The 57,671-nt window shown below is 71.9% G+C and carries 48 protein-coding genes (1 of these 48 running past the window's edge); 16 read left to right on the top strand and 32 right to left on the bottom strand.

Annotated features, from left to right (window positions below):
* A protein-coding gene (locus tag KZQ38_RS28915; protein ID WP_219446360.1) for a TIGR03557 family F420-dependent LLM class oxidoreductase crosses the window boundary here: on the top strand, positions 1-825 show its 3' portion. It extends 132 nt beyond the left edge of the window; 825 of the gene's 957 nt are visible here — the last part of the coding sequence; its start codon lies beyond the left edge, outside the window; its stop codon occupies positions 823-825.
* Between the two features lie 6 nt (positions 826-831).
* Here the strand turns inward: KZQ38_RS28915 and KZQ38_RS28910 are convergent, their stop codons facing one another.
* The 3 genes from KZQ38_RS28910 to KZQ38_RS28900 all read right to left on the bottom strand — a co-directional run bounded on the left by KZQ38_RS28910 (position 832) and on the right by KZQ38_RS28900 (position 4,168).
* Entirely contained in the window at positions 832-2,181 is a 1,350-nt protein-coding gene (locus KZQ38_RS28910) for a serine/threonine-protein kinase (protein ID WP_219446358.1), read from the bottom strand.
* Positions 2,182-2,369: 188 nt separating this feature from the next.
* The gene (locus tag KZQ38_RS28905; protein ID WP_257902498.1) at positions 2,370-2,828 is read right to left on the bottom strand and encodes a hypothetical protein; all 459 of its coding nucleotides are present in this window, start codon (positions 2,826-2,828) and stop codon (positions 2,370-2,372) included.
* 62 nt (positions 2,829-2,890) lie between these two features.
* Positions 2,891-4,168 carry a PucR family transcriptional regulator gene (locus KZQ38_RS28900; RefSeq protein ID WP_219446676.1) on the bottom strand — a complete coding sequence of 426 codons (1,278 nt, stop codon included), beginning with the start codon at positions 4,166-4,168 and terminating at the stop codon, positions 2,891-2,893.
* Between the two features lie 81 nt (positions 4,169-4,249).
* Here KZQ38_RS28900 and gabT point away from each other — a divergent pair, with 81 nt between their 5' ends.
* Positions 4,250-5,530, top strand: coding sequence for a 4-aminobutyrate--2-oxoglutarate transaminase (gene gabT, locus KZQ38_RS28895; protein WP_219446354.1), 1,281 nt, complete (start codon positions 4,250-4,252; stop codon positions 5,528-5,530).
* Positions 5,527-6,954: an aldehyde dehydrogenase family protein gene (locus tag KZQ38_RS28890; RefSeq protein WP_219446352.1), complete on the top strand. Its 1,428-nt coding sequence runs from the start codon at positions 5,527-5,529 to the stop codon at positions 6,952-6,954. Before gabT ends, KZQ38_RS28890 begins: the two co-directional genes overlap by 4 nt.
* 42 nt (positions 6,955-6,996) lie before the next feature.
* Here the strand turns inward: KZQ38_RS28890 and KZQ38_RS28885 are convergent, their stop codons facing one another.
* Positions 6,997-8,034, bottom strand: a complete 1,038-nt coding sequence (locus KZQ38_RS28885) for an AI-2E family transporter (protein ID WP_219446350.1) — start codon at positions 8,032-8,034, stop codon at positions 6,997-6,999.
* 54 nt (positions 8,035-8,088) lie between these two features.
* Between KZQ38_RS28885 and KZQ38_RS28880 the strand changes: the two genes are divergently transcribed.
* Both KZQ38_RS28880 and KZQ38_RS28875 read left to right on the top strand, forming a co-directional pair.
* The gene (locus KZQ38_RS28880) at positions 8,089-8,709 is read left to right on the top strand and encodes a hypothetical protein (protein ID WP_219446349.1); all 621 of its coding nucleotides are present in this window, start codon (positions 8,089-8,091) and stop codon (positions 8,707-8,709) included.
* The gene (locus tag KZQ38_RS28875; protein WP_219446347.1) at positions 8,706-9,596 is read left to right on the top strand and encodes a DUF4231 domain-containing protein; all 891 of its coding nucleotides are present in this window, start codon (positions 8,706-8,708) and stop codon (positions 9,594-9,596) included. The genes KZQ38_RS28880 and KZQ38_RS28875 overlap by 4 nt, the downstream gene beginning before the upstream one ends.
* 46 nt (positions 9,597-9,642) lie before the next feature.
* Here the strand turns inward: KZQ38_RS28875 and KZQ38_RS28870 are convergent, their stop codons facing one another.
* Complete coding sequence (locus KZQ38_RS28870) at positions 9,643-10,545, bottom strand: NADP-dependent oxidoreductase (protein ID WP_219446345.1); 903 nt, start codon at positions 10,543-10,545, stop codon at positions 9,643-9,645.
* 70 nt (positions 10,546-10,615) lie between these two features.
* Between KZQ38_RS28870 and KZQ38_RS28865 the strand changes: the two genes are divergently transcribed.
* Positions 10,616-11,191 carry a TetR/AcrR family transcriptional regulator gene (locus KZQ38_RS28865; protein ID WP_219446343.1) on the top strand — a complete coding sequence of 192 codons (576 nt, stop codon included), beginning with the start codon at positions 10,616-10,618 and terminating at the stop codon, positions 11,189-11,191.
* Positions 11,192-11,219: 28 nt separating this feature from the next.
* Here the strand turns inward: KZQ38_RS28865 and KZQ38_RS28860 are convergent, their stop codons facing one another.
* Positions 11,220-12,257, bottom strand: a complete 1,038-nt coding sequence (locus KZQ38_RS28860) for an amidohydrolase family protein (protein ID WP_219446342.1) — start codon at positions 12,255-12,257, stop codon at positions 11,220-11,222.
* Between the two features lie 348 nt (positions 12,258-12,605).
* On the opposite strand from KZQ38_RS28860, the gene KZQ38_RS28855 reads away from it, so the two are divergent.
* On the top strand, positions 12,606-13,124 hold the full coding sequence (locus tag KZQ38_RS28855) for a lytic polysaccharide monooxygenase auxiliary activity family 9 protein (protein ID WP_219446341.1): 519 nt from the start codon (positions 12,606-12,608) through the stop codon (positions 13,122-13,124).
* Positions 13,125-13,408: 284 nt separating this feature from the next.
* On the opposite strand, the gene KZQ38_RS28850 is transcribed toward KZQ38_RS28855, so the two are convergent.
* Positions 13,409-14,062: a UdgX family uracil-DNA binding protein gene (locus KZQ38_RS28850; RefSeq protein WP_219446340.1), complete on the bottom strand. Its 654-nt coding sequence runs from the start codon at positions 14,060-14,062 to the stop codon at positions 13,409-13,411.
* Between the two features lies 1 nt (position 14,063).
* The gene (locus KZQ38_RS28845) at positions 14,064-14,243 is read right to left on the bottom strand and encodes a CsbD family protein (RefSeq protein ID WP_219446339.1); all 180 of its coding nucleotides are present in this window, start codon (positions 14,241-14,243) and stop codon (positions 14,064-14,066) included.
* A gap of 255 nt (positions 14,244-14,498) precedes the next feature.
* On the opposite strand from KZQ38_RS28845, the gene KZQ38_RS28840 reads away from it, so the two are divergent.
* Positions 14,499-14,993 (top strand): ANTAR domain-containing protein, encoded by a 495-nt coding sequence (locus KZQ38_RS28840; protein WP_219446333.1) that lies wholly within the window; start codon positions 14,499-14,501, stop codon positions 14,991-14,993.
* On the opposite strand, the gene treZ is transcribed toward KZQ38_RS28840, so the two are convergent.
* The 11 genes from treZ to KZQ38_RS28785 form a co-directional block, all read right to left on the bottom strand.
* On the bottom strand, positions 14,942-16,681 hold the full coding sequence (gene treZ, locus KZQ38_RS28835) for a malto-oligosyltrehalose trehalohydrolase (protein ID WP_219446331.1): 1,740 nt from the start codon (positions 16,679-16,681) through the stop codon (positions 14,942-14,944). The genes KZQ38_RS28840 and treZ overlap by 52 nt on opposite strands.
* Complete coding sequence (gene treY, locus KZQ38_RS28830; RefSeq protein WP_219446329.1) at positions 16,678-18,831, bottom strand: malto-oligosyltrehalose synthase; 2,154 nt, start codon at positions 18,829-18,831, stop codon at positions 16,678-16,680. Before treY ends, treZ begins: the two co-directional genes overlap by 4 nt.
* Positions 18,828-20,951 (bottom strand): glycogen debranching protein GlgX, encoded by a 2,124-nt coding sequence (glgX, locus tag KZQ38_RS28825; RefSeq protein WP_219446327.1) that lies wholly within the window; start codon positions 20,949-20,951, stop codon positions 18,828-18,830. Before glgX ends, treY begins: the two co-directional genes overlap by 4 nt.
* Before the next feature lie 53 nt (positions 20,952-21,004).
* Positions 21,005-21,340, bottom strand: coding sequence for a hypothetical protein (locus tag KZQ38_RS28820; RefSeq protein WP_219446325.1), 336 nt, complete (start codon positions 21,338-21,340; stop codon positions 21,005-21,007).
* A gap of 88 nt (positions 21,341-21,428) precedes the next feature.
* Positions 21,429-23,291, bottom strand: coding sequence for a 4-alpha-glucanotransferase (locus KZQ38_RS28815; protein ID WP_219446674.1), 1,863 nt, complete (start codon positions 23,289-23,291; stop codon positions 21,429-21,431).
* A gap of 62 nt (positions 23,292-23,353) precedes the next feature.
* Positions 23,354-24,286: a LacI family DNA-binding transcriptional regulator gene (locus KZQ38_RS28810; protein ID WP_219446323.1), complete on the bottom strand. Its 933-nt coding sequence runs from the start codon at positions 24,284-24,286 to the stop codon at positions 23,354-23,356.
* 233 nt (positions 24,287-24,519) lie between these two features.
* A complete protein-coding gene (locus tag KZQ38_RS28805; protein WP_372452296.1) occupies positions 24,520-25,311 on the bottom strand; it encodes a M23 family metallopeptidase in 792 nt (263 codons plus the stop codon).
* A gap of 4,531 nt (positions 25,312-29,842) precedes the next feature.
* The gene (locus KZQ38_RS28800) at positions 29,843-31,906 is read right to left on the bottom strand and encodes a transglycosylase domain-containing protein (protein ID WP_257902496.1); all 2,064 of its coding nucleotides are present in this window, start codon (positions 31,904-31,906) and stop codon (positions 29,843-29,845) included.
* 272 nt (positions 31,907-32,178) lie between these two features.
* Positions 32,179-33,222 carry a carbohydrate kinase family protein gene (locus KZQ38_RS28795; RefSeq protein WP_219446321.1) on the bottom strand — a complete coding sequence of 348 codons (1,044 nt, stop codon included), beginning with the start codon at positions 33,220-33,222 and terminating at the stop codon, positions 32,179-32,181.
* Positions 33,223-33,240: 18 nt separating this feature from the next.
* On the bottom strand, positions 33,241-33,930 hold the full coding sequence (gene shbA, locus KZQ38_RS28790; protein ID WP_257902495.1) for an RNA polymerase sigma factor ShbA: 690 nt from the start codon (positions 33,928-33,930) through the stop codon (positions 33,241-33,243).
* A gap of 268 nt (positions 33,931-34,198) precedes the next feature.
* Complete coding sequence (locus tag KZQ38_RS28785) at positions 34,199-34,882, bottom strand: alpha/beta hydrolase (protein ID WP_308258643.1); 684 nt, start codon at positions 34,880-34,882, stop codon at positions 34,199-34,201.
* A 73-nt stretch (positions 34,883-34,955) separates the two neighbouring features.
* Here KZQ38_RS28785 and KZQ38_RS28780 point away from each other — a divergent pair, with 73 nt between their 5' ends.
* From KZQ38_RS28780 to KZQ38_RS28765, 4 genes are read left to right on the top strand one after another with little or no spacing between them, the layout of a single operon-like run.
* The gene (locus KZQ38_RS28780; protein ID WP_219446317.1) at positions 34,956-35,780 is read left to right on the top strand and encodes an alpha/beta fold hydrolase; all 825 of its coding nucleotides are present in this window, start codon (positions 34,956-34,958) and stop codon (positions 35,778-35,780) included.
* 50 nt (positions 35,781-35,830) lie between these two features.
* Entirely contained in the window at positions 35,831-36,016 is a 186-nt protein-coding gene (locus tag KZQ38_RS28775) for a helix-turn-helix domain-containing protein (protein ID WP_219446315.1), read from the top strand.
* Positions 36,017-36,020: 4 nt separating this feature from the next.
* Positions 36,021-36,581, top strand: coding sequence for a nucleotidyltransferase family protein (locus tag KZQ38_RS28770; protein WP_219446314.1), 561 nt, complete (start codon positions 36,021-36,023; stop codon positions 36,579-36,581).
* A 41-nt stretch (positions 36,582-36,622) separates the two neighbouring features.
* Positions 36,623-37,210, top strand: coding sequence for a hypothetical protein (locus tag KZQ38_RS28765; protein ID WP_219446312.1), 588 nt, complete (start codon positions 36,623-36,625; stop codon positions 37,208-37,210).
* A gap of 1 nt (position 37,211) precedes the next feature.
* On the opposite strand, the gene KZQ38_RS28760 is transcribed toward KZQ38_RS28765, so the two are convergent.
* Positions 37,212-37,976: a DeoR/GlpR family DNA-binding transcription regulator gene (locus KZQ38_RS28760; protein WP_219446311.1), complete on the bottom strand. Its 765-nt coding sequence runs from the start codon at positions 37,974-37,976 to the stop codon at positions 37,212-37,214.
* Between the two features lie 108 nt (positions 37,977-38,084).
* On the opposite strand from KZQ38_RS28760, the gene KZQ38_RS28755 reads away from it, so the two are divergent.
* Positions 38,085-38,816, top strand: a complete 732-nt coding sequence (locus KZQ38_RS28755; RefSeq protein WP_219446308.1) for an SIS domain-containing protein — start codon at positions 38,085-38,087, stop codon at positions 38,814-38,816.
* A gap of 60 nt (positions 38,817-38,876) precedes the next feature.
* On the top strand, positions 38,877-40,448 hold the full coding sequence (locus KZQ38_RS28750; protein ID WP_219446306.1) for a penicillin-binding transpeptidase domain-containing protein: 1,572 nt from the start codon (positions 38,877-38,879) through the stop codon (positions 40,446-40,448).
* A 6-nt stretch (positions 40,449-40,454) separates the two neighbouring features.
* On the opposite strand, the gene KZQ38_RS28745 is transcribed toward KZQ38_RS28750, so the two are convergent.
* From KZQ38_RS28745 to KZQ38_RS28710, 8 genes are all read right to left on the bottom strand, one after another.
* The gene (locus KZQ38_RS28745) at positions 40,455-42,320 is read right to left on the bottom strand and encodes an ABC transporter ATP-binding protein (protein ID WP_219446303.1); all 1,866 of its coding nucleotides are present in this window, start codon (positions 42,318-42,320) and stop codon (positions 40,455-40,457) included.
* Between the two features lie 259 nt (positions 42,321-42,579).
* Positions 42,580-43,398, bottom strand: a complete 819-nt coding sequence (locus KZQ38_RS28740; RefSeq protein ID WP_219446301.1) for an enoyl-CoA hydratase/isomerase family protein — start codon at positions 43,396-43,398, stop codon at positions 42,580-42,582.
* A 67-nt stretch (positions 43,399-43,465) separates the two neighbouring features.
* Entirely contained in the window at positions 43,466-43,675 is a 210-nt protein-coding gene (locus KZQ38_RS28735; protein ID WP_015103570.1) for a helix-turn-helix domain-containing protein, read from the bottom strand.
* Positions 43,676-43,839: 164 nt separating this feature from the next.
* Entirely contained in the window at positions 43,840-45,468 is a 1,629-nt protein-coding gene (locus KZQ38_RS28730; RefSeq protein ID WP_219446299.1) for an ABC-F family ATP-binding cassette domain-containing protein, read from the bottom strand.
* Between the two features lie 1,100 nt (positions 45,469-46,568).
* Complete coding sequence (locus tag KZQ38_RS28725) at positions 46,569-47,060, bottom strand: hypothetical protein (protein WP_219446297.1); 492 nt, start codon at positions 47,058-47,060, stop codon at positions 46,569-46,571.
* On the bottom strand, positions 47,053-47,568 hold the full coding sequence (locus KZQ38_RS28720) for a SigE family RNA polymerase sigma factor (RefSeq protein ID WP_219446295.1): 516 nt from the start codon (positions 47,566-47,568) through the stop codon (positions 47,053-47,055). The genes KZQ38_RS28725 and KZQ38_RS28720 overlap by 8 nt, the downstream gene beginning before the upstream one ends.
* Before the next feature lie 4 nt (positions 47,569-47,572).
* The gene (locus KZQ38_RS28715; RefSeq protein ID WP_219446293.1) at positions 47,573-47,926 is read right to left on the bottom strand and encodes a hypothetical protein; all 354 of its coding nucleotides are present in this window, start codon (positions 47,924-47,926) and stop codon (positions 47,573-47,575) included.
* Between the two features lie 100 nt (positions 47,927-48,026).
* Positions 48,027-48,671: a TetR/AcrR family transcriptional regulator gene (locus tag KZQ38_RS28710; protein ID WP_219446291.1), complete on the bottom strand. Its 645-nt coding sequence runs from the start codon at positions 48,669-48,671 to the stop codon at positions 48,027-48,029.
* 42 nt (positions 48,672-48,713) lie between these two features.
* On the opposite strand from KZQ38_RS28710, the gene KZQ38_RS28705 reads away from it, so the two are divergent.
* Positions 48,714-49,343 carry an FMN-dependent NADH-azoreductase gene (locus KZQ38_RS28705; RefSeq protein WP_219446289.1) on the top strand — a complete coding sequence of 210 codons (630 nt, stop codon included), beginning with the start codon at positions 48,714-48,716 and terminating at the stop codon, positions 49,341-49,343.
* Between the two features lie 81 nt (positions 49,344-49,424).
* On the opposite strand, the gene KZQ38_RS28700 is transcribed toward KZQ38_RS28705, so the two are convergent.
* Both KZQ38_RS28700 and KZQ38_RS28695 read right to left on the bottom strand, forming a co-directional pair.
* Positions 49,425-50,117 (bottom strand): acVLRF1 family peptidyl-tRNA hydrolase, encoded by a 693-nt coding sequence (locus tag KZQ38_RS28700; protein ID WP_219446287.1) that lies wholly within the window; start codon positions 50,115-50,117, stop codon positions 49,425-49,427.
* Positions 50,118-50,535: 418 nt separating this feature from the next.
* The gene (locus KZQ38_RS28695) at positions 50,536-51,111 is read right to left on the bottom strand and encodes a hypothetical protein (RefSeq protein ID WP_308258642.1); all 576 of its coding nucleotides are present in this window, start codon (positions 51,109-51,111) and stop codon (positions 50,536-50,538) included.
* A 303-nt stretch (positions 51,112-51,414) separates the two neighbouring features.
* Between KZQ38_RS28695 and KZQ38_RS28690 the strand changes: the two genes are divergently transcribed.
* A complete protein-coding gene (locus KZQ38_RS28690; RefSeq protein ID WP_219446286.1) occupies positions 51,415-52,392 on the top strand; it encodes a helix-turn-helix domain-containing protein in 978 nt (325 codons plus the stop codon).
* A gap of 671 nt (positions 52,393-53,063) precedes the next feature.
* On the opposite strand, the gene KZQ38_RS28685 is transcribed toward KZQ38_RS28690, so the two are convergent.
* The gene (locus KZQ38_RS28685; RefSeq protein ID WP_219446284.1) at positions 53,064-55,823 is read right to left on the bottom strand and encodes a S8 family serine peptidase; all 2,760 of its coding nucleotides are present in this window, start codon (positions 55,821-55,823) and stop codon (positions 53,064-53,066) included.
* A 180-nt stretch (positions 55,824-56,003) separates the two neighbouring features.
* Complete coding sequence (locus tag KZQ38_RS28680; RefSeq protein ID WP_219446282.1) at positions 56,004-57,578, bottom strand: deoxyguanosinetriphosphate triphosphohydrolase family protein; 1,575 nt, start codon at positions 57,576-57,578, stop codon at positions 56,004-56,006.
* Positions 57,579-57,671 lie beyond the last annotated feature (93 nt).

Genomic DNA, 57,671 nt, shown 5'->3' with positions numbered 1-57,671 from the left:
CAGGGCCACGCGCCGTACGCGTGGAGCGTGCTGGGCGCGGTCAGCCAGGTCACCGAGCGGGTCGAGCTGATGACGTACGTGACGTGCCCGACGATGCGTTACCACCCGGCGGTGGTCGCGCAGAAGGCGGCGACCGTGCAGCTGCTCAGCGGCGGCCGGTTCACGCTCGGGCTGGGCGCGGGCGAGAACCTCAACGAGCACGTCGTCGGCCGCGGCTGGCCGCCGGTGAACGTCCGGCACGAGTTGCTGCGGGAGGCCCTGGAGATCATCTCCCGGCTGTTCGACGGCGGTTACGTGAACTACGTGGGCGACCACTTCCGGGTCGACTCGGCGAAGCTGTGGGACCTGCCGGACAAGCGCGTGCCGATCGCGGTGGCGGTGTCCGGCGGCCAGTCGGTGCGCGCGTTCGCGCCGCTGGCCGACGCCATGGTGGCGGTCGAGCCGAACGGCGAGCTGGCCCGCGAGTGGGACGTGTTCCAGGGCCGCGAGTCCCGCAAGGTGGGGCAGCTGCCGGTGTGCTGGGACGCGGACCGCGACCGCGCCGCGGCCCGCGCCCACGAGCAGTTCCGGTGGTTCGCGGGTGGCTGGAAGGTCAACGCGGAGCTGCCCGGCCCGACCGGTTTCGCCGCCGCCACCGGGTTCGTGCGCAAGGAGGACGTGGCCGAGTCGATCCCGTGCGGACCGGACGTCGAGCCGATCGCGGCGGCGGTGCGGCGGTTCGCCGACGCCGGGTTCACGGACCTCGCGCTGGTGCAGGTCGGCGGCGACCACCAGGACGGCTTCCTGGACTTCGCGGAGAAGGAGCTGCTGCCCGCACTGCGGTGAGGCCGCTCAGCCCCGGCCCGGCGGGTCGAGCTGGGGCAGGTCGAGGACGTCCGCGGCGGTGGACCGGGTGGGTTTGCCGTGGCCCTGACCGCGGTTCGGGTGCTCCGGCCCGTGCTCGGGCGACGCGCGGGTGGGTCGCGGCTCGGTCGTCTCCCCGGTGTCGCCGGTGGTGGTGACGGCGTCGGTGCCGCCACCGACCTCGACCGGGACCGGCCGGGGCGGCGGGGCGGTGGTTTGCCGCTCGGGTTCACGCACCACGGTCACGGTGGACGGCGACTGCGTCACCACCACGGTCCGCGGGGTGGGTGTCGCGGCGGGCCGCTGCTCCAGGTCCGGCGGGGACTCGGTCAGGTTGACCGCCGCCAGCACCGCGATCACCCCGAGCACCGCCGCGGCGCACCCGAGCACCAGCACGGCCCGCGCCCGGGAGGGCGTGGGGCAGGGCGGGGGCGGGATGCCCGGCGCGTTGTCCGCGACATCGGGCGTGTCGTCGTCCGACGGCGCGACAACGGGTGCCGCCGGCGGTGCGGTGATCGGCGGAGCGTCGAGGTCGGCCGGCCCGAGGGGCGCGAGCAGGGCCGCGCACTCGGCGGCGGTGGGGCGCTTGGACGGCAGGGTGGTCGTCATCGCGGCCAGCACTTCGCCCCAGCCGGCGGGCAGGTGCGGTGGCACGCGTGGTTCGCGGTACAGGCGCGCCAACGCCGCCTCGGTGTCGCCGCCGGGGTACTCGGGTCGCCCGGTCAGGCACTCCAGCAGCACCAGGCCCAGGGCGTACACGTCGGCGGGCGGTCCGACCTCCGCGCCACGCACCTGCTCCGGCGCGAGGTAGCCGGCGGTGCCGACCAGGACGCCGGTCCGCGTCACCCTGGTCACCTGAGCCTGGAGCGCCAGCCCGAAATCGGCCAGGTAGACGCGGCGCTCGTCGGGTTCGAGCAGGATGTTCGACGGTTTCACGTCCCGGTGCACGACACCGTGCCGGTGCACGTGGGCGAGGATGTCGGCGACCTGCGCCCCGATACCCGCCACGACCTCCGGCAGGAGCGGTTCACGCATCCGGCGGCGCAGGGTCCCGCCCTCCACGGGCTGCATCACGTAGAAGGGGCGTCCCCGGTACGAGCCCGTGTCGTAGACGGTCACCACGCCGGGGCAGTGCAGCTCGGCCAGCACCTGCGCCTCGCGGTGCAGGCGGATGCGGTCCTCGTGGGACGCGGGACCCACGAAGAGCTTGATCGCGACCTTGCGGTCCAGCTTGGTGTCGAACGCCCGGTAGACCTCGGCCATGCCACCGGACCCGTACAGGTTGCCTAACGCGTACCGCCCGTCGACCACTTCACCGGTCAGGTCCCCGTCCCACATCCGGCCTCCGCTGCGCCGACCGAGCCATCCGTGCGCCGGAACCTACCGGCGCGTCACGGAGCGGACCACCCGGTTCTTCGGTTCCCGTCCACCTACCCGTAGCACTGCCGTCACAAACCGCGGGGTGGTTCGGGTTCGCGCAACGCCGGACGGCACGGCGGGGCCGGACCCCGCCGTGCCGGACCCCGTCAGGCCGCCGCGGGCGACGTGGCGCAGGTGGTGGTGGGCGTGGTGGTGATCGTGGTCGAACCGGTCGGGGTGGTGGTGGGCGGGCCACCGGACGCCAGGCGCGTGCCGCTGCACATGGCGGTCTCCACGCGGCGGTCCGAGCTGTCGCCGTGGCCGAACACCAGGTACTCGGTGCCCGTGGTGAGCCGCACGCCGCACGCCGAACCCTGGACGTGCGTCGCGATCTCGACGCGGTGCGGCACATCGCCCTTGTACTCGGTGCCGACCTGCGCGCGGTAGACGTACTGGCTGCCTTCGACGCGTTCGCTGAGCACCTTCGCGACGAACACGTGGTCGGCTCTCGCGTACCGCCAGCCCTCGTTGTCGTTGGGGAAGCAGCTGCACGCGCTGGCGGTGCCGGTGAGCACCGCGGTCAACAGGCCCGCCGCGATCGTCGCGACCGCGGCTGCGTGGGCCAAGAAGCGTAAGCGTGCCAAGGGATTCCTCCAGGTTCCCGGGACGCGGCGGCGCCGAGTCCAGGTTAACCGGCCACGTGCAGCGCGAACCAGAGTTCGGCCCGCACCCCCGGCGCGTCCAGCGAGCGGCCGAGCAGCTCCTCCGCCCGCCGGACGCGGTTGCGCACGGTGTGCCGGTGCACGCCCAACCGGGCCGCCGCCGGGTCCCACTGGCCGTGGCAGGCGAGCCACACCCGCAGCGTGTCCCGCAGCGGCTCGTCCAGCGGTGCGAGCAACGCCGCCGCGTGCACCGCCACGTCCGGTGCGAGCAGGCCGGAGCCGGGCACGTCGGCGAAGTCCGGCACGTTCTCCTCCAACGCGCGTGACGCCTCCCGGTAGCCGCGTGCCACGCTGCCCGCGTCGACCTCGGTGGACGCGTGCGCGGGCCGGTCGATCTCGCGGGCGAGCACGACCACGTGCCCGTCGTGCTCGGCCCAGAACTCGGGCGGGTCCTCGGTGTCGGGCGGCAGCAGGAACACCCGGAACGGCCCGTCCGGCACGTCCTCGACGGGCACGCCCGCGAGCAGCAGGCGGAACCGGGCGGTGCGCAGCTCGCGGCGCACCGCGTCCTCCGCGCCGGACCGCGCCAGGGCGAGCGTGAGCAGCGCCGCGGCGGTGTTGACGATGCCCCGGTCGACGTTGTCCAGCGGGCCGGGGGTGGCGACGGCGAGGTGCCCGAGGCGGCCGACGGACTGCATCGCGAGGTGCGCGCCGCCGACCTGCCACGCCGAGCCCGCCGGTCCGGGACCGAGCCGCGCGGCCTCGGGGCGCAGGTCCGGCAGGTCGCCGGTGGCGTGCACGGTCACGCCGTCCGGGTCGAGCAACGCCGCCGATCCGCCGATCAACGCGGCCAGCCGGCGCACCACGTCGGCGGTGGACGCGAGGGCGGCGCGGGTGAGCGCGCGCTGCGCCTCGCCGGCGCGGGTGAGCGCCGCGTACTCGTCGGCGGCGACGGCGCGCGACACGGCCTTGGTGATCGCGATGAACGGGACCTCGCGTGGCACCTCCACCAGCGGCAGGCCCTCGGCGCGGGCGGCGGCCACCAGCTCGGCGGGCACCCGGGCGTGGCTGAGCCCGGTGCCGAAACCGAGGCCCACCGCACCCGCGTCGACCAGCCGGCGCACGTAGGCGCGGTGCGGGCCGAGCGCGATGCCGGTGGTGAGCAGCAGCTCGCCGCCCTCCAGGAACGGCGTCGGGTCCGCCAGCTCGGTGCTGTGCACCCAGGCGACGGGCCGGTCCAGGCCGGTCGCCACGTGCACGGGCAGCCCGACCTCGCGTGCGAGGCCGGCCAGCGTCATCGGCATGGACACTTTGTACAGTGTGAATGGTCACGTTAGCCATTTCCGGCACTAGTCCGTTCGGCTCCGAGGACGGATGCTGGACCCGTGCCCCGACTGCTCACCCCGATACCCGGCCCCCGGTCGCTGCGACTCGCCGCGCGCCGGGCGGACGCCGTGTCGGCGGGGGTGGCGTCGACGCTGCCGGTCTACATCGACCACGCCGAGGACGGGCTGCTGGTGGACGTGGACGGCAACCGGCTGATCGACCTCGCCTCCGGCATCGCGGTGACGGGCGTGGGCAACCCCGCGCCCCGCGTGGCGGAAGCCGTGCACGGGCAGATCGACCGGTTCAGCCACACGTGCTTCATGGTCACGCCCTACGAGGGCTACGTGGAGGTGTGCGAACGCCTCAACGCCCTGACGCCGGGCACGCACGCGAAGCGGTCGGCGTTGTTCAACTCGGGCTCGGAGGCCGTGGAGAACGCGGTGAAGATCGCCCGTCTGGTGACCGGGCGCGCGCCGGTCGTCGTGTTCGACCACGCCTACCACGGCCGCACCAACCTGACGTTGGCGTTGACCGCCAAGACCACCCCGTACAAGCAGGGGTTCGGTCCGTTCGCACCCGAGGTGTACCGGGTGCCGATGTCCTACCCGTACCGCGACGGCCTGTCCGGGCCGGACGCGGCGGCGCGGGTGCTGGACCTGGTGGAGAAGCAGGTCGGGCCGCCCGCGTGCGTGTTGATCGAGCCCATCCAGGGCGAGGGCGGTTTCATCGAGCCCGCGCCGGGTTTCCTGGCCGCGCTCGCCGCGTGGTGCCGCGACCGCGGCGCGTTGTTCGTGGCCGACGAGATCCAGACCGGGTTCTGCCGGACCGGCGCGTGGTTCGCGTGCGAGCACGAGCGGGTCGTGCCGGACCTGGTGACCACGGCGAAGGGCATCGCGGGCGGGTTGCCGCTGGCCGCCGTCACCGGGCGCGCGGAGCTGATGGACGCGGTCCACCCGGGCGGGCTCGGCGGCACCTACGGGGGCAACCCCGTGGCGTGCGCCGCCGCGCTGGGCGCGATCGACACCATGGCGGAACTGGACCTGAACGCCGCCGCCCGCCGCATCGGCGCCACCGCGCTGCCGCGCCTGCGCGCCGCGCTCGGCGGGCGTGGCGACGTGCGTGGGCGGGGCGCGATGCTGGCGGTCGAGTTCGCCGAGCAGACCCCCGAGGTCGCGCGCCGCGTCGCGGCGTCCTGCCACGCGGCCGGCGTGGTGGTGCTGACCTGCGGGACCCACGGCAACGTCATCCGCCTGCTGCCGCCCCTGGTGATCCCGGAGGAGTTGCTGGCGGAGGGACTTGCCGTGCTGGAACACGCGATTGTCGAAGGAGTAGGACGATGAACACCCCGTACTGGGTAGCGGGACAGGCCGCGTCGAGCGAGGACGCGGTGGAGGTGCGCAGCCCGTACGACGGCGCGCTGGCGGGCGTCACGTCGAACGCCACGCCGGAGGACGTGGAACGCGCCGTGGCCGCCGCGCACGCGGTGGCCGAGGAGTTCGCGTCGCTGCCCGCGCACGCCCGCGCGGCGGCGCTGGACCACGTGTCGCGGCGGCTCGCCGAGCGCTCCGAGGAGGTCGCGGCGCTGATCACCGCCGAGGCGGGCAAGCCGCTGAAGTGGGCGCGGGCCGAGGTGGCACGCGCGGTGTCCACGTTCCGCTGGGCCGCCGAGGAGGCGCGGCGGTTCTCCGGCGAGTTGCAGCGCCTGGACACCGACCCGGCCGCGAACGGCAGGCTCGCCCTGGTGCGCCGCGCGCCGAAGGGCGTGGTGCTCGGCATCGCCCCGTTCAACTTCCCGCTGAACCTGGTGGCGCACAAGGTCGCGCCCGCCATCGCGATCGGCGCGCCGATCGTGCTCAAGCCCGCGCCCGCCACGCCCCTGGTGGCGTTGCTGCTGGGCGAGATCCTGGCGGAGACCGACCTGCCCGCCGGCTCGTGGTCGGTGATCCCGGTGCCCAACGAGGTCGCGGGCGAGCTGGTCGCCGACCCGCGCCTGCCGGTGGTGTCGTTCACCGGTTCCGGCCCGGTCGGCTACGGCATCCTGGACCGCGTGCCGCGCAAGCACGTCGTGCTGGAGCTGGGCGGCAACGCGGCGGCCGTGGTGTGCCCGGACTGGACGGACCTGGACTGGGCGGCGCAGCGCATCGCGACGTTCGCCATGTACCAGGGCGGGCAGTCGTGCATCTCCGTGCAGCGCGTGTACGTGCACCGCGACGTGTACGACCAGGTGGCGGACGCGGTCGTGGCGCACGTGCGCAAGCTCGGCACGGGCGCGCCCACCGACCCGGCGACCGACGTCGGCCCGCTGATCAACGAGGCCGCCGCGCGGCGCGTGGAGGCGTGGGTGGACGAGGCCGTCGCGGCGGGCGCGGAGCTGCTCACCGGCGGCGTGCGTGACGGCGCGTCCTACGCGCCGACCGTGCTGGCGAACGTGCCGGTCGACTGCAAGGTGGTGGACGAGGAGGTCTTCGGGCCCGTCGTCGTGCTGGCGCCGGTGGACTCCGTGGAGGAGGCGTTCGAGCGCGTCAACGAGTCGCGCTTCGGTCTCCAGGCGGGCCTGTTCACCAACGACGTGCGCCTGGCGTTCAAGGCGTCCAAGCGGCTGGCGGTCGGCGGCGTGATCGTGGGCGACGTCCCGAGCTTCCGCGCGGACCAGATGCCGTACGGCGGGGTGAAGGAGTCGGGCACCGGCCGCGAGGGCGTGCGCTCGGCCATGGACGACCTGACCGCCGAGCACGTCCTCGTGCTCACCGGGCTGGACCTGTAGGGACGAGCTGACGCGTCCCGTGCCGGTTCGGCGCGGGACGCGTCAGCCACCCGGCGGGCGGACGCGGGCGGTCAGCAGGGCGTCCGCCCAGCGCGCCCGCGGGTCGACGTCCACGAGCAGCAGCTTGACCAGCAGGGTGAGCGGGATGGCGAGGATCGCGCCCAGCGGCCCGATCAGCCACGCCCAGAACAGCAGCGCCAGGAACGTGACGGTCGTCGACAGGCCCACCGAGTTGCCCATGAAGCGCGGCTGGATGAGCGTCTGCACGACGAAGTTCAGCACGCTGTAGACCACGACCACCCACACCGCGAGCTGCCAGCCGCCCTCCAGCAGGCCGAGCAGGGCGGGTGGCAGCAGGCCCATCACGAAGCCCACGTTCGGGATGTAGTTGGTGATGAACGCGAGCAACGCCCACAGCACCGGCAGCGGGATGCCCATGATCGCCAGCGCCACGCCGTCCAGGACGGCCACGACGAGGCCGAACACGGTGGACACCACGAGGTAGTCGCGGGTGCCCTTGGCGAACCGGCGCAGCGCGGTGGCGACCTCGGGGCGGTCGGCGGCGATCACGGCCAGCCGCGCGTCCGCGCTGCCCGCGTCGACGCTCAGGAACACCAGCAGGCACAGCAGGAAGACGATGTTGGACGCCAGCCCGCCGACGCCGCTGAGCACCGCGCCCAGCACACCCGCGACCTTGCCGAGGTCCAGGCCGGTCGCGACCCGGCCCAGTTCCTCCGCGCCGACGCCGTACTCCGCCAGCCCGCTGACCGCCGCGTCGGCCAGGGCACGGGCGCGGGCGGCGTACCGGGGCAGTTCGGTGGCGAGCTGCGCGACCGACACGACCAGCACCACGACCAGGAACAGCAGGATCGCGTAGACGCCCGCCGCGAGCACGGTCGCCGCCACCCACTTCGGCACGCCCCGGCGACGCAGCCAGCCGTGCACCGGGACCACCGCGATCACCAGGGTGAGGGCCAGGAAGACCGGACCGATGAGCCACGCCACGGCCTTCACCCCGGCGCCCGAGATCACCGCGGCGGCCGTGCCGAGCAACACCACCAGTCCCCTGGGCAGGTCCATCTCCGGAGCGTAAGGCCGGGACAGCGGCGCGGCCTGCCGGTAGCGTCGCCGATCATGCGCCTGACGTCGCCCGGTGGAACACCCGTGCCCGGCCTGCCGTCCGGGCGTCCGGTGCTGGTCCTCGTCGGTGGCGCCGACGGGATGGGTGACGCCGAAGTAGCGCGCTTCACCGCGGCATTGCGCCCGTTGACGGCCGTGTTGGACGCATGTGACGCGGTCGTGGTGTCCGGCGGCACGGACAACGGCGTCATGCGGGCCATCGGGCGGGCGCGGGCCGCGTTCGGCGCGTCGTTCCCGTTGGTGGGCGTGGTGGCCGACGGCGTGCCGGCGGTGTTCGAGCCGAACCACACGGTGATCGCGTTGGTGCCGGGTGATCAGTGGGGCGACGAGTCGCCGTGGATCGCGGACCTGGCACGCGACGTGGCGGACGGGCGGCCGTCGGTCACGGTGCTGGTGAACGGAGGTCGGATCGCTTTCGACGATGTGGAGGCGGGTTTGGCGCATGGGCGGCCGTTACTGGTCGTGCGCGACACGGGGCGCACGGCGGACCTGATCGCGACGGGCGCCGGGCCCAGGGCGGCACGCGTCCTCGCGTCGCCGCTGACGGTGGTGGTGGGGCTGGCGGGTTTGGCGGACGAGGTGTTCCGGGTGCTGCACGGGGAAGAGGTGGCATGAGCGGGTTACGCGACCAGGACCTGCCGGGTCTGTTCGAGGCGGCCGACGCCGCTTCGATGAGCGGGCAGCGGCGGTACGTGCGGACGGTCCGGCTGCGGTTGGTGCTCGCGGTGGTGGCCGCCGCGACCGGCGTGGTGACGGTGACGGTCGGGCGGGTCGACGTGGCCGCGATCGGCACGGCGATCGCGCTGGCCGCGGTGAGCGTGACCGAGCTGAGCCTCAAGTCCTCGCGTCCGGAGGAGCGCTGGTACGACGGGCGGGCGCTGGCGGAGTCGACCAAGAGCCTCGCGTGGAAGTTCAGCGTCGGCGGCAAGCCGTTCGCGTTGGACGACCGGGCGCCGGAGGACGTGGAGCGGCAGTTCATCAAGCAGTTGCGCGAGTTGCTGCGGGACGCGCCGACAACGGCGATCACACCGTCGCGGCGGCCCGTGGTGACCGACGCGATGCGTGCGCTGCGGGCGTCGGACCTGGCCACGCGCAAGGACGCCTACCTGCGGGGGCGGATCGAGGACCAGCAGGACTGGTACTCGGCGCGGGCCGAGCGCAACGAGCGCCGTGCCGACCTGTGGCGGACGTCGTTGCTGACGATCGAGGTGCTGGGCATCGGCGCGGCGCTGGGCAAGGCCGTCGGCGCGGTGCCGCTGGACCTGGCGGGCGTGGTGGCGGCGGTGATCGCCGCCGGCACGGCGTGGATGAGCCTGCGCCAACTCTCCACCCTGGCCCGCGCGTACACGTTCGCGGCCAACGAACTGGGCATCGTCCGCGCCCGCCTGGGGCTGGTCGCGGACGAGGCGGCGTGGGCGGCGGAGGTCGCCGACGCGGAGGGCGTGGTGAGCCGCGAGCACACCATGTGGCGGGCTTCGCGGACGCACGTGTCGTCCGGCTGATCCGGTCGGGGAGGTGGAGCGGCCCGCGCTGCTCCACCTCCTCGCACTACGCCGTTGCGACGACCAGGACCCGGCGTCCCCGCGTGTGGCCGGCCTGGCTGTCGATGTGCGCCGCCGCGGCGTCGGCGAGCGGGTACGACTTCTCGACCGGGATGTGCAGCTTCCCCCGTGCGATGAGGCGGACGGCTTCGGCGAGGGCCGCCGGCACGCTGCCGGCCGTGCCGGAGAACCGGACGCCCAGGGCGGGCGCGTCGAGGTCGGCGATGGAGACCACCTTCGCCGGGTCGCCGGTCAGCTCGACCAGTTCGCGGAGCACGCCCGAGCCCGCCAGGTCCAGGGCCGCGTCGACGTGGCCCAGCCGCCGCACCCGCTCGACCCAGCCGTCGCCGTAGGTCGTGGCGAGGGCGCCCAGGCCCCGCAGGTAGTCCTGGTTCGCCGCGCCGGCCGTGCCGATCACCGCGATGCCGCGGTCGCGGGCGATCTGCACGACCGCCGACCCGACTCCCCCGGCCGCGCCGCTGACCAGGAGCGTCTGCCCGGGTCGCACGCCGACCTCGGCGATGACGCGCAACGCGGTCTCCACCACGGACGGGTAACCGGCCGCCTCCTCGAACGCCAGCCCCGGTGGCATCCGGGCCCAGGCCGACAGCACGGCGAACTCGGCGTAGGTGCTCGTCCCCTCACCGAACACGCGGTCGCCGACCTCGACCCCGACGACGCCCGCACCCACCTCGTCCACCACCCCGGCGGCGTCCAACCCGACCCCCGCGGGCAACGCGATCGGGTGTGCCTTCAGGACCTGCCCCTCCCGGATGCGCCAGTCGACGGGGTTCACGCCCGCCGCCCGCACGGCGATGCGCACCTGCCCGGGACCGGCGTGGGGCTCCTCGGCCTCCACGAGTCGCAGGACGTCCGGACCGCCGAACTCGGCGAAGCTCACTTTCTTCATGCCGCCGACCGTAGCACTAACGGTTAGTGTTTTGGAGCTGATACGTTTTCGCACCTGGTAGCATGGGATGGTGACCGTGCCCACCGGACGCCGTGAGCGCAAGAAGGCCGCGACCCGCCAGAAGATCGCCGATGCCGCCCGGCGCCTTTTCCTCGACCGCGGGTACGACGCGGTGGGCATCCGCGACGTGGCCGCCGAGGCCGACGTGGCCGTCACCACGCTCTTCGCCCACTTCGCCGCCAAAGAGGCGCTGGTGTTCGAGCACGACGAGGACTTCGAGCGACGCCTCACGCGGGCGGTCGCCGAACGAGCGCCGGACGAACCGCTCATCCCCGCACTGCGCCGCGAGATGCTGGCCATGGTGCGGCACTGCGCGGCGGACGACGCCGCCCCGATCTGGCGGATGGTCGACGGGTCGCCCGATCTCCAGGAGTACGAGCAGGCGATGAGGCTGCGTCACGCGCGGTCGCTGGCAGCGGCCATCGCCGCCGACGCCGACCGGCCGGCGACCGACACGGCGTGCCAGGCGATCGCGCGGTTCGTGGTCGACACCCACTCCCTGGCCCGCGCGGCGGCCGACCCGGACGCCGCGGTGGACGAGGTGTTCCGGATGGTCGAGGCCGCCTGGGCGGCCGTGCGGCGGTAACCGCCGCCGCGCACCCCGGCCTCGGGGTTCAGGCGGTCGGGCGCCGGGCGCGGGCGGTGAGGCGTTCCCAGTTGCGGTGGCCGATGTCGGCCTTCTGCTCGTCGGTGAAGGGCGAGTTCTCCAGGAAGGAGCGGGCTTCGCCGTCACTGGTGTCGACGTAGGGGAAACCGCCGGGGCGGAAGCCGTAGGTGAAGGGGTAGTCGGTGGAGTACAGCATCCGGTCGGTGCCCATCACCTCGGCGGTCCAGCGCAGGTAGCGGGGGCTGTTGGTGCCGCTGCCGGCGACCCAGAAGTTCTGCGTGAAGTAGTCGGCCAGGGGCCGGCGCAGGCGGCCCGCTTCGCCGAAGAAGCCGATGTGGTCGAGGTGGAACAACACGACCTCGCCCCAGTGCCCGGCGATCACCTGGAGGTCGGGGAACCGGTCGAAGACCCCCGAGAAGACCATGCGCAGGTACTGGACACCGAGGTCGTAGTACCAGCCGAGCCCGGCTCCGGCCAGCACGGGGCCCATGGGCTCGGGGAGGTCGGCGTAGTAGGCGTCGATGACGGACCGGACCGGTGTCTGCGGGTGGAAGTGCAGCGGCACGGCCAGCCGCTCGGCCATCGCGTACAGCTCGTCGTTGTCCGGGTGGTCGGCGAGCTTGCCCCCGGTGCGCCCGTACAGCATGGCGCCGGGGAAGTTCAGCTCGCACACGGCGCGCTCCAGCTCGGCCGCAGCCGCGGCCGGCGTCCCGGTGGGAATCGCGGCGAACGCCTGGAAGCGGTCGGGCCGGGAGGCGACGATCCCGGCGAGCTGGTCGTTGGCCTCGCGGGCCACCGCGACCGCGTCGGCCTCGGGCAGGTCCTGCACACCCGGCGACGACAGGGAGAGCACGGCGACGTCGATGCCCTGGTCGTCCATGTGGGCCAGCCGCCGCTCGCCGACCTCGTGCAGGTTCCTGGCGACGGGGTGGTCGCCGAAGCCGCGGGCGGGTATCCGCGGCGACCCCGCCCGCTGGTACGCCTCGTAGACGGCCGGCACCACGACGGTCTCTTCCACCCCGATGATCCGCAAGCGGTCGGCCATGGCGCTTCTCCTGACGTTTCCAGTGGAACCCCTGGAACGGTACCGGTGATACTTCCAATGGAAACACAGGTTCGGTAACAGCGCTAGCAGCCGGTTTCGGCGGCGCCACCGGTGACGCCCGTTCACCCGCTCGGCGGCACCACCGACGACCAGCGCGAACGTCGACATCCCCGACCGACCCGAACGGCGCGCGCCGGACGAGCCACCCGGAAAAGTTGTCACGTTGCAATCACACAGAGTATGGTCTAGACCTGCCGCCGCGTTGGGTGAAATGTCCGCCCAAAGCGGTCTCGACTGCTTCGGGGACGGGTCGCCCAGCGAAGTCCCGCCCACCCGAAAGGAGTTGACATGACACTCCGCCGACGAATCGCCACGATCGCGGCCGGCGCGATTGCCGCGCCGCTCGTGATGGTCGCCCTGCCGACCGCTCCGGCGTTCGCCCACGGTTACGTGTCGTCGCCGCCCAGCAGGCAGGCCCAGTGCGCCAAGGGCACGGTCCCCTGCGGGTCGATCAAGTACGAACCGCAGAGCGTCGAAGGCCCCAAGGGCCTGCGCAGCTGTCACGGCGGCAACGCCGGGTTCGCCGAGCTGAACAACGACAGCAAGGGCTGGAAGGTCACCAACGTCGGCCAGTCCGTGACGTTCAACTGGGTGTTCACCGCCCGGCACCGCACCGCCAACTACGAATACTACGTGGGCAACAAGCGGGTCGGGTTCGTGGACGGCAAGAACCAGGCGCCGGGCGCGACCGTGTCGCACACGGTCAACCTCGGTGGCGTCACGGGCCAGCAGAAGGTGCTCGCCATCTGGAACATCGGCGACACCTCGAACGCGTTCTACGCGTGCATCGACGTCAACGTCGGCTGACAGTCGCAAGCAGTACCGGCGGGGGCGTGCCGAACCTGTGGGCACGCCCCCGCCCCCTGCCCGGCGGATCAAGAAATGCCGTTGCGGGGCCCGCCGCCGAACGCATAGCGTTCGCGGTACACGAGGAAGGAGGTGGTCCGAAGTTGTATAGCTACAGGACTCGTCGTGAGGTGGCTGTCCGCTAGGACCGTCTTCCAGGTGGCCCGGGCGAATCCCAGGCAGCCACCCGGCCCCCGTGACCCCGAGCCCAGTCCAGCTCGGCCCGCACCCGGTGCGGGAAGCGGTCAGGGGGCCGCTTTCACGTCCCGGCCCGTTCGCGCGGCGTCGGCCGGGAGGTGTTCACGCACCACGCGCAGGTCGGCCACGAAACCCTCGTAGGCCGCGGCCCGGTCGGGCGCGCGCAGCACCGCCGACGGGTGCACGGTGGCGATCACGCCCAGCCCGTCCACCTCGACCAGCTCGCCCCGCTGCTCGCTCACCCGGAACGCGTCGCCCAGCAACGCCTTCGCGGCCGTCGCGCCCAGGCACACCACCAGTTCCGGCCGCACCGCCGCGAGTTCCGCGTGCAGCCACGGCAGGCAGGCCCGGATCTCGCCCCGCGCGGGCGCCTTGTGGATGCGCCGCTTTCCGCGCTCCTGGAACTTGAAGTGCTTCACCGCGTTCGTCAGGTAGACGCCCGTGCGGCCGAGCCCCGCCTCGGCGAGCGCCTTGTCCAACAGCTTCCCGGCCGGTCCGACGAACGGCTCACCCGTCCGGTCCTCCACGTCGCCGGGCTGCTCACCGACCAGCAGCAGCCGGGCGTCCTCCGGTCCCGCGCCGAACACCGTCTGCGTCGCCGGCCCGTGCAGGTCGCAGCCCTCGCAGTCCCGCGCGGCGCGGCGCAGCGCCGCCAGGTCCGCGCGGTCGGGCACGAACGGGGCGGCGCTGCGCGCGGCCACGTCAGTCGTGGGAGCGGAAGGCGTCCTTCACCTTCTCGCCCGCCTGCTTCAACGCGCCCTTCGCCTGCTCGGCACGTCCTTCGGCCTGCCACTGCTCGTTGTCGGTCGCGTCGCCGACGGCCTCCTTCGCGCGGCCCTTCAGCTCCTCGGCCTTGTTGCCGATCTTGTCATCGGCGCCCATGGCGGGTCCTTTCGCTCGACTGCCGGTCCGCTCCCGGCATACCCGCGTCGACGCCGGGGCAACCACCCGGTTTCTCCTCGCGCCCGCCCTCTACTACGGTGATCGTCTACGCGGTTGAAAAGCCAGCCGCAAGCCACCCGACGCCCAGGACCCTGGGCACAGGGTCAGCGTCAGCTGAGGGGCTTGCCTGCGCCGGCACCGCCCGCCTCCCAGCACGCCGCCGACCCGGTTTCGACGTGCGAGAGGAGCCCGACCGTGGTCGGGGAGGACGGACTGGACGAGACGCTCGCCGCGCGAGTCGCCGCGCTGGAAGCGGAGGTGGCCGGGCTGCGCAAGGCGGTGCAGACGCGCACCGTCATCGGGCAGGCCACCGGCTTGATCGCCGCCGTGCAGGGCTGCACGCCGCAGGAAGGCTTCCGGCTGCTGGTCGGCATGTCCCAGCACCACAACGTGAAGCTGCACACGATAGCCGTGAAGCTGCTCGACCTCGCGGCGGAACTCGGTCCGCACCGGGCCGTGCGCGCCGTGCACCAGTCGGTCGAGCCGAACGGCCGGGTCGAGCCCGTCGACTGGCAGCCCGGCGAGGAGGTGGTGCTCGCCGCGAGGAGGCTGGTCACGGCGTACGACGCCGCGGCCCGCTCCCCCGCGGCGCAGCCGGAGGTGCGAAGACAGCTGGCCGAGCAGGTGGCCCTGGCCGGTCAGCTGCTGGCGGAGAAGCTGGCGGAGGTGGGCTGGCTGCCGGGCAGCTGAACCACCGCGAACGACTCGGCGGGCAGGCGCAGCGCCTGCCCGTCCACCACCGCGGCCGAGGCGGAGGCGAGCAGCACCTCGCCGGTCACCGGCACCTCCGCCTCGACCGGACCGAGGTTGCACGCCACCCGCAGGTCGCCCCGGCGCAGCACCAGCACGTCGTCGGCGTGGACGTCCACGCCGAACCGGTCCAACCGCGGATCGGACAGCTCCGGCCGGGACCGGCGCAACGCGATCAGCTTCCGGTACAGCCCCAGCACCCACGCGTGCGGCTCACGCGCGGGCTCGTCCCAGTCGAGCCGGGACCGGGCCACCGTCGCGGGGTCCATCGGGTCGGGCACCTCCGACTCGCCCCAGCCGTGCCGGCCGAACTCCCGCCGCCGACCCGTGCGCACGGCCTCCGCCAACTCCGGGTCCGGGAACGACGCGAAGAACTGCCACGGCGTGCCCGCCGCCCATTCCTCGCCCATGAACAGCATCGGCGTGTACGGCGAGCAGAACACGATCGCCGCGCCCACCACGAGCCGACCCGGCGACACGGACGCGGACAGCCGGTCGCCCTGCGCGCGGTTGCCGACCTGGTCGTGGTTCTGGAGGTAGGCGAGGAACCGGTGGCCCGGCAGGCGGCGGTCCACCGGGCGGCCGTGGTGGCGTTCCCGGAACGACGACCACGTGCCCCGGTGGAAGAAGACGTTCTCCAGGGTCGTCGGCAACGCGCCCACGAAGTCCGGGTAGTAGCCGAACGTCTCGCCGCTCAACGCCACGTGCAGCGCGTGGTGCACGTCGTCGGACCACTGGGCGTGCAACCCGTACCCGCCCGCCTCCCGCGCGCTGACCAGGCGGGCGTCGTTGAGGTCGGACTCGGCGATCAACGTCAGCGGCCTGCCGACCGCCGCCGACAACGCGTCCACCTCCACCGCCAACTGCTCCAGCACGTGCACCGCGCCCCGGTCGACCAACGCGTGCACGGCGTCCAGCCGCAACCCGTCCACGTGGAAGTCGCGCAACCAGCCCAGCGCGTTGTCCACCACGTACCGGCGCACCTGGTCGGAGTCCGGGCCGTCCAGGTTCAGCCCCGGTCCCCAGTCGTTGCTGCCCGCGAAGTACGGCCCGAACCGGTCCAGGTACGCGCCGGACGGCCCGAGGTGGTTGTAGACGACGTCCAGCAACACGGCCAGACCACGGCGGTGGCAGGCGTCCACGAACCGCTTGAACCCGTCCGGCCCGCCGTACGGCTCGTGCACCGCGCCCCACAGCACGCCGTCGTAGCCCCAGCCCGCGTCCCCGTCGAACGAGTTCACCGGCATCACCTCGACATGCGTGACGCCGAGGTCGACCAGGTGGTCCAGCCGCTCGACGGCGCCATCGAAGGTGCCCGCCGGCGTGAAGGTCCCGATGTGCAGCTCGTAGACCACGCCGCCCGGCAACGCCCGTCCGGTCCAGTCCTGGTCGGTCCACGAGAACGCCGAGTGGTCGTACACGCGTGAAGCCGCGTGCACGCCGTTCGGCTGCCACAGCGAGCGCGGGTCGGGCAACGCGACGCCTTCGTCGTCCAGGACGAACGCGTAGTCCACGCCCTCCGCCGCCGAGTGCCACCACCCGCCTTCGCCGGCGCTCATCTCGTGGTCCTGCCCGTCCACCCGCACCCGGACGCGCTCGTGATGAGGCGCCCACACCGAAAAGCTCACTGATCTCCTCGCACCAGCAGTGCCACCGGGTAGTGGTCCAACAGGTCGGCCAACCGGGTCGCCGCCGGCCGGGACGTGAGCACGTCGGTCCACGTGCCCGCCGGCAGCGGCAGTTCCGCGTCGCCCCAGCCGCCGGCCGCGGCCAGGCCGACCGGGAGCCTCGTGACGACCGCGACCAGGCCGCTCCGCTCGAACGCGAACGCGTGCCGCTCGGTCGTGCCCACCGCGGGCAGCGGCCGGTAGCCCCGGAACAGCTCCGGCCGGTCCCGTCGCAACCGCAGCGCCGTGCGCACCACGTGCAGCTTCGCCGCGCCCGAGTCGTCCACGTCGGGCAGCCACCCCGTGTCCAGGCGCGCCAGCAGCGCCCGCCGCACCGCGTAGTCCACCGGCCGCCGGTTGTCCGGGTCGACCAGCGACAGGTCCCACAGCTCGGTGCCCTGGTAGACGTCGGGCACGCCGGGCGCGGTGAGCTGCACCAGCTTCTGCCCCAGCGCGTTGGACCAGCCGGGTCCCGCGATCCGGGTGGCGAACTCGGCCACCTCGCCCGCGACCGGCCCGTCCAGGACCTCCCCGGGCCACGCCGCGACGGCCGCCTCGAACGGCTCGTCGTGGTCCACCCACGTGGTGCGGACCTTCGACTCCTTGGCCGCCTTGTCCAGGTAGGCGGCCATCCGCTCGGCGGTGATCGGCCACGCGCCCACCAGCGACTGCCACGCCAGCAGGTTCAGCGACGGCTCGTCGATCGGGTGCGCCGCGGTCCACCGGCGCACCGCCGCCGCGAACTCGTCCGGGATCTCGGCCAGCACGGCCAACCGCGCGCGCACGTCCTCGGACCGCTTCGTGTCGTGCGTCGACAGGGCGGTCATGGTGGTCGGCGCCGCGGCTTCCCGTGCCGCCGCGCGGGTGTGGAACTCGGCGGGCGGCACCCCGAACCGGTCCGGCGCGCCACCCACCTCGTTGAGCGCGATGAACCGGGTGAACCGGTAGAACGCGGTGTCCTCGGTGCCCTTGGCCACGACCATGCCGGAGGTCTGCTGGATGCGCGTCGCGAGTTCGCCGTGCGGATCGGCCCGCACCTGCTCGTCCAGCGCGCGCACGGCCGGGCAGGTCGCCGCCGCGACCGCCGCCCGCCACGCGTCCATGCCCTCCGGCAAGTACGACCGGTACACCGGGAACGCCACCATCACCTGCGCCACGGCCTGCTCGGCGAGCGCCCGGTCCGGGTGGTCCACCAGGGCCGCGATCCGCCGCACCTCGGCCCGCAGGATGGAGGAGGCGACCAGCTCGCGGCACTCGTGCTCGACGGCCGCGAAGTCCACGGGCACGCCGAGTTCGGCGGCGAGCGCCGTGTGCGCGGCCTCGCCCGCCGGGTCGACGAACAACCCGCACACCTCGCGCAACGCGTCGTACCCGGTGGTGCCGTCGACCGGCCAGCTCGCGGGCAGCGCCTCGTCCACGCCGAGGATCTTCTCCACCACCAGCCAGCACCCGGCGCGCTCGGCGAGCCGCCGCACGTACCCGCCGGGGTCGGCCAGGCCGTCCGGGTGGTCCACCCGCAGACCGGTCACCTCGCCCGCCGCCACCCACCGCAGCACCTCGCCGTGGGTCGCCTCGAACACCTCCGGGTCCTCGACCCGCACACCGGCCAGCGTGGTGATGTCGAAGAACCGGCGGTAGTTCAGCTCGGTGTTGCCACGCCGCCAGAACACCAGGTCGTAGTGCTCGTGCCGCTGCTCGTCGGCCGGCGAGCCGGCGAACGGCAGCAGCAGCTTCCCGCTCGACCAGTCGATGTCGAAGTAGCCCGCGTACGGCGAGTCCCGGCCGTGCTGGAGGACGCTCCACCACCACGGGTTCGCCGGGCTGTCGTCGACCGCCATGTGGTTGGGCACGATGTCCACCACCAGGCCAAGGCCGGCGGCGCGCAGGGCGCCGGCCAACGACTTGCGGCCCGGTTCGCCGCCGAGTTCGCCGCGGGCCCGCGTCGGGTCCACGACGTCGTAGCCGTGCGTCGACCCGGGCGTCGCCTCCAGCAGCGGCGACGCGTACAGCGCGCCCGCGCCCAGCGCGTCCAGGTAGTCCACCACCGCCTCGGCGTCGGCGAACGTGAAGTCGGGGGTGAACTGGATCCGGTAGGTCGACGAGGGCGTCATTCGACACCGGTCCGCTGCAACACCACCAGCGAGCGCGCGGGCAGCGTGACCCGCCCGCCCGCGGGCACCGGCTCGCCCAGCTCCGGGTCGCGCACCACGCCCGCCGCGGTGTCGATCACCACCGTCCACTGGGGACCGTAGCCGGGATCGGGCAGGGTCGCCTCGATGTCCTCGTGGTGTGCGTTGAACGCCAGCAGGAACGAGTCGTCCAGCACCCGCATCCCCCGCTGGTCCAGGCTGGGGATGCCCTCGCCGTTGAGGAACACCACGACGCAGCGGCCGAAGTCGTCCTCCCAGTTCTGCTCGGTCATCTCCTCGCCGGAGGGCGTGAACCACGCGATGTCGCGCAGCTCGTCGCCCTTGCGGATGGGCTTGCCCTGGAAGAACCGGCGGCGGCGCAGCACCGGGTGGGCCCGCCGGAACGCGGTCAGCGCCGAGGTGAACTCCACCAGGTCGCGGTTCTTCTCCAGCAGCGTCCAGTCCACGTGGGACAGCTCGTTGTCCTGGCAGTAGCAGTTGTTGTTGCCCTGCTGGGTGCGGCCCAGCTCGTCGCCGTGCAACAGCATCGGGACGCCCTGCGACAGCAGCAGCGTCGCCAGCAGGTTGCGCCGCTGGCGGGCCCGCAGCTCGTTGACCTCGGGGTCGTCGGTCGGACCCTCCACACCGCAGTTCCACGACCGGTTGTCGTCCGCGCCGTCCCGGCCGCCCTCGCCGTTGGCCTCGTTGTGCTTCTCGTTGTAGGAGACCAGGTCGGTGAGGGTGAACCCGTCGTGCGCGGTGACGAAGTTGACCGACGCGTACGGCCGGCGGCCGTCGTCCTGGTAGAGGTCGGACGACCCGGTGATCCGGGACGCGAACTCGCCCAGCGTCGCGGGCTCGCCGCGCCAGAAGTCGCGCACCGTGTCCCGGTACTTGCCGTTCCACTCGGTCCACAGGGGCGGGAAGTTGCCCACCTGGTAGCCGCCGGGGCCGACGTCCCACGGTTCGGCGATCAGCTTCACCTGGCTCACCACCGGGTCCTGCTGCACCAGGTCGAAGAACGTGGCCAGCCGGTCCACGTCGTAGAACTCGCGGGCCAGCGTCGCGGCCAGGTCGAACCGGAACCCGTCCACCCGCATCTCGGTCACCCAGTACCGCAGCGAGTCCATGATCAGCTGCAACGTGTGGGGGTTGCGCACGTTCAGCGAGTTGCCGGTGCCGGTGTAGTCCATGTAGAACTTCGGCTCGTCGTCGACCAGCCGGTAGTACGCCTGGTTGTCGATGCCGCGCATGGACAGCGTCGGGCCCAGGTGGTTGCCCTCCGCGGTGTGGTTGTAGACGACGTCCAGGATGACCTCGATGCCCGCCTCGTGCAGGGCGCGCACCATGCCCTTGAACTCCTGCACCTGGTTGGCCTGCCCAGGCATCGCCGCGTAACCGTCGTGCGGCGCGAAGAACCCGATCGTGTTATAGCCCCAGTAATTCCGGAGTCCCTTCTCCGACAGCGCGTGATCGGTGATGAACTGGTGCACGGGCATCAGCTCGACCGCCGTCACGCCGAGGGACTTGAGGTGGTCCACCACCGCCGGGTGCGCGAGACCCGCGTAGGTGCCGCGCAACCGCTCCGGCACCTCGGGGTGCCGCATGGTGAGGCCGCGCACGTGCGTCTCGTAGATCACCGACTCGTTGTAGGGCGTCTTCGGCGGGCGGTCGTTGGCCCAGTCGAAGAACGGGTTCACCACGACCGACAGCGGCACGTGGCCCGCCGAGTCCCGGTCGTCGCGCTCGTCGGGCGCGCCGAACGGGTACCCGAACAGGGACGGGTGCCAGTCCACGCCACCGGTGATCGCCTTGGCGTACGGGTCGATCAGCAGCTTGTTGGGGTTGCACCGCAGCCCCGCTTCCGGGTCGTGCGGGCCGTGCACGCGGAACCCGTACCGCTGACCGGGACCGACGCCCGGCAGGTAGCCGTGGTGGACGAACCCGTCCACCTCCGGCAGGCGCACGCGGGTCTCGGTCCCGTCGTCGTCGAACAGGCACAGCTCGACGTACTCCGCGACCTCGGAGAACAGGGTGAAGTTGGTGCCGACGCCGTCGTATCCCGCACCGAGCGGGTAGGGCGTTCCGGGCCAGGGACGCACGGGGGCTCCTCGGTGGACGAGCTGGAACGTGGGTGTGCCCCTACCGTTCTAGATCACGCCTTCCGGGTGTGCGACCTGACGAACTGCCCACGTGCCGCGACCAACAGCAACCGGGCCTCCTGCAACTCCCCGTACCGCAGGTGTTCGGCCGCCGCTCGCGCGCAGGCCACCGCCTGCGCGAGCGCGTCGTCCGCACCCGGTTCGGCACGGCGCAGGACGTCCGACAAGGACTCCTCGGCGTGCCGCGCGCCCGACAGCGCGTCGGCGGGATCCGACGGCCGCACGGCGGCGAACGCGCGCTCCACCGCCGACTCCAGCTCGTCGCAGGGGCTCGGCTTGATCATCTGCTCGGGCACCAGCCCGGTGCGCGACGCCAGTTCGGTGTTCACGGGTGGATGCCACCTCCAACCATGGCGCGGGTGACGGTTTGACGATACTCCGCAGCGGCGGGGCCTGCGGTGAAGGGTGCGGTCGGGATCAACGACCCCGACCGCCGGCCAGTGCGGTGGCGATCCGCCGGACGCGTTCGTCGGCGAACAACGCCGGCAACCGGACCGGCAGCGGGATCCGCCAGTTCGGGTACTGGTCGACGGTGCCGGGCAGGTTCGGCTGGCGGGTCTCGCCCAGCGCGTCCTGCGGCGACGTGAGCAGCAACAACGAGGGTGCTTTCGCGAGGAGCACGTGGAACGCGGTGACGAGGTCATCGGCGGGCACCCCCTCTTTGTCGAGGAGCCCCACCAGTTCCCGGCGTTCCCGCTCCGCCGCGTCGTATTCCCCGTCCGGGCCGCTCGCAAACTGCCCCAGTTCGGCCCGCACCCGAACGTGTTCCGCGGTGAGGAAACCCGCGACCGTGGGCAGGTCGTGCGTGGAGATGCTGGCCATCGCGGAGACGGTCCAGTCGGCCGGCGGCACGAGCGGGTGACCGGGCACGCGGTAGTCGCGCTGGAACCACAGGACGGCCGAGCTGAGCATCCCGTGCTCGTGCAGCCGCTCGGTCACCACCGGTTCGACGGTGCCCAGGTCCTCGCCGACCACGACCGCGCCCGCCCGGTCCGCCTCCAGCGTCAGCACGGCGAGCATCGCGTCCTCGTCGTACCGGACGTACGTGCCGCGGGCCGCGGGCTCGCCCGGCGGGATCCACCACAGCCGCCACAGGCCCGCGACGTGGTCCACGCGGATGCCGTCGGCGTGCTTGAGCACGTTCCGGATCACCGCGCGCAGCGGCTCGTAGCCCTGCTCGGCGAGCTTGTCGGGCCGCCACGGCGGCAGGCCCCAGTCCTGGCCGAGCCGGCTGAACGCGTCCGGTGGCGCGCCCACCCGGACGTCGGGCGCGAACGCGTCCCGCACGGCCCACGTGTCCGCGCCGCCGGGGTGCACGCCCACCGGCAGGTCGTGCACGATGCCGACCGGCATGTCGCGCGCGGCGTCACGGGCCCGGGAGAGCTGCTGCTCGCACAGCTCCTGGAGCCACGCGTGGAACGCCACCCGGTCCGGGTCGGCGGTGGCGGTCGCCGGGTCGCGCTGCGCCTCGGGCCACTCCCGCCAGTCCGGGCCGTGCTCCTCGGCCAACGCGCAGAACCGCGCGAAGTCCCGCAGCTCCCCCACCGGCTCGGCGCCACCGCCGGCCGGGCGGAGCAGCTCCAGCGCGGCCTTCTTGGCCTGCCACACCGCGTCGTAGTCGATCAGCTCGGTGTCGTTGTCGGGGCGCAGCGCGTCGACCGCCCGCCGCGTCGCCGGGTCCGCGGACCGGTACTCGTCGGTGTCCTCCACCCGCAGGTACAGCGGGTTGGCGAACCGGCGGCTCGACGGCGAGTACGGCGAGCGCTCCACCGGCGTGGTCGGCGCGACGGCCTGCACCGGGTTCACCAGCAGCACACCCGCGCCCAGCTCGGCGGCGCTGCGCCGGGCGATGGTGGCCAGGTCGGCGTAGTCGCCCATCCCCCACGACTCGTCCGAGCGCATCGCGTACAGCTGGAGCATCCAGCCCCAGGACCGGGTCGGCGGCGCCAGGCGGGCGGGCGCCACGATCACCGTGCGGTCGCCGAGCCGGTGGTAGCCGGGCGGTGGCGCGGCGGGCAGCGGCAGCACCCGGCCGTCCTCCAGCGCCAGCTCGCCGGGGCCGTCCAGGGTGTCGCCCGCGGTCAGCACCACCGTCGCCGGCTCGGGTCGGGGTGCGGTGAGCGCCCGCCGCACCGCCTCCGGGGTCGAGGCGTCCACACCCAGTTGCGCGAGCACGGCCACCACGACGTCGCGGTCGACGTCCGCCCGGCGCTGCTCCGCGTCCTCGTAGTGGGTGGCCACGCCGTGCGCTTCGGCCAGTGCCGCCAACTCGTCGTCCACGTCGTCCACGTCGGACAGCTTGGTCTCACCCCCCGCACCCGGGCGAGGCGGGGTGGGCGGGCTCACCCGATGGTCGGAGGGAGTTCACGATCCGGACGGGAGGTGGACTCCCGGACCACCAGGCGCGGCGGTGGCGGCGGCACATCGTGCGACTCGCCCCGCAGGCCCGCGAGCAACGCGCCGACGGCGTGCTCGCCCAGTTCCCGCCACGCCGGCTCCACCGCCGTGAGGCCGACCGCGCGCGCCAGGTCCGAACCGTCCAGGCCGACCACCGACACGTCCCGCCGGTCGCGGCGCAGGCGGAGGAACACGCCCAACGCCACCTCGCCGTTGGCGCACACCACGGCGGACGGCAGCCGATCACCGTCCAGCAGCGCGTCCGCCACCTGCTCACCACCCGCGACCGTGGGCGACGACCACAACGTCCACTCGGGGCGCACCGCCAGGCCGGCCCCGGTCAGCAGCTCGCCGTACGGCTCGTCCACGTCCTCGGCGAGCACCAGCGCCACCTCCCGGTGCCCCAGCTCCCGCAGGTGGCCGGCGGCCAGGCGCAACGCGTCGCCCAGGTCGTCGTCACGCACCTCGACCACCGGCGCGGACAGCGCGTCGAGCGCGGCGCGTTCGTCGTCGGTCAGGTGGGCCGACAACGCCAGCACCCCGTCGACGCGCCTGCCCAGCGGCGGCAGCTCGTCGAAGAACCGGGCGCGCGCGTCGGCGTCGCGCAACACGTACAACAACACGTCGTAACCAGCCGCCCGCAACGCCCCCTCCGCCCCCGCGAGCAGATCGCCACGCCCCACGTCAGCCGTCAACACGGCCACCGCGTACCGCCGCCCACCGGCCAGGCTGGAGGCGTCCCGGGCAATCGCATACCGCATCCGCTTGGCCACCTCGGTGACGTAGCGGCGCGTCGCCTCGGACACGCCCGGCTCGCCACGCAGGGCGCGCGACACCGTCGCGGCGGACACCCCGGCGGCCCGCGCCACATCGGACATGCTGGTCAACTCGCACCTCCCGGCCTCATCCGAGGTTAGCGAGAACCGTACGGGCGGCCCGCGCCGTGCTCGGCACCCCACCCGTCACCCGCCTGCCCGCCAACCTCTGGATCAACCAGCGAAGTCCGGGAACGCGAAAACGGCCCGGTTGCACACCGGGCCGTTCCACGCGCGTTGTCGCGCCTTCGCCACTCGCCAGGCGAGCCGTCCTGCGCGTTCGCCACTCGTCCAGCTCAGAGGGAGATGCCGCGCTCGGCGAGCCAGCCGACGGGGTCGATCTTCTGCGAACCGTCCAGCCACACCTCGAAGTGCAGGTGGGGACCGGTGGACTGACCGCGGTTGCCGATCGTGGCGATCTGCTGGCCCGCGGCGACCTGCTGGCCCGCGGCCACCAGGATCTCGTTCATGTGCCCGTAGACGGTGACCGTGCCGTCGGAGTGCTGCACGCGCACCCACAGCCCGAAGCCACTCGCCGGGCCGGCCTCCAGCACGACGCCATCCATCGCGGACACGATGGGCGTGCCGATCGCGTTCGCGATGTCCGCGCCGAAGTGGGTGGTGCCCCAGCGCGCGCCGAAGCCCGAGGTGAAGGTGCCTTCGGCGGGCTTGACCACCTGCGGGCGGCGGGCGGCCTCCTCGGCGGCGACGCGGGCCTTCTCCGCCTCCTCCGCCTCCTGGGCGCGGGCCTTCTCCGCGTTCTCGGCCTCCTGGACACGCGCCTTCTCGGCGTTCTCCGCGTCCTGCTTCCGCTTGAGTTCGGCCTGGCGGACGGCGTAGCCGTCCGCGGCGTGCCGGATGGCCAGGTCGACGTTCTGCCGCGCCACGAGCCCTTCGGACCGCATGAGCTTCGCGGCCTCCAGGCCCGGCTCGACCACGTGCCGGGTCTCCACCGCGCCCGAGTGCGACGAGGTGGACGCGGCCAGCGCCGCGGCCAGGTCGGTGCCCGCGGCGAGCGGGACGATCGTCGGGCTGGACGACCCGGCAGCCGTACCCACACCCGCCGTGAGGGCGCCGAACGCCACCACTGCCGTGATCTTGCCGGCGATAGGCGGCCTGTCTTCTTCCGCGCGGTGCGAACCGCGACTGCCGGTGGTCCTCGGGGGCGTGGTGAACACGCTGCGACCACGGGCCTTGGTATGCCTTGCCAAGGGGGTTGCCTTCCTGCATTCCGGGGAGCCCGGTCAGGACACCCGGCGGGGGATCCGGGCGGCGGCGCTTTCGGGGAGCACCGCCGTGTCCTATTGGTGACCGAACCGTGACATGCGGCGGGGAACGTAACCCGACGTGACAATTGAAGGCAACCCAAACCTGACGAACTAGGGCGTATTGGTGAGATAAGCCACTGATCGTCACACTCCGTGTTCAAACACTACAATTTTTCGCATTCCACCGTTACCAACCCACCCCTGAGCAGCACTTCTACCCACCCGCCCCCACCCATTTCTTGATCACCAAGCACCACCCTCACGATCACCCCCACACACGGGCCACGCCCACACACTCCAGTTCCGCTGCGTGTCATCCCCGTATGGCCTGCGCGCCAGCGAACCGCGCTCGTTCCCAGGGCGCAAACACGCTCTTCGTTTGCGCCCTGGGAACGAGGGTGGTTGTCTTGACCAGGCCATACGGGGATGACACGCAGCCCGCCCTTGATCGTCATCCTTGGCGGTCTGCCCGTCCGGCGAGGACGCTTTTAATCCAGCCCCTGCGCCCAGCCGCCGGCCTTCTCACCACGGCGCCCCTGCCGCCAGCCTCCGCACTGAGCACGGGCCAGCAACCCCCTCCGTCCGCAAACCAGGCCCTCTGGCGGACGCCTATGGCCAACGCCAACTCACGCAAGGCACCCCAGGTAGCCGCACTACAAGCCGCCCCAGCCCTACCGACCTACGAGTTCGTGAACACGACAACACCAGCACCGACCTACGCACCCGCGTGGCCTGCCACCCAGCATCAATCACGATCTTCGTAAGCACCACCAACACCCCGACCGCGATCATCACCCAGCCCAAGCCAAAACCACAGCATCACCGCTCCGCTGGACGACGACCCGAGCACAGATATCAACCACAAGCGCTCCACCTACAACGCAGTGATCCAAACAGCACCACCCAGTCCGAAGTGGACTATCTCCTAGCGCGGGAACAACTCCTCCCCCAGCTTCACCCAAGCTCAATCGCCGCCACCCCTCTACGTGCTAGACCAGAGCCGGGACCACGTCACCCGAGACAACCGCCAACTGCTCATTGATCACATCCGAACGACCAAACGCCGCCCAGATCACCGACCAGATCAAATGTGGCCAACCAGCCACTGCCGACCGCTTCGCCAAGCACCTCACAAGCCACTCTGGACAGTCCTCAAAGAACACTCGACACGCGGCAGGTCGATGGGCGGCGAGGCCAGCATTCGGCTCAGTGCTGGCCGGGGAGTAACCGATCCGAGGCAACCGACTGCGCCAGAAGCAGCATCGAGGATTCACCGTGCCGAGGGTCAGCTGGCCCGAGGCCGGCTGGCAGGGCAATCCAGGAAGCCGCGCACAGACCCGGAAGTAGCTCCGACAAACGGGGTGGTCGGACAAGGACCCATGGGCGAAGCGACCGACTGACCCGGACAGCCAAGGCTGCGGTGAGGGCAGGGTCTTAGGGGGCCGGGAGCTGAAGGTAGGGCCGGGGCGCGGAACTGGGGCGGTAGGTGGCCGAGACCCGGGACTGCGGGGTGGGCGGGAGCCAAGGCCGAGGAAGGCTCGACGACAGCGGCGGAACTCAGGACGGGAGGGCTGGAGCCGTGGGCCGAGGAGGTGGCGCGGCAGAGCCAGGCGCCAGGGCCAGCCATGCGGGGCGCTGGGGTTCGGGGGGTGGAAAGGGAGGTCGGGGCCGGAACGTGGGCGGGGCCCGAGTAGGGGCCTCGGGAGTTGAGGTGCGGGTCTGGGCGGTCGGGGTCAAGGGTGAGCAGGGGCCGCGCGGGGCGGAGCGCAGGCGGGGACCGCACGGTCGGGGGGCGACAGGGCTGGCGCACCGGAGGCTAGAGGCCACCGGGGGCGGGGGTTGGCCGGAACGGGGTAGGGACGGGACCCGGGGCAGGGACCAGCCGGGGGCACGGGGCCGGGGCGGCGGGCGACCGGAGAAGAGCGCCGAGCCGGAGACACGAGGGTGGGCTGTGGACGGGAGCCAGAGCTGAGAAGGCACCGGCGGTGGCTGAACAGGAAGCTGAACCCTGGGGCAAACAGGAAGGGAAACCGGAGCCGGGGCCGGGGGGATGTAGAGGCGGAGCCAGGCACAGGACCGCAGGACGGGACGACGAATAGCCAGAGCCGGGGGCGCGGGGCTCAGGAACGCCGGCTGGAGGTGCCAGCGGGAGGCAAGTCGTTGGCCGGAAGCGGGCCAGAGCACAGGGCAACAGCTCGAGAGGCCAGGCATAGGCGTGGGCCGGGGCGGGACCTGAGGGGTCCGGGTGACAGGGCTAAGGGCCGGTGACGCCGAGGTGGGCAGGGGTCAGCCGAAATCAGGAACCGGGGCCGGAGCCGGGACGGCGGAGCCAGACCATGCACTGGGCCAAGGGCCGGAGCGTGGGGCGGGGTACGGGTCTCGGAGATGAAGCGCGGACCTGGGCGGTCGGGATCGAGGGTCGGCTAGGGGCCCGCGGGGCGGGAACCGCAGGGCCGATGAGGCGCGTGGCCGGGGCACGGGGCCGCTGGGCGGAGGTCGGCCGGGACGGCAGGTGGGGTGATGCGAACTGAGGGCAAAGGACAGCCGGGTGCGCGTGCCAGGGATAGGAACGCCGTTCGCCGGAATCGTGTGACCAGAGCGCCGGGCAGCGGGGCCAGAGGCCGGACATAGGCCGTGGACCGGTGCGCGTGGCGAGGCGAGGTATGGGTCTCGGGGGTTGAGGTGTGGGCTTGGGCGGTCGGGATCAAAGGTCGGCCAGGGACGCACGAGGCGGGGACCGCAGAGCCGAAGGGGCACGGGGGCCGGGGTAGGCAGACCGTTGGCCGGGATCGGGCTTGGGGGCGGCAGGGTCTGGGCCCGAGCGCGGGCCAGGGAGCTGGCAGAGGGGTGGCCGGAGCGCGGGGCCAAGGCGGGCAAGGGGTTGGCCGGGGCCGGGATGGGGCGGAACCGGGGATTGGGCACGGGGCCGGGGCGCGGGCCTCAGGGACGCGGGCTCGGGGTGCCAGAGGGGCGGCAGGCCGTTCGCCGGAATCGGGGACAGAGCGCGGGGCGGCAGGTCGAGAGGCCGGGCATAGACCGTGGGCCGAGCGCAAAGGGCGGGGGTCTGAGGGGTCCGGGCGACAAGGCAGGGGCTGGTGACGCTGGGGTGGGCAAGGGGTTGGCCGAAACCAGGAACCAGGGACCGGGACGGCGAAGTTCGGCCGGCTGCTAGGCCGAGGGCCGGAGCTTGGGGCCGGGATAGGGGTCGGAGCGCGGGGCCAGGGGGGTGGCCGGGGCCGGGGAGGCGCGGGGCCAGGGGGCGCGGAACCGGGGTAGGCAGACCGTTCGCCGAAATCGGGCTCGGGAACGGCAAGGGTCGGGGCTGGAGCGCGAGGCCAGGGGGGTAGCAGGGGGCACGGGGCCAGGCAGGCGGGGGGTTGGCCGGGGCTAGGGGGCGGAGGGCTGGGGGTGGGGCGGGGGGCCGGTGACGCCGAGGTAGGCAGACCATGGCCGGGATCGGGCTTGGGACGGCAGGGTTGGGGCGCGGGGCCAGCGCGGGCAGGGAGTTGAGTTGGAAGGGGGCGGGGTGGCGGTGCTGGGAGCCGAGCACTGGGCCGAGGGCCGGAGCGTGGGGCCAGGGGTTGGCCGGAGCCGAGGAGCCGAGGAGGCGCGGGGCCGGGAGCGCGGGGCCGCGGGCGCAGGCCGGGGTGCGGGCCGTAGGCCGGGATTGGGCTCGGGGACGGCAGGGTCGGGGCCGGGGCGCGAGGCCAGGAGGTGGCAGGGGGCACGGGGCCAGGCAGGCAGGGGGTTGGCCGGGGCTGGGGGGCGGAGGGCTGGGGGCGGGGGCCGGGGGCGCTGAGGTGGGCAAACCATGGCCGGGATCGGGCTTGGGACGGCAGGGTTGGGGCGCGGGGCCAGGGCGGGCAGGGAGTTGAGTTGGACGGGTCGAGTCGGGGTGGCGGTGCCGGGGCCGAGCACCGGGCCGAGGGCCGGAGCGTGGGACCGGGATAGGGGCCGGAGCGCAGGGCCAGGGATTGACCGGAGCCGGGGAAGCGCGGGGCCGGGGGCGCGGGCCGTTGGCCGGGATCGGGCTCGGGGACGGCAGGGTCGGGGCCGGAGCGCGAGGCCAGGGGTGGAAGGGGGCACGGGGCCAGGCAGGCAGGGGGTTGGCCGGGGCCGAGGGCCGGAGTGGACGGCGGGACCTGGGGGCGCAGGGGGCGGGCTGGGGCGCTGGGGCGGGGCCAGCCGGGCCGGGCCGTTGGGGGGTTAGGGAGGAGGCCGGGGCCTGGGTGGGAACCAGGGGGCGGGGGGTGCAAGGGGCGGGGGTGCAAGGGGCGGGGGTGGGCGAGGGCGCGGGGGTGGGCGAGGGCGCGGGGCCGGCCGAGTGAGGCTCGGCCGGCCGGGCCCTGGGCTAGCGGTACTTCGGGTTTACCGGAGGTAGGGGCTTGGTTTCCAAGGGTTCGTGGATGACTCGCATCGCGTTGAACCACGTGGGCGCGGCTACCTGACCGCCGAAGACGCCGGCTGCGTCGTTGGTGCCGCACAGGCGGGGCGGGGAGCTGTTGCAGATCACCTGCGGGGCCACGCCGTCGGTGAAGGTCATCACCGCGCCCGCGTACTGGGGGGTGGCGCCCATGAAGGCCACGGACCAGTGGTTCTCCGTGGTGCCCGTCTTGCCGATCATGGGACGGGACCAGTCACGGGCCGCCCCGGCCGCGGTGCCGCCCGGCTTCACGTCGGCGCTCATGCCGTTCGCCAGGGCGTTCGCCAGGTCCGGCTCGACGGCCTGGTCGCAGGCCGTCTCCTTCAGCTGCACCTGCTTGCCGTTGCGGTCGACCAGCTTCTCCACCGGGGTCGGCGGGCACCACCGGCCGCCGCTCATGATCGTCGCCGCCACGTTCGACAGTTCGAGCACGCTGGTCGGGCCCGCGCCGAGGGTGAACGAACCGCTGTTGTCGCGCTTGTACTGGTCACCCTGGCTGGGACCGTTCGAACCGTCCGCCTTCAACGGGTCTCCGGCGCTGTTCACGCCCTGCATCGACTCGCGCAGGCCGAGCCGGTAGGCCATGTCGACCACGTTGTTCAGCCCGGCCTGCTCCTCCAGGATGATGAACGACGTGTTCGGCGAGGTCGCCAGCGCCTCGGTCAGGGTGATCTTGTCCTTGTACGTGCCGGCGTTCTTCACCGTGTAGGGCTTGTCGCCGTTCTTGTACGCCTTCGACGTGTAGGTCGCGGGCACGTCGACCATCCGGTCGATGCCCGCCACGCCCTTCTCCATGGCCGCCGCCGCGGTGAACACCTTGTAGATCGACCCCGCGCCGAACCTCGTGACCTCGGCCGGGATGGAGTACGCGCTCTGGCCGGCGTCGGCGTCGTTGCCGAAGTCGCGGTTCGCCGCCAGCGCCCGCACCCGGTGCTTGTCCTCGCCCGGCTGCACGACGGCCATCGCGTTCGCCACGCCCGGCTGGGTCTTCGGCACCTGGCTCTCGGCGGCGTCCTTGGCGGCACGCGTCGCCACCGGGTCCAGCGTGGTGTGGACGGTGTAGCCGCCGCGCTTCAACTGCTCGAACGGGATGCCGGCCTTCTCCAGGTAGTCGATCAGGTACCGGCAGAAGAAGCCGTACACGGGGCCGTCGCCCGCGCCCACGCAGCTGTTGGGCAGCAGCCGGAGGTCGGGCACCACGCCGATGTCCGCCGCCTTGTACTCGGCGGCCTTCTCCTCGGCCACCTTCGGGTCGGACCCGAACGCCCCGTTCTCCCGCATCTTGTCGATCACGGTGTTGCGCCGCTTGATCGCGGGCTCCACCGCCGCGCCCGGGTTGAGCCGGCTCGGCTCGTTCACCAGACCCGCCAGCATCGCGGCCTGCGGCACGGTCAGCTTGTCGGGCGTGGTGTCGAAGTACGTCTTCGCCGCCGCGCCGACGCCGAACGTGCCGTTGCCGAACGGCACGATGTTCAGGTAGCCGGTGAGGATCTCGTCCTTGGACATCCGCTGTTCGAGCTGGGTCGCGATGCGGGCCTCGCTGATCTTGCGCCCGATCGTCGCCTCGGTGGCCTTCTCGTACGCCTCCTGCTCGCCCTTGCCCACCACGAACGCCAGGTAGTTCTTCACGTACTGCTGGGTCAGCGTCGACGCGCCCTGCGACGCGCCGCCGTCCACGCCCGCCTTCGCCGCCGCACGGGCGATGCCCTGCCAGTCGACGCCCTTGTGCTCGAAGAACCGCTTGTCCTCGATCGCGATGATCGCGGCCTTCATCGTGTCCGAGATACCCGACGACGGCACGGGGATCCGGTACTGGTCGTACATGTACGCGATGGGCGCGCCGTGCATGTCGAGCACCGTGGTGACCAGCGGCAGCTCCGCCTTGGTCAACTCACCCGAGGTCTGGTCGACGGTGTCGGCCGCCCGGTTCGACGCCAGGCCGAGACCACCCACGACGGGGAACATCACGGCGGCCAGCAGCACTCCCGCCATGAGGCACAACCCCACCAACTTCACCAAACCGGTCGCACGCGCGGCGAACACCGAACAACCCCTTCCGATCCTTGCCGAGCCCTACCGCCACCCGAACGGGAGACGCCCCTGATCAGTAAGTCGTCTGACGACCGCCTCAGGTTGCTCGTGAACCCGAAATTACTCCTGCCCCGTCCGGCCGGTCGGCAAACCCCCTCGGGGGAGGGGGGTGGGCGGGTCGGGGTTTATTTTCGAACAGGGGTTCGATGGTGGGCAAGATCACTATCGGGTGGTTATCGGGAGGCTCTCAGGCGGATCGTCGCGCTCGCCCGCCGCACCTCCACCCCGGTGTGCTCCGGCAGCACGTCCTCCAGGAACCCGTACCCGCGCAGCTCCGGGTCGTCCTCCGCGCGCCGGCTCACGGTGCGCCACCAGGTCGCGATGTCGGTCCAGCCCGGCGCGGACAGCGATCCGCCGAAGTGCTGCACGGACAGCGCCGCGCACAGGTTCGCGAACCGGACCCGGTGCGCCAGCGGCCACCCGGCCAACGTCCCCAGCACGAACCCCGCGCCGAACACGTCCCCCGCGCCGGTGGAGTCCAGCGGCGCCACGTTCAACCCCGCCACCTGCACGGTCTCCCCCGTGGCCGCGTCGACGGCCACCGCTCCCCCGCCGCCGCGCGTGACGACGACGACCGGCACGTGTTCGGCCAACGCGACCGCGGCGCGCTCCGCGGAATCACAACGCGTGTAGCGCATCGCTTCCACGTCGTTGGGCAGGAACACGTCATACCCGTCCATGCGCCGCAGCATCTCCGGAGCCCACACGCCCGTGCGGTCCCAACCCACGTCGGCGAACAGCAATGCGCCGTCGGCCTTCGCCGCACGCACCCACTGCTCCTCCTCGGGCTGTATGTGCACGAAGCACGCGCGGGTGCGCGGCGGCGGCGTGAGCATCTCGTCGGCCGACACGGGCGGACGGTGCCCGTGGGTGACCATGGAGCGGTCACGGTCCATCGCCATCGACACGGTGACCGGCGAGTGCCAGCCGTAGAACCGGCGGCAGTAGGTGAGGTCGACGCCTTCCTGCTCGGACAGGACTTCCCAGCAGAAGTCGCCGTAGGCGTCCTCGCCGAACGCGGCGGACAGCGCCGTGCGGAGTTGGAGCCTGCTCAACGCGACGGCCAGGTTGGCGATGCCACCCGGACAGGACCCCAGACCCTCGGCCCACACCTCGGTGCCCGGTGCGGGCGGGCGGGGCAGGCCGGTGAAGATGATGTCCAGGAACACGGTGCCGGACAACAACACGTCGAACGCGGGCTCGTCGGCGGTCGTCATCCTCCTACGATGCCAGGATCAGCCCGCCACGGCGGCGAACATCTCGCGCATCCGGGCGAGCGCGCGGTGCTGCGCGACCCGCACCGCCCCCGGTGTCGAGCCCACGGCCGCCGCCGTCTCCTCCGCCGAGAGCCCTACGGCGACCCGCAGCACGAGGATTTCCCGCTGCCGGTCGGGCAGCCGCCGCAGCAGCTGGGTGATGGCCTCGATCATCTCGCCGTTCATGGCGCGCTGCTCGGGCCCGTCCTCCAGGGTCGGCGTGTCCGGCAGTTCCGGCACCACCTCGGAGCGGCTGCGCACGGCACGTCTTCGCGCGTCGGCCACCTTGTGCGCTGCGATGCCGTACACGAACGCCAGGAAGGAACCCGGCTCGTAGCGGTACTTGCCGAGCGCGGACACCACGGCGAGGCACACCTCCTGCGCGATGTCCTCCGCGGACACCAGGGTGCGCTCACGCGAACCGACGCGCGCACGGCAGTACCGCAGCACCAACGGCTGGATGCGCGCCAACAACTGCTCGACGGCACGCGGTTCGCCCGCGAGCGCCTCGTCGACCAGCTCGGACAACTCGGCCTCGGCCAACCACCGGGACGTCGGCCGGGTCGGCACACCGCCCGCGACCAACCGGACCTCAGGACCGGGGGCGCCCGGGTCGCCGGCCGCGCCGACCTCGATGCCGACGTCGACCGACACGGATGCCTGCGTCATCCGGCGACCTCCTCACGCTCGCAACCTCCCCGGCATCTCCCGGCTCATTGATGAGGAGGGAGCACCACGTCTCCTGATACGGATCCGCCAAAGCTGACCACGAACGAGGTCCAAGTGGTGAGAACAGCACCCGTCCGAGGGAGGAGATGAGCCATTTGGAGCAGTAGCAGTGCTTACTGCGTCCTGATGGCGAACTCGCGAACACCCGGATAGCCCACCCGGAACCCCGCTTTGGCGCATCCCCAGGCGGAACCGCAATTCGGCTCAACTACCCCAACGGCACGTCGAGCCCTTTCGGCGAGGGTTCACGCATGGCGTTCGCGAGGTAGGGCGCGAGCGGTCGGATCTCCAGCACCCCCAACACGAAATCGGTCACCAGCCGCGTCCACCGGCCGAAGCGCAGCATCATCGAGTGCCCTTCGCGGAGAACGGTGAACCGCGCGACGCGGTCCGTGACCTCACGCGCACGCACCGCGTATTCGTAGGACCGCGTGGGGTCGGTGGAACGGTCACGGTCGCCGTGCGCGATGAGCAACGCACGGCCGGTAAGGGTCTCATGCGGATCGCCGTCCTCGATCCACGGCGCGAGCGAGCACACCGCGACCACTTGCGGGTCATCGGCCACGTACAGGGCGGTGCGCCCGCCCATGGAATGTCCGACAAGGACTACGGGCACATCGGGGTGTTTACGGCGGATCTTCGCCAACGCCCACCGCGCGTCCTCCACCGCGTGCAGGTGTGGCGCGTTCCAGCCGTTGTAGCGGTGACGCAGCAACCACACGGCAACGCCTTCACCGCGCCGGTGGATGTCCCGGGCGAACGGGACCATCCGCAGGTAGGGCAGCCGAAAGCGGGTCACCGGGCGGTGGCCCTCGGCGCTTCCACCGTGCAGGACCAGCACCACCGCGCGGACCTGGCCGATGGGTGCGATGACGTCGATGGCGGGTTCCACGACACCATGTTCGCCCCAACGGCTTGTTCTGGTCCCCGGTGGGACTCGGATCACAAGGACCGATAATGCGGCCATGGAGCAGTTCGGGGTGCAGACGGCCGAAGGCGTGTTCGACGCGATCGCGGCGGGTCCGGAGGACGGCAGGCCGGTGTTGTTCCTGCACGGCTTCCCGGAGGCGGCGGTCGAGTGGGAGCACCAGGTGGCGGTGCTCGGGCGCGCCGGTTTCCGGGCGGTGGCGTTCGACCAGCGCGGCTATTCGCCGGGCGTGCGGCCGGAGCGCGCGCTGGAGTACGACATGGAATCGTTGGTCGGTGATGTGCTGGCGGTCGCCGACGCGCTGGGTTGGTCGCGATTCGACCTGGTCGGGCACGACTGGGGTGGCGCGGTCGCGTGGTGGACCGCGCACGAGCACCCGGAGCGGTTGCGGAAGCTGGCGGTGGTGTCGACGCCGCACCCGCGGGCGTTGTTCGACGCCATGCGCACCGACGAGGACCAGCACATGCGTTCGGCGTACATGACCGAGTGGCGGTCCAGTACGACCGAGAAGCGGATGCTCGCCGACAACGGGGCCGCGCTGCGGCAGATGTTCGAGTGGCAGGTGCCGCCGTCGCGGGTCGACGAGTACCTTCGACGGCTGGCCGAGCCGGGCGCGTTGACCGCCGCGCTGAACTGGTACCGAGCCGGGCGTCCGGGTGGCGGGATCGAGCAGGTGTCGGTGCCGACGTTGTACGTGTGGAGCACCGAGGACGTGGCGTTCGGGTCGACGGCGGCGTTCGCCACGGAGAAGTGGGTGAGCGGCCCGTACCGCTTCGAGATGCTGGAGGACGTGTCGCACTGGGTGCCCGAGCAGGCTCCGGAGGCGTTGACGGCGCTGCTGCTGGAACACCTTGGGACGTGATTTCGGCTCGCGTTTGAACCACTGCCCCGGCGTGGCGCGTGTTCCGGCATATGACGGAGTTGACCTACTCGGAGCGCAGGGTCGCGACCCTCGCCGCGTGTGGCCACAGCAACCGCGCGATCGCCACGCGGCTGCACATCACCGTGAGCACCGTGGAGCAGCACCTGACCAGGGTGTACCGCAAGCTGTCGGTCACCAGCCGGGGTGAGCTGAAGGGGCACCGGGCCTTAGTGTGACGGCATGGCGGTCGCCGGGCTGGTGCTCGCCGCGGGAGCGGGACGCCGGTTCGGCGGACCCAAGGCGCTGGTGACCCGCGGCGGCGCGTTGTGGGTCGAGACGGCGCGATCGGTGCTGCGTGCGGCGGGCTGCGCACCCGTGGTCGTGGTGTTGGGCGCGGGTGCGGCCGAGGTGCGGGCACGGGCGGCGTTGGACGACTCGGTGTTGGTGGACAACGCGGAGTGGGCCACGGGCATGGGTTCGTCGCTACGAGCGGGGCTCGCGGCGTTGGACGACTCGGTGGACGCCGTCGTCGTGCTACCGGTGGACACGCCGGGCGTGACGGTCGAAGCGGTCCGTCGGGTGGCGGGTTTGGCGTCGCCGTCGGCATTGGCACGTGCGTCCTACAACGGCGAACCGGGCCACCCGGTGCTCATCGGGCGCGAGCACTGGGTGGGTGCGTCCGCTTCGGCTACTGGCGACACGGGCGCACGGGACTACCTACAGGCGCACGGCGCGACGTCGGTGCCGTGTGAGGACGTGGCGGTGGGTAGGGACGTCGACCGCCCGGAAGACTTGCCCTGAACCGGCTTCGACCGTGATGCGGCTGTGCGAGAGTCGACGCCATGTCACGTATCGCGCCGGTTCTTCTGCTGCTGGCACTGGCAGGCTGCGGGCAGCACGTGAGCACCGCTTCGGACGGGATGTCCACGAACGCGCCGGTGGTGACCACGGTCCCGGCACCGACCTCCGTGCCGCCGAACGGCGCGTGCCAGGTCCGGGTGGAGATCCCCGAGCCGATGCCGCCGGCCGACCCGCCCGTGTCCGGCAGCCGGGCACCGGCCGACATGCCGCCCAACCACGTGGACAACCGGTCGTGGCGGGTGCGCAAGGAGTTGCGGCCGGACGTCCGCGCCGCCGCGGCGGAGGTGGCGGGACAGGTCCGACCGGGTCTGCAAAACCTGTGCGACAAGGGGGACTTCAGTCCACAGGCCACCAAGGCGGTGTTCACGACCGCCGGCCGGCCAGAGGTGTGGTTGACCGGTATGAGCACGCCTGGCGTGGTGTTCGTGCTGACCATGGAGAACCCGCAGGGGACGGGCTGCGTGTTCGGGCACCTGCACCCCGGTCTGGAGGACACGCCGGGTCAGCTGCTGATCGCGGTGAACGGCACGACCCGTGAGGGTTCCTGCTACGAACCGCCGTCGCACTGAGTCAGACGAGACGTACGTCCACGCCCGTCTCCCGCAACCGCGCGACCTCCTCCTCCGGCGCGTTCGCATCGGTGACCACCACGTCGACCTCCTGTGCCGCGCACACGCGCCCGAACGCGGTGCGACCGAACTTGGAGCTGTCCACGGCGAGAACGACCCGTGCGGACGCGTCGACGGCGGCACGCTTCACGGCCGCCTCGGCGAGATCGTGCGCGTAACTGCCGTCACGCGTGCTGAAGCCGCAACTCGCCAGCACGAGCGTGTCGAACCGCATGATGCGGAACGCGTGCTCGGTCAGCGGGCCGCTGAACGCGAGTTCGCCGGGCCGGATGTCGCCGCCGGGCAGCACCAGGCGGATGTGCTCGGCACCACGCAGCACGTCCGCGCTGTGCAGGGACAACGGCAACACGGTCAGCCGCCGGTCGACGAGCCGCCGTGCCACCTCGAGGGTGGTGGTGCCGCTGTCGAGCACGACCGCCTCGCCGTCGTCGAGCAGCCCCGCGACGGCCGCGCCGATGCGGCGCTTGGCCTCCAGCCGTTGCCGGGACCGCGCCGCGTGCGGTGTCTCCTCACCGGTCAGCAGCCCGACCGCCGCGCCGCGTACGCGCCGTAGCAGCCCGTCGCGCTCCAAGGCGCCGAGATCACGCCGCACGGTCATCTCCGACGCTCCAACGAGCCGGGCGAGCACACCGACGCCTACGCGTCGTCCTTGCCGCAGGCTCTGGAGGATCAACTCGTGCCGCTTCGCGACATCCACGGTGTTCATGCGAACACGATGCGCGTTCGATCGTCAAACAGCTGCTGGCGGCCGGGCGGATGATCCGGTAGACCTTGCGATCACTTACTTTGGTGTGGACCACGGAGGGCAGACCGCATGACCGAGACCGGCTCCGACTACGGCGACGTCGTGCGCGACCACCTGGCCCGGGTGGAGCGGCAGAACGCCGCCGCCCTGGACGACGTGGCCGAACTCGTGCTGGCCACCGTTCGGGCGGACGGGACGGTGCTGGCCGCCGGCGCGGGCCACTCGCTGGCCGCCGTGGCCGAGACGTTCTACCGGGCGGGCGGCCTGGCGTGCGTGCGGCCCGTCTACCACCCGGAGCTGCTGCCCATGCACGGCGGCGTCAGCAGCACCGCCGCCGAGCGCCGCTCCGGCCTGGCGGCCGAGGTGCTGCGCGACACCGGGTTGGCCGCGCACGACGTGCTGTTCGTGTTCTCCACGTCGGGTGTCAACCCGTACCCGGTGGAGCTGGCCGTGCAGGCGGCGAACGCGGGTTGCCCCGTGGTCGCCGTGACGTCGTTGGCCGCCAGTGCCGCCGCACCGCGCCGTGCGGGCACCACGCTCGCCGAGAACGCCACCGTGGTGCTGGACAACCTCGTGCCGCCCGGTGACGCCACCTACCCGGCCGACAACCCGGTCACGGCGGCCGTGTCCACCGTGGCCACCGCGTTCCTGTGGAACCTGCTGCTGGTGCGTGTGCTGGACAAGGCCACCGAAGCGGGCGTGGACCTGCCGTTGTGGCGCAGCGCGAACGTCGAGGGGGGCGACGCCGCCAACGCCGACCTGCTGCGCAAGTACCAGGCCCGCATCCCGCAGCTCGGCTGAGTACGACTACTCACGAAATCTCCACAGGCCCTGGCTAGTGTGCGGGCCGAGGGGGGAATCGTGAACAAGACAGCCAAACGCTGGGTGCTGACCGTGGGCGGGCTCGCCGCGGTGGCGATCGTCGTCGCGGGTGTGGTGGTGCTGGTGCCGAAGGGCGGCAGCTCCGAGGCCGCCACACCCAAGCCGAAGCCGGGTCCGGTCGTCCAGGAGTTCTTCGGTGCCTTGACCGCGGGTGACGGCGCACGGGCCGCCTTGGTCACCGACAACACCGCGGTGGCCGGACCCGTCATCACCAAGATGTTCATCGGGATGCCGGGCGCGCGGTACTCCGCCAACGTCGGCGTGGTGCCGGCGACCACGGACGACTCGACGTCCGTGACGGTCAACGCGGACGTGCACTGGACGTTGCCCAACGCGACGCCCTTCAAGTACGCCGTCACGGCCGAACTGCGCCGCAAGAACGACAAGTGGGAGGTGCACTGGTCACCGACCGTGCTGCACCCGAAGCTGGCGGAGGGCCAGAACCTCGCCTACACCACCACGTCCGGTGACGGCGCCCTGCTCGACCGCTCCGGCGCCGCGTTGGCCCCGGGGTTCGCGCCCCTGGTGGTGCAGCAGGTGAACAAGGAGGTCGGCAGCCGCACGGGCACGCCCGGCTGGCAGGTCGCCGCGGTCGACGCGGCGGGCGCGCCGGCGGCCGTGCTGGCGGAGAAGAAGGCGGTGACCAAGGAGGAGCTGACGCTCACCCTGGACCCGGCGACGCAGAACGCCGCGCAGAACGCCGTCGACCAGGTGCCGTCGCTGGGCGCGGTGCTGGTCGCGATCGAGCCGTCGAGCGGCGACATCCTCGCCGTGGCGCAGAACGCGAAGGCCAGCGAGTCCGGGCCGGTGGCGCTCCAGAACTACTACGAGCCCGGCTCGACGTTCAAGATCGTGACCGCGACGGCGGCGCTGACGAGCGGCATCGCCACGTCCGACACCGTGGTGGAGTGCCCCGGCAAGAAGACGATCGGGCCGCGGCAGATCGTCAACGACGACCAGTTCGACCTGGGCTCCGTGCCGCTGCACACGGCGTTCGCGGCGTCCTGCAACACCAGTTTCAGCCAGTTGGCCGCCGACCTGCCCGCGGACGCCCTGCCCCGGGCGGCGGCGTTGTTCGGGCTCGGCGCGGACTACACGATCGCGGGTATCACGACGAACACGGCGAAGATCCCGCCGTCCGACACGGTGACGCAACGCGTCGAGGCGGGCATCGGTCAGGGCACCATGCAGACCACGCCGTTCGGCATGGCGCTGGCGGCGGCGACCGTGGCCGCCGGACGCACCCCGACGCCGCAGCTCATCCGGGATATCCCGACCACGGGCGGCGGTGGCGGCACGTTGCCGGGCGGGGTGGCGTCGGCGTTGCGGTCGATGATGGGCGAGGTCGTCACCGGCGGCACGGCCCGGGAGTTGGCCGGGTTGGGCGGGGTGCGCGGCAAGACCGGCACCGCGCAGCACGGTGACGGCACGCAGTCGCACGGCTGGTTCGTCGGTTACCGGGGCGATCTGGCGTTCGCGGTGATGGTGGAGAACGCCGGCACGTCGAAGGTCGCGGTCGGGGCGACCGCGACCTTCCTCGGGGCGCTGTAGGGGTTCCTAGACGGCGGTGGGCGCTTCGTCGAACTGCGTGCGGTAGAGGTCGGCGTAGCGCCCGTCGGCGGCGAGGAGTTCGGCGTGGGTGCCGCGTTCCACGACCTCCCCGGCCTCCACGACCAGGATCTGGTCGGCGGCGCGGACCGTGGACAGCCGGTGGGCGATGACCAGCGCGGTCCGCCCGTGCAGCGCCTCGGTCAACGCGGCCTGCACCGCCGCCTCCGATTCGGAGTCCAGGTGGGCGGTGGCCTCGTCCAGGATGACCACGCGTGGCTTGGCGAGCAGCAGGCGCGCGATGGTGAGCCGCTGGCGCTCACCGCCGGACAGCCGGTAGCCCCGCTCCCCCACCACCGTGTCCAGGCCGTCCGGCAGCGATTCCACGAGCGGGCGCAGGCGGGCGCGCTCCAGGGCGTCCCACAGCTCCTCCTCGGTCGCCTCCGGCCGCGGGTAGGTCAGGTTGGCGCGGACCGTGTCGTGGAACAGGTGACCGTCCTGGGTGACGACGCCGACCGCGCCGCGCAGCGAGGCGAACTCCAGGTCGCGGACGTCCACACCGGACAACCGCACGGCGCCCTGGTCGACGTCGTAGAGCCGGGGCACGAGGGAGGCGATGGTGGACTTGCCTGCCCCGGACGAGCCGACGAGCGCGACCAGTTGGCCCGCCTCGGCGCGGAAGCTGATGCCGTGCAGCACCTCCTCGCCGCCACGCGAGTCGAGGGTGGCGACGGATTCGAGCGAGGCGAGCGACACGCGGTCGGCCGCCGGGTAGCCGAACCGGACGTCGTCGAACTCGACCGACACGGGGCCTTCGGGCACGCGCACGGCGTTCGGCGATTCGTCCACCATCGGCTTGAGGTCGAGCACTTCGAAGACCCGTTCGAACGACACCAGCGCGGTCATCACGTCCACCCGTGCGTTGGCGAGAGCGGTCAACGGGGTGTAGAGGCGCGTGAGCAGCAACGCGAGCGACACCACCGTGCCCGCGGCCAGGTGGCCGGTGAGCGCCAGGTAGCCGCCGAGCCCGTACACGAGGGCCTGGGCGAGCGCGGACACCAACGTCAGGCTGGTCATGAACCAGCGCGTCGCCATGGCCGTGCGGATGCCGATGTCCCGCACCCGCGCGGCCCGTGCGGAGAACTCCTCGACCTCGGCACGCGGCCGGCCGAACAGCTTGACCAGGGTCGCGCCGGGCGCGGAGAACCGCTCGGTCATCTGCGTGGTCATGCCCGCGTTGAGGGTGGACGCCTCCCGTTGCAGGTCGGCCATGCGGCTACCCATGCGCCGGGCGGGCAGCAGGAACACCGGCAGGAGGACCAGCGCCAGAGCGGTGACCTGCCACGACAGCGTGAACATCACGCCCAGCGACAGCCCGAGTTGGATGACGTTGGTGACGACACCCGACAGGGTGGACGTGAAGGCCCGCTGAGCCCCGATCACGTCGTTGTTGAGCCGGCTGACGAGCGCGCCGGTGCGCGTCCGGGTGAAGAACGCGACGGGCATCTTCTGCACGTGCTCGAACACGGCGCGCCGCAGGTCGAAGATGAGCCCTTCCCCGATCCGCGACGACTGCCACCGCTCGACCAGGCCCAGCCCGGCGTCGACGACGGCGATCCCCGCGATGGCCACAGCGAGCCAGACAACGACCCCCACGTCCCGGCCGCCGACGATGGCGTCCACCACGCGGCCCGCCAGCACGGGCGTGCTCACCGCGAGCACCGAGGAGACCACGGTGAGCAGCAGGAAGACGATCAACTTGGCCCGGTGCGGGCGGGCGAAGGACACCACCCGCCGGAACGTTCCCCGCCGAACCCCCTTGGGCGCCTCGGACGCCGCCATCGCACTGCGCATCAAGCCCCATGAACCGTCCACGCCAGACAGAACGCGAACAGCTCACACGAACTTCCCCGCTACGCCAAGGGCGAACCTCGGCATTGTCGTACCCACGTGGGAGAATCGAAACCGGGGGCGGCGCCCCAACCCCCACAAACATCGGATGACCGGCTCACCGGCACGAAGTCTTTGTGGTGCAACCGATCCGGCTGGCGAATCGCGTGATCGTGCGTCCACAGTCGACTCGGCCCGGTGCTGGAATTTTTCCCACCCCATCGGGTGAAGAAAGCACGGGGCGTTACGACCCGGATCGCGCGGCGAGCGCGGTCAGCTCGGCGAGCCTCCGGACCTGCGCGGAGCGTTCGGCCGCCAACTGCTCCTGCTCCGTCGGACCGTCGGCGGCGTGCGCGAGGAGCCCCAGGGTTTCCCGGACGGCGCCCGGCATGGGCCGCAGCAGCTGGGCGACCAGGTGGTCGACCGCCGTGTCGAGGTCGTGACCAGGCACGACGGTGTTCGCGAGGCCGATGCGGTGTGCCTCGTCGGCGTGCACCCGGCGACCCGTCAGGCAGATCTCGGCCGCCCGCGCGTAACCGACCAGCCGCACCAGCGGCAGCGTGCCGCCAAGGTCGGGCACCAGGCCGAGCGACGTCTCGGCCATGCAGAACTGCACGTCCTCGGCGGCCACGCGGAAGTCGCACGCGAGCGCGAGTTGGAACCCCGCCCCGATGGCGTGCCCCCGCACCGCGGCGATCGTCACCCGTTCCGGGTCACGCAACCAGCGAAAACCCTCCTGGAACTCGGCGATCAACGCCGCGCCGTCCTCGGGACCGCGTGCGGTGATCTCCGCCAGGCCCGGTTCGCCCTCGACCGGTGTGCCACCGAACATGCGCCGGTCGAGCCCCGCGGAGAAGGCACGACCGGAGCCCCGGACGACCACGACGCGGACGTCCGGGTCCAACTGCGCGCCGATCGCCCGCAACGCCGACCACGTGGATGGCGTCTGCGCGTTGAGCACGTCCGGGCGGTCGAGCGTGATCGTCGCGCGCGGTCCGTCGACGACGAGCCGCACGCCACCGCGCTCCAGCAGGTCGGCGTCGATGCTGGTCGGTGCCGACATGCGCGAAACCTCCGGGTTCGGAAGGGCGCCGTCTCTCCCCGGCGCCTGCGTGTTACCGGAGGGTAGCTTACTTCTTCTTCGTGCGGGTGGCGCCACCGCGACCGCGCAGCTGCACACCGGACTCGCTGAGCACCCGGTGCACGAAGCCGTAGGAGCGCCCGGTGGACTCGGCCAACGCCCGGATGCTCGCGCCCTTTTCGTACTTCTTCTTCAGGTCAGCGGCCAGCTTGTCCCGCGTGGCGCCGGTGATCCGGGCGCCCTTCTTCAGGTCAGCCACCTTGTCCCGCCTTCCGTAGACAGCAGGTCGGGCCGTGAAAGCCCCTGTCGTCGCAATGATCGAACACGAAGACCAAGAACGCCAGGCGATCATGCGAAAAGATCGGCGAGCGGTCGGTTGATCACTCAGAGTTGATCAGGGGTCACGGAGTGGAATGCCTTGGTTCAGGCCAACTGCACGAGTTCCAGGTATTCGTCCGACCAGTGGTCCTCGGTGCCGTCCGGCAGCAGGATCACCCGCTCGGGCTCCAGGGCCTCCACGGCGCCCGGATCGTGCGTGACCAGCACCACCGCGCCCTCGTACCGGCGCAACGCGTCGAGCACCTGCTCGCGGCTCGCGGGGTCGAGGTTGTTCGTCGGCTCGTCCAGCAGCAGCACGTTCGCCGCGCTCGACACCAGGCCGGCGAGCGCGAGCCGGGTCTTCTCACCACCCGACAGGGTGCCCGCCGGTTGGTCGAGCTGCTCGCCGCTGAAGAGGAAGGTGCCCAACAACGACCGCAGCTGCTGCTCCGGCACGTCCGGCGCGGCGTGCCGCGTGTTCTCCCACACGCTTGCCCCGTGGTCGAGCGTCTCGTGCTCCTGCGCGAAGTAGCCGAGCTTGAGCCCGTGCCCCGGGATCACCTCGCCGCTGTCCGGGCGCTCCATCGACCCGATCAGGCGAAGCAGCGTCGTCTTACCCGCACCGTTGAGGCCGAGGATGACCACACGCGAGCCCCGGTCGATCGCCAGGTCGACCCCGGTGAACACCTCCAGCGACCCGTAGGACTTGCTCAGCCCCTCCGCGGTCAGCGGCGTCCGCCCGCACGAGGCGGGCTGCGGGAACCGGATCTTCGCCACCCGGTCCGCCTGCCGCTCGTCCTCCAGGCCGGCGAGCAGCTTCTCGGCGCGGCGCGCCATGTTCTGCGCGGCCACGGCCTTGGTCGCCTTCGCCCGCATCTTGTCGGCCTGCGCCATCAGCGCGCCGGCCTTCTTCTCCGCGTTGGCCCGCTCCCGGCGGCGGCGCTTCTCGTCGGCGGCGCGCGCCTCCAGGTACTTCTTCCAGCCCATGTTGTAGATGTCGACCTCGCCACGCGTCGCGTCGAGGAACCACACCTTGTTCACCACGTCGTCGAGCAGCTCCACGTCGTGGCTGATCACCACGAGACCGCCCTCGTGCGACTTGAGGAACCCGCGCAACCACGAGATCGAGTCCGCGTCCAGGTGGTTGGTCGGCTCGTCGATCAGCAGGATCGTGCTCGACTTGGCGCCCACACCGCCCTCGGAGGCGGCGAACAGGATCCGCGCCAACTCCACCCGCCGGCGCTGACCGCCCGACAACGTCCGCAGCGGCTGCGCCAGCACCCGCTCGGCGAGGCCGAGGTTCGCGCAGATGCGAGCCGCCTCGCTCTCCGCCGCGTACCCGCCGAGCGCGGCGAACCGCTCTTCGAGCCGGCCGTACTTGCGAACCGCGGTCTGGAGTTCGTCGTCATCCACCAGCTCGGCCATGGTGGACTGCGCCTTCTCCATCTCGCGCAGCAACTGGTCGAGGCCGCGTGCCGACAGCACCCGGTCCTTCGCGATGACCGACAGGTCGCCCTCCCGCGGGTCCTGCGGCAGGTAGCCGAGTTCCCCGGTGCGCCGCACCTCCCCCGCGTACGGCTGGCCCTCGCCCGCGAGGACGCGGAGCGACGTGGTCTTCCCCGCGCCGTTGCGCCCGACGAGACCGATGCGGTCGCCGGGCTGGACCCTCAGGGTCGCGTCGGAGAGCAGGATGCGCGAACCGGCGCGCAACTCCAGATCGGTTGCGGTGATCAAGTCAATCTCCGATATCAGATGGTCGTGCGGGGTCGACGGCGCGGCATCACGCACCGGACCTACTCGATCAAGACCACCACGCCACCAGTCTACGCGCAGCGCGCCACCGAGTTACCCACGTGTGGCCACCGGCATACTCCGTGTGGTGGGCGACCACCGGATTCCCGGCAGGAAGCCTTGGTCACAGAGACGAGCCGCAGCCCCGGTTCGGGTGCCACCGGAAGCCGATCCGACCGACGACACAGCGGTGAACGTATCGAGCCGTTGCCACTCGTGAGGCCGCCGACTCCGGCAGCGTGCCCGCCCCCGACCCGCCGGCACTCCGGGAAGTACGGCCGGAAGGCTGTGACCGGGCTGCCAACGGTCTTGCGGGAGCGGCGATCCCAGACCACAGACTGCCCCGCCGACCGCTCCGCTCGAGAGGGAGACAGAAAACGGGCTGCAAGCGGCCTTTGACAGGAGCCGTTGTCGGTCAGCACCCGGCTGCCGGTGACGCCGGCGGCCTGGTTCAGAACGCGGCAGTGATGTGTACAGCCTGGTCGGCCAGGATCTCTGGTGTAGGCCAAGCGGAAGTGGTCGTCCACGGCGTTGTGCAGCTAGGCGTAGCCCAGATTCGGACGGCCGTGGACGTTGCGCGGTCTGTCGGATCGCGAGAGGCGGAGCTGTTGCGACCATCCGCGACTCGGTCATAGACCTTGTGGCTGCCGCCAGCGGGGATGTTGCCCGGCTTCTTGATGGCGACATGCACCAGGCCGCCTGGCGCGGCGTGTTCGTAGCGGCGTACCGGCGCGGCGGTGGCCCGGTCAGGATGTGCCGGGCGGGCCGAACCACAGACCCGGTGCACCGTGGAGGGATTCACGCCCAGTAGGTAGGCGATGCGGGCCGGACCGCAACGGCGGGCCAGGCGGACTGTGTCGATCTGGCATTCGCGGCGGGTGGGCAGCGAGGCGGACTGTGACGGGGACGACCGCAACAGTCGCTCGCCCATGCCGGCTTCTCCCCAGCCCCCGTAACGCCCCGCGCAGCGGACCGCGACGCCCGCCGCAGAGGCCGGCCCTCGTCGACGGCACACCGGGTCAGACGCAGCCTGCCCGCCGGAGTCAACGGTGCGTTAGCGCCTCCGTCGGGTGTGTCTCGTACGCGGCGACCTCGAATGCCGTAGGCGACGGTGTGGCGAGAGTGGTGACCGGGATGTCGTTGACGGACATGGGTGTTCCTTGCGTCGGTGAACGGGTTGGGCCGCTGTTCGAGTCCGGTTCCGTCGTCGCAGAGGGTTCCACGTCCTCCGTGCCGTCCAGAGGCGCGGTCGGCGTCACCGGCGTGGGCCGACTCTCGGTGGGCAGCGGCGTGGTGGTCTCGACCTGGGTGGGTGGTGTTGCGGGGTCGTTCGCGGGTTCCGGGCTGCTGGCCAGAACGAACCCCACGGTCACCACCAGCATGGTCGCCCCGAACGCGCTGCCCGCCACCGCCGCGGCCCGACGGCGGCCCCGGACAACCTGCCCGTGGTAAATGATGTCCGCAGCCCCGAACGTGCGCGGACGGCGTTCGATGTTCAGCTCCTTGAACAACTCCTTCAGCTCGTCCTCAAGCATTGGGCGTCACCTCCTGCCACAGCACGCCGAACGCCGGCCCCAGCTTCTGCCGCAGTGCCTTGAGACCACGACTGGTGTTGCTCTTCACCGTGCCCACCGAGCACTGCAACGCCGCCGCCGTCTCCTCCACGCCCAGGTCCTGCCAGTACCGGAGCACGAGAACCGCGCGCTGGCGGGGCGGGATGGTCGTCGAAGCCCGCCACACCACGAGTTTGTCCTCGCTCAGCTCCGCTCTCACCGGCACCTCCGGAAGTACCTCGGTGAGCTTTTCCCGCCGCCACCGCATTCGACGGCGTTCGGCGATGAAGATGCGGACCACGATCCGCCTGAGATAGGCGTCCAAGCCCTCCCGCCTGACCAGCTTCGGGCCTGCCAGGTACAGCTTGAGGAACGCGGCCTGCACCACGTCTTCGGCCTCGTGGTGGTTGCCGCACAACAGATACGCGGTGAAGCGCATCGAGTCGGCGCACCGGTCGAAGTGCTCGGTGAACTCCGCGTCCCAACTCACGCCGTCAGCGCCTCGCCGGGCTCGGCACTGCCGTCGGCTCGGAGTAGTCGGTGGTCGGGTACGCGGTCGGTTCCGGCAGCACGGTCACCGTCGGACCGTCCGGTTCCGCGGCGGCGGGGCTGGTCGGGATCGGAGGGGTCGGCTCCGGGGTGGGAAGTGGTTCATCCGTGGGCGGCGCAGTTGTCGTGGGTTCGAACGTGGCGGGCAGCGATGTGGTGGGTGGTGGCGTGGTCGGGTACGCCGTGGTCGGGATCGGCTCGGGTGTCTGGCCGCCGGATGTGCCCGCCAACGCGGGTACCGCGACGACGACCCCGCCGAGCAGGACGGCTCCGGCCGCGACGACGAGACGTGTGCGCATGACTTCCTCCTGGGTTCGGTGCTTGTGGACCACCTCCGATCGGTGACCCCCTCGTCCATATCCATGCGATGAGGGCGCGGTGGGGTTGTCATGATTTTTCTCAGGTCGCCAGCGACCTCGTGACCTGCGACAACGACTCGACCAAGGCGTCGAATTCCATGCCCTGGTCGACCAACCAGTGCTGGACCTGCTCCGCGGTCATCCCGGCCAGCAGGACGTCGGCCGCGATCCCGGGCGCGGGAGCGGCGCACTGCTCCAGCAGGTACTCGCAGTGCCTGCGCCAGAACGCGTGCGAGCCGGTGCGGAAGCGGGCGCCGGTCGTGGAGGTCTGGGACAGCAGCACGATGTCCAGCGAGTCGCGGAGGAATTCCAGGTAGGCGGTGGTGAAGGCGATCAGCCGCTCCATCGGCGAGGCGCCGCCGCCGAGGGGCGGCGGCCCGTTGAGGATGCCGTCCTGGAGTTCGGACTCCAGGTGGTCGAGCAGAGCGGTGGCCAGGCCGGACTTGTCGCCGAAGCGCCGGTAGAGGGTGCCCTTGCCCACCCCGGCGGTGGAGGCCACGTCGTCCATCGTCACGTTCGCGACGCCGCGCTCGGAGAACAGCTCCGCGGCGGCGGCCAGGACCTTGACCCGGTTCCGGGCGGCGTCGGCGCGGAGCGGGCCGACCTGCGCTCCCACGGTCGGGAACGAGATGTCGATCGAAAACTTTGACGAACCGGACCGCGGTCCGCTAATCTCGGCAGGCATGAAGCGGACTCTAGTCCGATTCGCCGAGGAGGGAAACTTGAGATGACGAAGCTCCTGCACGTGTCCGCCTCGCCGCGCGGCGAGGCGTCCGAGTCGTTGACCATCGCTTCCGCGTTCGTCGACGTGTACCGGGAGACCCATCCGGACGCGGAGGTCGACCACTGGGACCTGTGGGACGGCAGCCTGCCCGATTTCGGTCCCGCCGCCGCGGGGGCGAAGATGGCCGTGATCCGCGGTGAGCCGCCGACCGGGGCCGAAGCCGAGGCGTGGCGCGACGTGGTGGCCGCGGTCCACCGGTTCCTGTCCGCCGACCGACTCCTGTTCAGCGTGCCCATGTGGAACTCGGGGATCCCGTACGTCCTCAAGCAGTTCGTGGATGTCGTCTCGCAGCCGGGGATGGTGTTCGGGCTCGACGCCGTGACCGGCTACCAACCGCTGCTCGCGGGGACGGGCAGGCGTGCGGCGGTGGTGTACACCAGCTCGGTGTGGTGCCCGGAGGTCGGACCGGGTTTCGGTTCGGACTTCCAGTCCACCTACTTCGACGACTGGCTGCGCTGGACCGGCATCACCGACCTGACTCCGATCCGGCACCACCCGACGTTGACCGGCGACGTCGAGGACTCGCGTCAGACCGCGCTGGCCACTGCCCGGGAGGTCGCCAAGGAGTTCTGACAGGCGGAAATCGGGTCAGCGTCGGGGCGGCTGATCACATCATGCGCGACCGCGGGTGGGCGACCTGCGGGTGCAGTCGTGTCAGAGCGATTCAGGAGAGGAGGTGTGTCGATCACGAACGATGATCTCGACGGAACGGGCACGTTGGGCGGCTTCGTCCAGGACTGCTCGGCGTGGTTCGGGTACGTCCAGGATTCGGCGGGACGCTTTGGCGAACAGCGGGGCGAGGCGGCGGTCGGATCGGAGGGCGTCGAGGGCCTGCTTGTCGCCACCCAGCACGACGGCGTCCAACTCGTCCACGCGGGGTACGAGGACTCTGGCCGCATCGGCGGCGGCGGCCTGGAGGGCGACGCGGGCCTGTCCCTCGCGACGGCGGGCGAAGCGTTGTTGGGACCAGCCACCCGCTTTGTTCCGACCGTGGACCTGGCGGCTGTCGGTGGTCGAGGTGACGACCTCGCCGTCGAGGGCGATGCCGAGGCTGTGGCCGCCGAGGCGGACCAGGAGGAGGCCGAGGCGGCGTGAGGCGGTCGCGTTGGCCAGCAGCGGAGCAATGGCCAGACCTTCGGACTCGCCAACATCGGCGAACTCGTCGAAGGCAGCTGCTATCTCCGCCGTGGCCCCGTCAGCCGCGGTCACGAGCACATGGGTGGCGGTGGTGCGGGTCGTGGCCACGCCGTGGTGCCGATCCGCGAAGCGGGCGAACCAACCGGCCAGGCGTTCGGGCGTGACCTCCACGGCTCGGCCGCCGCCGGAGACCGGGCGGATCCTCGTCATGGCGTGGTGACGGGGACGCCAGCCGACACGGTTGCGCCGGCCGACACGGGGCGGACGGTCGACGCGAGGCCGACAGCCGACTGGGCCGTGGGTGTGGCGGTCACGGCGGTCGACGGCTTCGTTGGTGGCGGGGCTGTCAGCCGAGGCGGCTGCTCGGGAGTCGGGTCGCGTGTGAGGTTGTCCGTGCTGGAGCGGGTGGCCCGGCGGTCGGGTGATGCGCTTCGGGGTTTCCCGGCGTGGGGTTGCCTGCTCGGAGCGGGTTCGACTGCACGGGCTTGCGTGGTGGTGGGCAGGCGGGTTGTCGGGCGGGTGGCGGGTGGGCTGCCCCCAAGCAGCACACCGGGCAGCAGCACCCCAGGCAGCGGCGCACCGGGCAGCGGCGCACCAAACGATGGCGCGGCAAGCAACGAGGCGGTGGTCATGCGGGGGCCACTGCTACCCAGATCGGGAGGGGGTGGCCGCACTCGGCCGGGGAGAGGCGTTGGACGGCGCCGAAGCCGGCTCCGGACAGTTCGCCGGAGATCTGTTCCGGGGAGAGGACGCGGTGGCGGGTGGAGACGGTGTTCGCCACTTCCCAGGTGGTCTTGCCTCGGACCAGCTGAACCACTTCGAGCGCGTAGGACTCGCCGTCCGGTGACCAGTCCCACAGCTGGACGGTCACCTGACGCTCCCGGCCGCGGCCCGAGACCTTGGGCGGCGGGGCCGTGGGGCGGAGGCGGCTGAGCTTGTCGAGTTCGGGGACCGCGGCCACGAGCAGGCCGCCCGGCCTGAGGGCTTGGCGGGCGAGGCGGAGGGCGTGCGGGAGGGCGTTCTCGTGCGCCAGTCGTGGGAGGAGGTCGTCACCCGCTCGGACCACATCGACCGGGTGTGGGGTGGGGCGGCTGACCACGTCCAGGAGGTCCACCACCTCGTGGCTGCCGGCTCCTAGGACCGCCGAGGCGACCTCGCTCAACGGGTCCTCCGGCAGGGGCACGAGGTCCTGGGCGGCGGTCACCGGGCACACAGTAGAGCCAACCGATCACCCGACGCCATCGGGCATGATTAGCCCGTTTGGCGGCATAACGGCAGACGGATAACCCGAGGGCGACTACCTCAGCCCACGGCGCGTCATGCACAATGTTACCGGCGGGTTTACAGATACCGAAGCAAGAGCAATCACCACTTGACAGAACGAGTGCCATCCCAGTGAACTCGTAGCCCGTACGGCCCAACCACTGACCCCGCCTGGAAGGCACCAACGCCCTGCGTTGGCGGGTAGGGTCACTGGGGCGTGATCTAATGACAGCGGGGAGTCACCATGACCAACGCTGCCGGTCGACCCAACCTGTCCGTCGACGAAATCGACTCGACGGGACACGGCAGTCTTGCGCAGCTCCTGACCACGGGACCGTTCCCCGAGGCGCTGAGGGCAGCCATCAAAGCCAGCAGGCTGAGTCTCGACCGCATCCAGCACAGGCTCGCCCTGCGCGGGGTCACCATCAGCGTCGCGACGTTGAGCTACTGGCAGTCCGGTCGACGACGACCCGAGCGGCCGGAGTCGCTTGAAGCCCTGCGCCACCTGGAGACCGTGCTCGGCGTGCCCCAGGCCGGTTTGTCCGCGCTGCTCGGTCCGCCCAGGCCACGCGGCAGGCGGTCGCGACCGACCACGATGATGCCGATCGACGCGCTGTGGGCTCGTCGCGAGCGCGTCGCGAACCTGCTCACCAAGGTAGACACGTCGTCCGACGTGAAGTTGGGCCGGATCAGCCAGCACGACCGCATCGAGATCGCCGCGGACGGCGGGCAGCGCTCGGCGTGGGTCCGGCAGATCCTGCGCGCCGAGCAGGACGGCCCGGACCGCTGGGCGCTCGTGTTCGAGACCGAGGAGTCGGACGTGCTGCCGCAGGTCGCGAACCTGCGCAACTGCCACCTCGGTCGGGTCGCGGAGGACACCGACGCGAATATCATGGTCGCCGAGCTGATGTTCGACCGGCCCCTGGCCAGGGGCGAGACGATCATCATGGAGTACGAGCTGCTGTTCGCCGAGGGGCACTACCCGGCGGGGAACAACACGTTCGCCCGGAAGTTCCGGTTGCCGGTGCGGGAGTACGTGATCGAGGTCCGGTTCGACCCGTCCTACCTGCCTTCGCGCTGCCAGCAGTTCAGCGTGCCGGCCGGGGACGACACGCCGTCGCGGCGGCGCAACCTGGCGTTGGACAACGCCGGTGGGGTGCACGCGGTGGCGCTCGGGTTCGGGCCCGGGGTGTTCGGCATCCGGTGGGAGTGGCCGAAGTAGGCGATGCAGCCGATGAGGTTGTCGAGGTTGATGCAGTAGGAACCGCACACGGGTTCACGCAGCCGGCCGCCGGATAGGCGGTCGGCTGCGGTGCGTTGGGGCCGGGGCCGGTGAGCGCTGTATGGCTGGCTGGAGCTTGGCTGGCGCGGTGGTGGTCGGGACCCAGGGAGCTGAAGGCTGGGCTGGTGCTGGACCGGAGCCCGGCCTGGCGTTGGGACCCGGGGTTGGCGTTGGAACCGGAGCCGGGGCTGGGGTCCGCGCTGGAGCCGGGGTCGGGTCGAGGTCGGGCTGGAGCCGAGGTCGGGTCGAGGTCGGGTCGAGGTCGGGCTGGCGCTGCCGCGCGGGCTCGAGGTCGGGCTGGCGCTGCGGCGGGGGCTTGGGGGTGAGCGAAGCCGGGGCCGGGCGAAGCGCGAGCCGGGCCAGGGTCGAGCCGGACTCGCGGTCGAGGCCGGGTCGGGGTCGAGTCGAGGTCGGGTCAGGCTGAGCCGGGCCGGGCCGGGCTGAGTCGGGCCGGGCTGAGTCGGGCCGGGTCGGGTCGGATGCGTGGTCGACGTGGAGGCCGGCGGGGATGGGCGATGGCCCCTGGGCGGGTGCCCGGGGGCCATCGGGATTGGAGTGACGGGTTGGGTGATCGGGGTGGAGCCGGTTGGTCGGATGGCCAGTGAGGCGGGTTAGGCGTAGCTGCCCAGGTGCAGGGTCACTGCTCGGAGCGAGCCCTGGTCTATGGACGAGTAGTCGGTGACCTTGAAGGTCCAGGTGCCGTCTGCCGGCTCGGTCAGCAGTCCCGCCAGCGGGCTGGCGGGGCGCCAGGTGCCGGTGAAAGGCGCGTCGGACGGCGCCACGGACGAGAACGGGCGCTGGGCACCGTCATCGAAGATCACCTGGCACAGGTTGGCCCCGGTACCGCCTTCGCGCTGGAACAGGGTCGCCTTGGCGCCCGACGGAGCCTGGAGGACGCCTACCAGGTCGCCTACGAAGGTGTGGTCGATGCCTGCCGTTGTCGACCCCTCGGTGGCGGTGCAGGGGGTGGCGCCGTCTACTGAGAACGTGATCTTCGCGGCGCGTCCCACGCCCGTCACCGGAATCTGGATGGTCACGCCCACCGAGTCGTTGTCGGGGATGGCCACGGCTGGGCCGCTGTACGAGAAGTGCTTCGTCTCCCGCGACGGCTCACCGACGTTCACGTCGAACGTGCCGGTGGTCGGCGACGTCGAGCCCGCGTAGGTGACCTTCGCCTCCAGCTTGACCGGCGTGCCCACCGTCGTCGTCGCCGGAACCGTCACCTTGAACGTGTTGGTCGCCGTCTGACCGGCCTCCACCGTTCCGTAGAACTTCGACCTCGGCGCGATGGTGACACCCGGCGTCCGGGTGGTGAGGACCAGGCTGGTCGACGCCGCCGAGCCGTCACCGGTGTTGGTCACCGGCACGGTCAGCGTGGCCGTCGTGCCGGGCTTCAAATACTGGCTGCCGTCGGCGTCGTTCACCACCGACGGCTTCTGGGCACGGGCCAACGGCTGCGGGGACGCGCCGGTGTACGCGAGCACCGAATCCGCTCGGACGATGCCCGCCCCGGTCCGGTTGTCGACCCCCGGCTCGACGATGTCCACCGCGGTGGCCGTCAACGCCTCCCGCACCTCCGCCGGGCTCAACCCGGGGTTGCCGGACAGCACCAGGCCCGCGATGCCGGCCGCGCTGGGAGCCGACGCCGACGTGCCGAAGAACGGGTTGAACCTGGTCAAGCTGGTCTGCACGCCATCCGCCGCGGTCAGGTCCGGCTTCTGCCGCACCTCCGCGCGTGGACTGCCGTCGGGCGCGAAGAACACCCGACGCGGCCCGTCCGAGGTGAAGCGCTCCGGCTTCTGGGCACCGTCGAACGCGTTCGGGAACGGCCCCCGCGGGTTCGCCGGGTCGCCGGGCTCCAGGTCGAACGGCAACGGGCCGTTGGCGGGCGCCGCGGCCACGGAGATCGCGCCGTTCGCCGCCGAGTGACCGCGGGTGACGCCGGGCGTCGCGAACTTCCTCAGCCCGTCCGCCGAATCCTTGAACCGGCCACCGAGCGCGGACAACGCCAGGTACCTGCCCTCACCGCGGAACTTCACCACGGCCAACCTCAGGCCCCGGTAGCTGGACGAGGTTTGCAGCCGCTCGTACGGGTCCTGCGTCCCGTCCTGCACGTTCTGGCTGAACGACACCACGTTGCCCTGCGCGTTGGCCAGGTACAGGTCGTAGTCGTTGGCCGACGCCGCCAGCGGGTCGGACCAGAACAGGGTCACCGGGACGTTGCCGGAGCTGTCGGACAGCGGGTTGAACACCTGCTTGGCGTTCGGGTCGGGGTTGAAGTCGTGGGCGACACCCGCGTACTTGCCGATCCCGACGCCCGAGTCGACGAAATCACCCTCCCAGTGACCGGAGGTGCCGTCGGCGACGTTGCCGTCGTTGCCCGCCGACGAGAAGTACACCGCGCCATCGGCGGTGACCGCGTCGACGGCCTGCGCGATCACGCCGTCCTGGAAGGGCGACTCGTTGAAGTAGAGGATGTCGTCGACGATCACGTCGCAGCCGAGCTGGAAGCGCAACGCCTTGATGTTGTCGGCGAAGCTCGCGTCGCCGTTGACTGCGGTCGCGAAACCGAGCGCCGCGTTCGGGGCGATGTCGTGGAGGATCTCCAGCATCGCGGTGCCCTCGTCGCCGGAACCCCTCTGCCCGGTCAGCACATCCACCGCGGGCAGCTCCCCCGCCGCCTGCGACGCGGCCAACGAGGTCACGCCATCGGACAACGCGCACAGCTTCACGCCGGTGCCGGTGACCCGGTGGGTCTGCCGGGCCGTGTCGGCGGCGTGCGCGCGATCGCCCTCGGCGACCTTCGCCGCCGCGATCCTCGGCGATTCGAGCGCGGCACGGGTGCGGGCCTCGACCTCCGCGGCCTTGTCCTCCTTCGACGGGGCCTTCGCGTCGCGGCTCGCGCGGTCCTCCTGGTGGTACGTCTTGTACTCGACGGCCGTCTCGACCCGGCGCACGTCGTCACGCGCGGCCAACCGGCTCAACGCGGACAGCGAGACCTGGGCGCGGATCGTCCGCCCCTCGGTCGACACCGAGCGGACCGCGCCAGTGCCGCGCACGGCGGCGACGAGTTCATCGGTGACCTGGTGGGCGCGGATGTCCACCAGGACCGTGTTGCCGGGCTGGACCCGCACCCCGGTCTGGAGCAGCGGAAGTGCGCGGAAGGTGGTCACGCTGGACCGGCGGCGCTGCTCCACGACCAGCGCGCTGTCCAGTTTGGACTCGGCACCGGTGACGGACCTCTTGATGTCCTGCAACGCGGCGATCTGGGCGGAGATCCGGTCCGCGACGCCCTGCGCCGCCGGCGCGGCGGAGGCGGGCGTGACGGAGCCGAGCAGAGTGGTCAGGACCGCGGCGCCGGCCGCGAGCACGGAGCTTCTTCGGGATCTGCGATTCGGTAAGCGCACGGGCGTCCCCCAGCGTTGAGCGTGCCCCCGACGCACGCGATCAACGATCGGATGTATTCCGACCGGGGGGTCAACGTATTGCGCACGGCCAAGTACCGTCTGCCACCGTTCGGCCTACTTCCCGAAGGGCAGAACCCTCACAGTTCACAGTACGAAGGCGTCCGTCCAGAGCTGCCCGGTCCGGCCCGACAGGGCGTCGAGCAGCGCGGCTGCCTGGTTGTCGGTGAGGGAGGCGACGAAGTCGATCACCGCGCGTCCGCGGGCGAGTGCCCGGACGGCGTCGGGTCCGGCGGGCGGGTCGCCGGTCGCGCCGGCCAGGGACGCCGGTTCGGTGCGGGCGATCGCCGTGTACTCGGCGGTGGCGAGTTCGATCAGGTCGTGCAACCGGCGTGGGAGGCGGCCCGCTTCGTGCCGGTCGGTCGCCCACTCCTCCAACGCCTCGACCAACGCGGTCAGCAGCCGGGCCTGGCCGCGCTGGTGCAGCGCGAGGTCGGGGCGCAGCAGCACGAACCGGCGGTGCACGAACTTCAGCACCTGCACCTCGTGCCACTGGGGGACGGCGAGCACCACGTGCCCGGAACGCGTGGTGGGCGCTTCCACCACGCCGACCGAGTCGACCAGCCGCCGCGTCCAGCGCGCGGAGAACGCCGCCACCGCCTGCTCGGCTTCCACCGACCCGTCGAACGGCACGGCGAGCAGCCCGTCCACCAGTTCGGCGCGGACCTTCGCCACCGCCTGCGCGAACGCGCCGTCGTCCACCGCCCACGAGTCCTTCGCGTGCAGGCGGCGGCGCATCGCCTCCAACGACCGGCCGGGTCGGCGTTCCTGCGCCGCGAGGTCCGCGCCGCTGAGCGCGGCCAGTTCCAACGCGTGGTCCAGCCACGTGTTGAGTTCGGCGGACACCGCCGCGTGCTGCAACACCCCGACGCGGTGGAAGTCCTCCAGGTCGTGGATGGCATAGGCGATGTCGTCGGCGGTGTCCATCACCGATGCTTCGACGGTCTGCTGCCACGGCTCCAGGCGGTCGAGGTAGAACGCGCGGGACTGGGTGACGTCGTCCAGTTCCGTGACGTAGGCGGAGAACTTCGCCGCGCCCGTGCCCGGCGCGTCGGGTGGTTCCGCGGCGCCACGCGGTGGTGCGGGCAGGTCCTTCGGGTGCGGGAGCGGGTAGGACAGGCGGGTCCACGGGTACTTGAGCATCGCCGCGCGGACCGCGACCGTCAGGTCCAGTCCGAGTGCGGCCGGTCCCCGCACGTCGGTGGTCGTGACGATGCGGAACGACTGGGCGTTGCCCTCGAACCCGTCGGACAGGTCGAACCGGTGGCGGGCCAAGCGGTCGAGGACCTGTTCGCCGAGGTGCCCGAACGGCGGGTGCCCGAGGTCGTGGGCGAGGGCCGCGGCTTCCACCACGTCCGGGTCGCAGCCGCCGAGCTTGTCGAGCAGGCCCGCGAGTTCCGGTCGCGCGCCCAGGCGTTCGGCGATGGCTCGCGCGGCCTGGGCGACCTTGAGGCTGTGCGTGAGCCGGTTGTGCACCAGCAGACCCGAACCGGTCGAGCTGATCACCTGGGTGACCCCGCCGAGGCGGGCGAAGAACGGGGAGCCGGCGACCCGGTCCCGGTCCACGCGGAACGGGCTGGTCGCCAGGTCGGACGGGACCGGCGTCGTGCTGTCGGCACCCGACCTGCGGCCCGTCCGGGGATCGTCTTCCTCGTGCTGCATGGCAAGAAACTAGTCCGTGCGGACGCCGCGGGCACCACCGCCACAACGCCCGGACATGCGAAAAAGCCTTGAAGGGCACCCGATGAACAGGTA

Source organism: Saccharothrix obliqua (genome assembly GCF_019375475.1).
In the GTDB taxonomy this organism is placed as follows: domain Bacteria; phylum Actinomycetota; class Actinomycetes; order Mycobacteriales; family Pseudonocardiaceae; genus Actinosynnema; species Actinosynnema obliqua.
This window is presented reverse-complemented; position numbering and strand designations above follow the sequence as displayed.

Excerpts from the sequence above, each read along its gene's own strand:
- treY (WP_219446329.1), bottom strand. The coding sequence starts at position 18,831 with ATGACGCCCTCGTCGACCTACCGGATCCAGTTCACCCCCGACTTCACG.
- KZQ38_RS28900 (WP_219446676.1), bottom strand. The coding sequence starts at position 4,168 with ATGCCGATGACGCTGGCCGGCCTCGCACGCGAGGTCGGGCTGCCCGTG.
- KZQ38_RS28775 (WP_219446315.1), top strand. The coding sequence starts at position 35,831 with ATGACGGAGTTGACCTACTCGGAGCGCAGGGTCGCGACCCTCGCCGCG.
- KZQ38_RS28705 (WP_219446289.1), top strand. The coding sequence starts at position 48,714 with ATGACGAAGCTCCTGCACGTGTCCGCCTCGCCGCGCGGCGAGGCGTCC.
- KZQ38_RS28725 (WP_219446297.1), bottom strand. The coding sequence starts at position 47,060 with ATGCTTGAGGACGAGCTGAAGGAGTTGTTCAAGGAGCTGAACATCGAA.
- shbA (WP_257902495.1), bottom strand. The coding sequence starts at position 33,930 with ATGACGCAGGCATCCGTGTCGGTCGACGTCGGCATCGAGGTCGGCGCG.
- KZQ38_RS28755 (WP_219446308.1), top strand. The coding sequence starts at position 38,085 with ATGACCGAGACCGGCTCCGACTACGGCGACGTCGTGCGCGACCACCTG.
- KZQ38_RS28875 (WP_219446347.1), top strand. The coding sequence starts at position 8,706 with ATGAGCGGGTTACGCGACCAGGACCTGCCGGGTCTGTTCGAGGCGGCC.
- KZQ38_RS28870 (WP_219446345.1), bottom strand. The coding sequence starts at position 10,545 with ATGAAGAAAGTGAGCTTCGCCGAGTTCGGCGGTCCGGACGTCCTGCGA.
- KZQ38_RS28845 (WP_219446339.1), bottom strand. The coding sequence starts at position 14,243 with ATGGGCGCCGATGACAAGATCGGCAACAAGGCCGAGGAGCTGAAGGGC.
- KZQ38_RS28765 (WP_219446312.1), top strand. The coding sequence starts at position 36,623 with ATGTCACGTATCGCGCCGGTTCTTCTGCTGCTGGCACTGGCAGGCTGC.
- KZQ38_RS28910 (WP_219446358.1), bottom strand. The coding sequence starts at position 2,181 with ATGTGGGACGGGGACCTGACCGGTGAAGTGGTCGACGGGCGGTACGCG.
- KZQ38_RS28885 (WP_219446350.1), bottom strand. The coding sequence starts at position 8,034 with ATGGACCTGCCCAGGGGACTGGTGGTGTTGCTCGGCACGGCCGCCGCG.
- KZQ38_RS28795 (WP_219446321.1), bottom strand. The coding sequence starts at position 33,222 with ATGACGACCGCCGACGAGCCCGCGTTCGACGTGTTGTTGTCCGGCACC.
- KZQ38_RS28715 (WP_219446293.1), bottom strand. The coding sequence starts at position 47,926 with ATGCGCACACGTCTCGTCGTCGCGGCCGGAGCCGTCCTGCTCGGCGGG.
- KZQ38_RS28855 (WP_219446341.1), top strand. The coding sequence starts at position 12,606 with ATGACACTCCGCCGACGAATCGCCACGATCGCGGCCGGCGCGATTGCC.
- KZQ38_RS28770 (WP_219446314.1), top strand. The coding sequence starts at position 36,021 with ATGGCGGTCGCCGGGCTGGTGCTCGCCGCGGGAGCGGGACGCCGGTTC.
- KZQ38_RS28780 (WP_219446317.1), top strand. The coding sequence starts at position 34,956 with ATGGAGCAGTTCGGGGTGCAGACGGCCGAAGGCGTGTTCGACGCGATC.
- KZQ38_RS28740 (WP_219446301.1), bottom strand. The coding sequence starts at position 43,398 with ATGTCGGCACCGACCAGCATCGACGCCGACCTGCTGGAGCGCGGTGGC.
- KZQ38_RS28810 (WP_219446323.1), bottom strand. The coding sequence starts at position 24,286 with ATGTCCGATGTGGCGCGGGCCGCCGGGGTGTCCGCCGCGACGGTGTCG.
- KZQ38_RS28860 (WP_219446342.1), bottom strand. The coding sequence starts at position 12,257 with ATGGCCGACCGCTTGCGGATCATCGGGGTGGAAGAGACCGTCGTGGTG.
- KZQ38_RS28680 (WP_219446282.1), bottom strand. The coding sequence starts at position 57,578 with ATGCAGCACGAGGAAGACGATCCCCGGACGGGCCGCAGGTCGGGTGCC.
- KZQ38_RS28880 (WP_219446349.1), top strand. The coding sequence starts at position 8,089 with ATGCGCCTGACGTCGCCCGGTGGAACACCCGTGCCCGGCCTGCCGTCC.
- KZQ38_RS28700 (WP_219446287.1), bottom strand. The coding sequence starts at position 50,117 with ATGACGAGGATCCGCCCGGTCTCCGGCGGCGGCCGAGCCGTGGAGGTC.
- KZQ38_RS28760 (WP_219446311.1), bottom strand. The coding sequence starts at position 37,976 with ATGAACACCGTGGATGTCGCGAAGCGGCACGAGTTGATCCTCCAGAGC.
- KZQ38_RS28710 (WP_219446291.1), bottom strand. The coding sequence starts at position 48,671 with ATGCCTGCCGAGATTAGCGGACCGCGGTCCGGTTCGTCAAAGTTTTCG.
- KZQ38_RS28890 (WP_219446352.1), top strand. The coding sequence starts at position 5,527 with ATGAACACCCCGTACTGGGTAGCGGGACAGGCCGCGTCGAGCGAGGAC.
- KZQ38_RS28690 (WP_219446286.1), top strand. The coding sequence starts at position 51,415 with ATGACCAACGCTGCCGGTCGACCCAACCTGTCCGTCGACGAAATCGAC.
- KZQ38_RS28800 (WP_257902496.1), bottom strand. The coding sequence starts at position 31,906 with ATGGCGGGAGTGCTGCTGGCCGCCGTGATGTTCCCCGTCGTGGGTGGT.